Consider the following 51,904-nt stretch of genomic DNA (forward strand, 5'->3'; position numbering starts at 1 on the left):
CGCCGGTGTCGCAGGCATCGCCAATTCCATCGTTATCCTGGTCCGCCTGATCGGTATTGGCAGTCAGCGGGCAGTTGTCAGCAGTATCGACGACCGTGTCGTTGTCGTCGTCGTTATCACAAACATCGCCCTGACCGTCGTTGTCGTTGTCTGACTGGTCGGTATTGGCGGTCAGCGGGCAGTTGTCAGCGGTATCGACCACCGTGTCGTTGTCGTCGTCGTTATCACAGACATCGCCCTGGCCGTCGTTGTCGTTGTCTGCCTGGTCGGTATTGGCAGTCAACGGGCAGTTATCGGCGCCGTCAGCAACCGTATCGTTGTCGTCGTCGTTATCGCAGACATCACCCTGACCGTCGTTGTCGTTGTCCGCCTGGTCGGTATTGGCGGTCAGCGGGCAGTTATCCGCGCCGTCGACCACCGTGTCGTTGTCATCGTCGTTATCACAGACATCGCCCTGGCCGTCCTGGTCGTTATCGGCCTGGTCGGTATTGGCGGTCAGCGGACAATTATCGGCACCGTCAGCAACCGTGTCGTTGTCGTCGTCGTTGTCACAAACATCGCCCTGGCCGTCGTTGTCGTTGTCTGACTGGTCGGTATTCGCAGTCAGCGGACAGTTATCGGCGCCGTCAGCAACCGTATCGTTGTCGTCGTCGTTATCGCAGACATCACCCTGCCCGTCGTTGTCATTGTCTGACTGGTCGGTGTTAGCGGTCAGCGGGCAGTTATCGGCACCGTCGGCCACCGTATCGTTGTCGTCGTCGTTATCGCAGACATCACCCTGACCGTCGTTGTCGTTGCCCGCCTGGTCGGTATTGGCGGTCAGCGGGCAGTTATCCGCGCCGTCGGCAATCGTGTCGTTGTCGTCGTCGTTATCGCACACATCGCCCTGGCCGTCGTTGTCGTTGTCTGCCTGGTCGGTGTTAGCGGTCAGCGGGCAGTTGTCCAGACCGTCACCGACCGAATCATTGTCGTCGTCGGCGTCGCACACATCGCCCTGGCCGTCGCTATCATTATCGGCCTGGTTAGTGTTTGCCAACAGCGGACAGTTGTCTGCAGTGTCGACAACCGTGTCGTTGTCATCGTCGTTATCGCAGACGTCGCCCTGGCCGTCGTTGTCGTTATCGGCCTGGCCGGGGTTGGCGATAGTCGGGCAGTTGTCAGTCGCGTCAGGAACGCCATCAGAGTCGAAATCGTCGTTGCTGGCACAGCTCTGCGCCAATACACGGAATTCATCGACCTGGCCGTACCAGTCGTCGTTGCCGCGATAACGGAAACACACGTACGCCTGTTGCCCGGCATATGTCGACAGGTCGAGCTGCTCGCTGAAGCCGGGCAGGTCGAACGACGCGCCGCTGTCCAGCAACTGTTCAAGTACGAGGTCATAGCTGCCAACGGTTCCGGCCGATGGCGCCTGGGTTCCGACCAGCACAGACAGCGAGTCGCCTGCATCGGGCGGACCATCAATCTGGTAGTTGTGCAGGAAGCGCAATTCCGGTGCCGTGGCAGTTACCAGGTTTATTGCCGAGCTGCACAGGTAAGCGTCAATCTGACCGGCAGACCCGGCGTCCGAATCGATACATGCCGCAACACCGCTGCCGCCGGTAAAATTACCCTCATCCGTGGACGGATTACTGTTGCAGACACCATCATCGGAAGTGCCCCAGTTCTCGTTGCGCGCACCGGTATTGAAAAGTGTCCAGCCGCCGAGGCCTCCCTCGAAGTCTTCAGTGACACACAGCTCCGGTAACAGGCTGCATGAACTGGGCAGGCGGGCACCGGGCGGCGTACCATCCAGCGTAACCTGGTCCAGAAGGAACCGGCTTGTTCCGACGCCGTAGGCCTCTGAATAAAAACGCAGGTCGTGTGGACCACCGTCGGCAAAGGCGGTGATATCGGCATTAGCCGTAGCGTAGCTTCCACCAAAACAGCCCGGATCGCCGCTGTCAAAGCGATAGACTTCGACACCGTCAATAGTGGCTTGAATGAAATCTGCAGGGCCACCGCACTCCGGAGCGACGAAGTCGAAACTCAGCGTAGTCGCATCACTCGGGATAATGAGGCGCTGCTCGACAAAACCGATTTCACCGTTGGCGCCGCGGCCGCCGAAGTAGGAGAACCAGCTGCCAGTGCCTGAGGGAAGACCGAACTGGCACAGGCCCTGCGTGCAGACCGGTGAGGTGTAATTGGTTGAAAACTCGCTCCAGACGGAGTTGGGCCTTCCCAACTCGAAGCTGCCGTCCTCCAGCCGCCGCTCGGTCGGCACAGTACATTCGTACCCGACCTCGACCTGGCAGGTAGCTGAACAACCATCCCCGCCAACGTCGTTTCCATCATCACATTGTTCGCCATTGGTCATGCGGGCATCACCACAAACGTCTGCGAACGGATCGATACCTTCCTGCAGCAGTGCGCCGGAATTGTCCGGGTCGAGCCAGGGCTGCAGTCGTTGCGTATCGTTGGAACCGCCGTTCCAGGCGCTGGAAACCTTGCCGTAGCAATCATTGCCACTCGGGTTGGCACAGCTCGATGAGCCGCCGGACAAGAACCCGATGACTCTTTTGTTCTCTGTGTTCCACAGCGCGGAACCGGAAGAGCCTGGTTCTGTAATCCCGTCTTCCCAGTTGAGCCACCAGAAGCCGTTTGACCAGTTGGTGCCGGCAATACAGAAACCCTGGGAGAACGGACCGCCAGTGTCTATAGAAATTGCCTTTTCGTCACCATTCGGATGGTGGATGCCCACCGTTCCATCGGGGGTCACCCCGGTGGCATCCCAACCGGCGTAATAGACGTTGAACGACGGGTCCGGCAGCTCCTCCAGTTCCACCAGGCTGAAATCGATGTTCTGCCGGCTGGCACGATAAATTGTGCCGATCTGGAAATCGCTCAGCGACCCGCCACTGAGCTGGCCACAGCTTGGCGACTCGTAGTTCCAGTAGAGCACCATCGACTGCGGCGCATTCGGGTTTTGTTCGTTCGGCCCGCAATGCCACGCGGTTAACAAATACGGAGTCAGCGTGCCGGGAACATCGGCAACCAGCTGCCCGGTGCACAGGAAGGTGCCACCCGGCAGGCTGATGGTGTAACGCGCGACACTGCGCAATTCGGTACGCCAGGGGTCAGCCTGTTCACAAGCCACGTCGATATTGCAGGTATCCTGACGTGTGAGATTCGGCTTGCCCGTGATGCCAAACATGTCGCGGTATCCCGCATTGACCTGCATCAGGCGCAGCGCGGACACCTGAGGAGCGGGTGCTACCGCCGCGCTTTTCCCGGCCCGCTCTCCAGCCGGTTTGCGCAGCCTCAGCTCTATGATAGCGGCATCACCGGGCACCACCGGCGTCCACAGTTCGCCGTGTTCACGGTTTTTCGCCGCGGTAAATGGCCCGCGGACATAGAGCCTGTCTTCATCGTAAACGTACAGCTCTGCGCCAGGTGGCAACGCGTAGTTGTCAAACGCTACGCTCAGCTCGGTTGCGCCGGGCACTTCGACGCGGTGACGCCAGACAAATCTTCCATCAGTCAGCGTGAATTTTTCAGCTTCCGGCCAGATTGATACCGGGTAGTCAATGGCAACCCGCAGCGGCACCCCGGCGGGCGCGCGGGCATCTTCTGCAAGAAGCGCGTCGGCGTCGAGTGGCGCAAGCACTGTGGTCTCCATCGCCGCGAGCGGTGCTGTAAAGAGCGTGGCAATGACCAGCGTGGCTAATGTTGTTTTCATGTTCTCTCCTGCGCCGCGGACAGCTGCGCACATCGCTTCATCAATTGAGACAATCTGCTGCAGTCATATTTTCTTTGTGCCCGGAGCCCGGCCGAATTCGGCCGGGCTCCAAGGGCGTTGTTATTGAGCAATTGCGCTCGGACCCGGTGACTTCAGGAACAGCCCGCGCATGATCTCCAGGTCATCCATGTCGACCATGCCATCGCCGCTCAGGTCACCCAGCGCTTCTGTCGAGCCGTACATAAATCGCATCATGGCAACGTCATGCAGGTCGACCATGCCGTCCTGCGTGAAGTCGGCATCACAGGCGTTACCGAAGCCATCGCCATCGGTATCGACCTGATCGGGGTTGTGATGCATCAGGCAGTTGTCACCACCGTCGCTGATGCCGTCACTGTCGGAATCGGCGGCCAGCTGGAATACAACCTGTGTCATTTCCTCACGCGCGCCGGGATTAGTCACCACGCTGAATACCTGGTGCACAACTTCACCGGAAGCACCTGGTACCGCACGAATACGGTAGTCCAGCGTTTTCACACTGAGATCAGGTCCGAGGAAGTCATAACAGATCATCAGGCCATCACTGAGCGGCCCGGTGTACTGGGTGCCCAGGCTGCCGTTGAGGTTTTCGAGACCGGTGGTTGCATCGCTCCAGTCGCCGACGATGTTGTCGTAGGCCAGCACGATTTCAAAGTCATTGGGCCGGTCGCTCACCACGCCATTGATAACCACTTCGAAATCAATCCGGTCGCTGGTCGAACCAGCCGGCCACGGCTGCATGTCGTCGTATTCGATGACGCTCAGGTTACGGCCGGGGGCAGAAACCGTGACGCCGCTGTTGCTTGCTGTGTCGTAGACAATCTCGAGATCCTTCCACGCCATTGCGATCATGTCATTTGGCTCAGCCTCGTTGGGAATATCGGTGTTTTGCCATGGATTCGGGCCCAGCCCGGAAGCAAAAACGCCAAAACCATCGTCGGTGAATGTGAAACCGGTCTTCGGGCTGCCATAGAACGGCAGGTTCTGGCCCTCGAGGGCGACGAATGATACGTCGTTACCCGAAATGGTCGGATTCGCGGGTACACCAAACACCTGCAGGTTGATGTAGCCGCCGAAACCCGTATCGCAAGCCGGGTTGTACATCGGGTCGGAGGTATCGACATTGGGCCCGTTGATAGCCGGCACATAGTTTCGCGGTATGTTCAGCAGTGACGGATTGTCCATTACCCAGACGATCATGTTGTTGATGAAGTAAACCTCGCCTTCAGCCGCGCTGATGGAACCAGGGACCAGCTCAAAGCCATCAGGGATCTCGGCGCCTACGACATACATCATGTCTTCCGGCGTGAGGTTCGCTTCGACCTCGATCTGCATGTCGACCATTTCGCCGACTTCGATCTCCGTTGCCGATGCGCTGGCACGGACGTCGTTGGCGAGGCGGGTAAGCTCAACCGGAATCAGCGCCAGGCTGCTGCCATTGGCCGAAACATCAATTGCACCCACGTACACGTCACCTTCCTGAAGATCATCAAGATCCCAGCCGACGCGAACTTCCCACGGCTGACCCGGCTCGATAACCGGCGGCGGCGCGACGCTCATGCTGCCGTCATCCGGCCCGACTGAATACACTTTTAACTCGGTGGTATCTGTCGGCAATTCGCTTGCTTCGAAAGAAACGACGGCCACCCAGAAACTGCCGCCCTGCGTAACAACATCGCCGGACAGCACGCATGATTCGATGTCCGCGGGGTTACCACTCTCGCAAAGTATTTCGTCCTCGGAAATTTGCCCGTCGCCATTATTGTCGCGACCAACAAACAGGTCGACGTCCGGCGCCGTGCTGTTGGAGGTGCTGGCGGAAAACAGTATCGAGTTTGCCGATACATCGTAGAAGCTGATATCCACACCGGTGGAGGTAAATGGCGAGAACTCCCCGCCATTGTCCCCCTCGATCACGACCTCAGAGAGCGCAGCCTTGCTAAGTGCAAACGGCGCGATACTCAGGTCGGAAATCTCCCCAGTGGTAAACCCGCCGGCCAGCTGGGTACCCGCATTGCGGCGAATCTTGAGCTTCAGCTCTTCCGGCAGGATTCCGGCAATCGGGTTCACCGCCAGCGGCATCGCCTGTGGCGACACTACGGGGTTATCCGGTGTCAGGTGCACCCAGCCAAAGGCCCACTCTTGCAGCGGCAGGCGCTGCGCATCGGCCGTTACCGTGATCGTCGCAGTATCGCCCTCGTTGAGCGTAAAGCTGGCTGGCGATATCTCGATGCCAAGCCCGTTGTTGACGCTCTCGCCAACGGCGGTCCAGGTAGCGCTTGCGGTCGCCCGCACCGTGCGTTCCCACGTACAGACTTCGAGACACGAAGCGTCGCCAAAGGACGGCAGGTTCAATGTAGTCGGGTCGCCATCCAGCGCCGGATTAGCCGCCTGGAAGTTCTGCGTGGTCTCGTGCATTACCAGGCCGGCGTTGGCAGCGACATCCACCCGGATACGGCCGCCACCGTAATCGAACGGCGTTGCCGGCAGGTCGTCTTCCTCGCGTGTCATTTCGCGTACGCCGGTCGATGCCAGCGCCGAGTGAATTTCGGCTGCACTCCAGTCGGGGTGCACCTGGCGCAGCAGCGCCCCGGCGCCCGCGGCATGCGGGCTGGACATGGAAGTGCCGCTGATTGCGATGTACTCGATTGGTGTCGCATACGGTGCATACACGTCAACCCCCGGCGCGGAGATGTTCGGGCTGATGATATCGGGCACCGAGGCATTCGGCCCGCGACCACTGAAACCGATGACTTCATCAGCCAATGCCATGTCGGTAGTTATCGTGGTTGCCGTGACGGTACCGGTGTGACCGGTACCGCTTGCCAGCCAGTCGCGCAGCGGATCCCCGAATTCCTGGTTCATCTGGATCCCGGGTATCACGTAGCTGATATCGAACAGGCCCTGCGCAGACGTTGCCGTCGTCGCGATGATTACGCCGCCGGCACCACCGTCGGCTGCGCTCTGAGCCTTGTCGACAAGCGCGAATCCGCCGCGATCGCACAACACGATCTCGCCGTTAAAGGTGCCTGCCGGAAACTCACCCAGCGGGCACAGCGAGTCGCCGTAATCACCCGCGTAAACAATCGCAGCAGGGCCATAGCCGCCAGTCGCACTGCGTCCGGGCAGATCGCCCGGCGCAGCCGTGTCACCCCCTGAAAGGTCGGTGACCATCTTTTCTGAGAACGCACGCTGATGGGTGCTGGCCGCTACCGAGGTAAGCCAGGGCGCGTCAGCAGGCGAGCCGACGGTCGAGGCACCTGGTCCGCTGTTACTGGCCGATGTCGCCACGAAGATCCCGGCATCACGTGAACCGAGGAATGCCAGGCTGTCAGCATCGCCCCACGGGTTGGTCGGGCCGCCACCGATTGAATAGTTGATGACATCGACACCGTCTGCCGTGGCCGAGTCGATTGCTGCGATCAGATCGCTACCCGGGCAGCCGCCGTCGCCACAGGCCATGTAAGCGGAGATGTTGGCGCGCGGTGCGACGCCGGTGATCTTGTCCATGGTTATGCCGGTCGGATTGCCGCCGAAATCAACCAGCGGCACATCCAGTACCAGGTTGCCACCTGATGTACCGGCGGTGTGAGAGCCGTGGCCGCTCCAGTCTTCGGCAGTATCCTGGCCGACACTGGCAGCCGAGGCCGGCAACGCCATGGTTCCGATCAGTTTGCTGTTACACAGCTGCGACCTGCCACCGTTCGGGTTGGTGAACTGGTCGAAGGGTGCGCAGTCGCGTAAGTAGACGCCGTCACCCAGCGGGTTTTGATGTACGTAGCCGTCACCTGGGGAAATCTCGGCGAACGACGGGTGGTCAGTGTTGATGCCCGTATCGATTATGCCGATCAGCACACCCTCACCGCGCGCTTCCAGGCCACCGGTTGCACTGCCGTCCCAGACCAGGTCTGAACCAATCAGTTCGACGCTGTTCGTGGTATCGATCTGCCGTATAAAGTCGCGCTGCACTGAAGCAACGCCCGCCATGCGGGCGATGCGAGCAGCCTGCTGCTGGGTCATGCGCACCGTCATGCCGTTAAAAGCATGGCGATAGCGGTGCATGACTTCGGCCCGGCCCAGCTCCTTGCGCAGCTTTGATTCAAAGCGCGCATGCTCACGATCGAGGTAGGCCAGGTAAGCCACGCTGGCGGCGCTGCGTGTATCCAGTTTTACTCCACCCGAAACTGCGGTGGTGCCGGCCGCACTGCGGGAAGCGGCACGTACGGTATCAGGGTTGGTCGCTGCCAGGCCGGCAATACCGCCGCGGTAGCTTGCCAGCGGTTCGTCCGTCAAACGGATGATATAGCGATGCTCGCCGGTCAGGCCTTTCTCCCACTGGAAACCGGCCTGCTTCACGTTGCTCAGCACTCGTACCGGCAACGCCTGCATGCCCGATGCAACCACCGGCTGTGTTTTCGGCTTGTCCCATTTGGCCGCGATTCGGCCAAATGACCATGACGCGTTGGCCGTGCTGCCGGCCATGAAAGCGAGTGCGGCCGCAGCCGTCGCAGCAAACAACTTAGTCTTCACAATGATTGCCCATCCCCAGAGGTTTTCAGTTTCGAAACTCTACGATTGCGTTTGCAGCGACAGATTTTCTGTTCTTGTTTGCTGCTGATCCGGCCGGATAACCTTACCTCGTAACAGCGCTGGCCCGGCCCGCTTCGGAATCCGTAAATATACTATTTTTCAAGGTTTTTTTCATCCCGAACAACGCCGGGATGTACAGTGTTTTGTACAGCTTTGGTGCATAAAAAAACCCCGCACCTTGCGATGCGGGGTTTTCCACAACAGGCCTGGAGGCCGTGTTATTTACTTGCGGCGGAAACCGAGCAGCGAAGCTACGCCACCGAACATGAGCCACACTGCGGCGGGCAGCGGAATCACGGCGGTGTTGACATCAACGTTGGCCGCGATGAAATTCACGCTTCCGGCCGGGATTTCGTTCTCACCCGGAGGTCCGGTGTTGAGGAAACCGCCACCCAGGGCGGCAACGACACCGGAGATCGCTGTAAGAGCCTCTGCAGCGTCACCAACGGCGGTGAAGCTCAGGGTCATCAGCAGGCCTGCATCCGCACCATCGGGCGGGTTAAGGAAATCAGCCAGGATATTCGGGTTGGACAGCTGGCCAGCCAGCAGTACGTAGGCGTTGGCATTCGGGTCAACGTTACCGTCTGCATAGTTATCCGGGTCGCTGAACGCACCAGCCTGCGGCGGGTTCAGGCAGCCCTGGGTCGTACCGTTAAACGGGGCATCGTCGCCGGCGCTCCAGCCGACGTCGTTGGTCCCGGCTGATGACAGCGCGGTCGTACAGCTGAAGCCGAGGTCCAGGCTGTTCGAACCATCGAAATTCGCCGCTCCGAAATTGTTCAGCGTGATGCGATCGAGCGTTACCAGGTTGGCGTCATAAGTGATCCACATGGCGGCGCCAAACAGACCTTCAGTAAAACCTGATGCGGATACAGTCACATCAAAAGACTGACCCGGCTCGATTGTGTCAGTGGGGCCCATGAAGGTGATTGTCGTGGCATTAGCGCCGGCTGCAAGCAGCGATGACATCACCAGAGTCCCGAGAATTTTTCTAATCATGAGAGAAGTCTCCCTAAATATCATTTGTTATTTCAGACCGGCCCAATGCCGCAAGTTAACGTAAGTTTTTGATACTGACGTAATCGGCCGTCGCCGCTACGCTGAATGTTATCCAAGTATCGTGCCAATACTCCAACTTGTTGATTTTCTTGGCTCAGGTGCGTTTTTGCTTTCCTTTAGGTCCCCGAACTGTAAAAACCGTCGACAGTCTGACCGCGTCTGGCTAGACATGTCTGCTCTGGAATACCCTTCCCTGAGCGTTCCTGCTGCGCAGGTTAATACAGCCGGAAGTGTGACGCAAGTCAAACTTTTGCTTGTAACACAATGCCTTAACATAATGAGACCCGGCTACTGCAAACCCTTAAATTCAGAGCAGTTCCAACGTCTCGCGCGCTTTTTCCAGGCCCGTATAGGGCTGGCGCGCCGACACCGCCGCCTGCAGCTCGCGCTTGGCGACATCGAGACGGTCCTGGCCAAAATAGGCCATGCCGAGATGGTAACGCAGCTGCGGCACCTGACCGGCCCCGGCCACCGCCTCCTCCAGCACCTTGACGGCGCCCTCGATATCGCCGGTGCGATACATCAGCCAGCCCAGCGTGTCGAGAAAGATCGGGTTGTCCGAGTTGCGAAAGCGTTGTGCCAGCTGCAAAGCCCGATTGAGGCTGATTTCGTCCTGGCGGTGGTCGGCCACCAGCGCCGCGTAATTGTTAGCTGCCACGTCCAGATTGGGATTACGTTCAATCTCGGCCTCATAAATGGCAATGGCATCGTCCCAGCGGCTTTGACGCTCGTAAACTGTAGCGCGCAGCAGACGCAGGTCGGGGTTGTTCGGCATGACCTCCAGCGCACCTTCCGCTGCCTTTTCGGCCGCATCAAGGTCACCCTGCAACAGGTGCAGCCCGATCAGGTTGCGGTAAGCCGGCACCCAGCGGGCATTAATCTCAAGTGCCTTGTCGTTTTCAGCGATAGCGCGATCGAAATCGCGCAGGCGGGCGAAGACTTCTGCAAGCAGGGTTTGTGCGTGTACGTTGTCGGGATTCTCTTGCTGGAATCCGAGCAGGTAATCACGCGCCTGCTCTACCTGTCCAAGCTGCACATGACTGCGCACCAGGTTTGTCAGCGGCTCTATTGCCTTGGGCTCCAGTTCAATAGCCTGTTTGTAAGATTCGATACTCTCGTCGAGATTGCCAGCGGCCGCCTCGATACGCCCCTGCAGGTAGTGGCCGAGTGCGCGGGTTTCCTCGATCTGGAGAATTCGTTCGGCCTGCACCTGTGCCGCTTCCCAGTCGGCGACACGCACCAGCGTATCGACCAGCATGCGTGTCATTTCCAGGTCACGCGGAAAGCGCTCGACCCCTGACAGCAAAAGAGCACGAGCCTCTTCCCACTGCTGGTCGCGCATCAGCAGCCGTGCGAGTTCACGACGCCCGTCGCGATTACGCGGATGCGCCTGCATCAGTTTCTGGTAGCTCTCGCGGGCCAGGCCCTGGTTGCCCGCCAGCGCCTGGGCGCGAGCCATGGTCAACAGCCCGCCCTCTGAGTTCGGGTCATTGCGCAACACGGTGCGCAGGTTGGAAATTGCGCTGTCTGTATCACCGCCCTCTATCAGCAACGCCGCCTGCATCATCAGGGCCTGGTCGTTCATGGGTGCCTCTTCCAGCACCTCGGCCACCAGCTGTTCGGCTTCGACCTTGCGCTGTTGCGCTATGCGAATACGCGCCAGCCGGTTGCGCGCGTCCAGGCCTGCCTGGGCTGTGCCGGTTTCCTCAATGATATTGGTGAGCGTCTCTTCAGCGCGGTCTACTTCCTGATTGCTCAACTGCAGCTCTGACAGCTGGAATTGCAGCTGCCACTCCTCCGGGGCTTCGCTGATGAACTGGTTCAGCAAGGTCTCTGCCTCCGCTTTACCCTGACTCTGGGCAACAAACTGCACCAATCGCATGCGAGCCTCGACATCTTCGGGGTCGGCGGCGACGATTTCGCGAATCAGTTTCTCTGCGTCATCGTTGCGGCCGATCTCCACATAGAAACGCGCCAGGCCGTAACGCAGTTCATTGTTATCCGGGTTTTCCTCGATCAGGGCGTAATACTCCTGCTCGGCATCGGCCAGTCGATTCTGCGACCGCAGCAGTCCGATCTTGAGCACGCGCAGCGCCGAGCGCGGCTCGGCCGCCAGTGAGCGATTCAGGTAATCCAGCGCCCTGTCAGGGTCTGCACCGGCATAGATGCCAGTCAGGAAACTGGTAACGATGAGGTCACTGGGGTCGTTGTCGAACTTCTGCCGAAGCTCGGCAAGGGCCGCATCACGGCTGGCTGAATCATCGGCGAAGTCGGCCTCGTGATAGACAATGATCGGCTCGAGCGACTTTATCGTTTCGTCATCCGGGGCGTAGGACAATGCGGAATCGAGCTGGTCGCGAATCATCTCCAGTACCTGGCCGCGCTCTGGCGAGGCCATGAATCGCAAATACAGCTGGATAAGCTTGGAACGCGCCTCGACGTTGTCAGGCTGCAGCTCGATTACACGCTGCAGATTTCCCATCATCTCGCGCCAGGCGGATGGATCGGAAATTATCTTGGTCTCGGCAATACGTGCCAGCAAAAAACGTGCCTCTGCATTCTGCGGCTCGATCTGCAGGGTGTTTTTGGCATCCAGGCCGGCCTTTACCAGGTCGCCAGCCTCAAACGATGCCTGCGCCCTTTCCAGGTATTTTTGCGCCCTTTCCTCAGCGCTGCTGCATGCGACCAGCACGCCGAGCAGCAACAAGACAGTGAGTGTTCTGCCCTTGATCATTGTCCTAACCTCGAATGGAATTGCTATTTGTTGAATAAAACCTATTGCGGCTCGCCCGTACCGGTCTGCTGCGGCGCTTCGTCGTCACGACCTGCAAACAGGCCGCCAGCCTTGCGATCTTTTACGACATCCTTGATCAGCTCTGGCTGTATTTCCCGCGCCTGCTCGGCGAAGCCGTAAACCAGCGCCGTGTCGCACAGCGAATTGATAACGCGTGGTACCCCACGACTGTAATACCAGATGAGCGAACAACTCTTGGCCGGGAAAATCGCCGGATCCCCGCCGGCCACCGAAATACGGTGATGAATGTACTTGACCGTCTCTTCAGAATTCAGCGCGTCGAGATGATGACTGACCGAGACCCGCTGTGCAAACTGTTTCAGGCTCGGCAACATCAGCATCGAACGCAGCTCGGGCTGACCAACCATAATCATCTGCAGCACCTGGTTCTTGTCCGCATTGATGTTAGACAGCATGCGTAACTCTTCCAGGGTCTTGGGCGTGAGGTTTTGTGCCTCGTCGATAATCAGGACGGTGCGGCGGTTGTCGGCATACTCGCCCACGACAAAGCGCACAAATGCCTCGTAGAGTTCGACCTTTTCCATACCCTTGTATTCAATGCCATAGGCCATCAGCACCCACTGCAGCAGGTCGCCGAACGATTCGTGGGTATTGGTGATCAGCCCGACGGTAACGTCTTCCTCGATTTCATCGAGCAGCTGCCGGATCAGCGTGGTTTTTCCGGAGCCGATCTCGCCGGTAATGACGGTGAAACCGGCATTGTTCATCATCCCGTACTGCAACATCGTCAGCGCCATACGGTGCTTGCGACCCAGGTACAAAAACGCCGGGTCGGGCAGCAGCGAGAATGGTTTCTCGGTAAAACCGTAAAAAGCTTCGTACATGCGTTGTCAGTCGGCCTGCGGATCAGTAGTAGTAATAATTGCTCTGGCTTTCGGTGGACTTATTCAGCACCGTGCCGAGAATGTTGGCCTGCGCCAGCACATCGTGGGCGGCCAGGATCTCTTCCGCCTGCGTTTCACCCTCTTCGACTACCAGCAGGAACGCGTCGACCTGCGGCGAAAAAGCCAGCGCATCATCGACGGCCAGCACCGGCGGCAAATCATAAATTACAATGCGCTCCGGATAGCGCGCAGCAATTTCCTGCGATAACTGTTCCATCTTTGGCGAGCCCAGCAGCTCAGAGGAATTTTCCACCCGGCCGCGCCCCGGCAATACCACAAAGCGCTCGACCGCGGGATTGACCAGCAGGTCTGCGAGTTCGACATCACCACTGAGATAGTCGCTGAGCCCCTGCTCCACCTCGAAGCCGAAGAATTCATGCGTGCTGGGCCGGCGCATGTCGAGGTCGACCAGCAACACCGTACGATCGACTTCACGCGCCATGCTGAGGGCAAGATTTACTGCGGTCAGAGATTTGCCTTCACCGGTTCGCGGGCTGGTAATCGCAAGTGAATTCCAACCCTGCTCTTTCATGGCGCGAATTACACGCGTCCGCAGCATGCGATAAGCGTCCGCCACGGCATCGCCGCGACTGCTGCTGACCACGCGCTTTTCCCGCATCACCACCGGGTCAGGTGAAATAATGCGCGTCTGCGTGTATTCAATTTCCAGTGAGTCAGGCGCTCTTGCCTGTACCCGTCGTGGGCTCGGCTGGCGCGCCGGTGCAGCAGCTACACTGCCGGCAGATGCCTCACGCTGTTGCCGGGCACGTTCCAGAGCTTCTTTAATTCTTTCCATACTTCTGTCCGATCACACGTTAATAATTAGATGCCCAGCTTGCGCAGAAGCGTAAACCAGAGAATATCCAGCGGCCGGTACAGGAAATGCACCAGCACCAATACGAGCAGGATCGCCGCTGCCACACCTGCCGCTATCATCCACAAGGTGCGCTTGTCCCGGCTTGTATCGAGCTCATTGGCAATAAACGGAATAGTCGCGATTGGCGGCGCGCCGAGCACTTCTGCCAGGCCGCGCGGTCCGTGTACGGACCGGTCCATGCTCTCAGAAACCGCCGTAGTTCCCACCGAGCCCGCCATCGACAGCACCAGGCCAAGGAAAAGCAGCGCCAGGCGGTTTGGCGTGTGCGGCAGGGTCGGTAACAGCGCCGGCTCTACCACTTCAAAACGTTCGCCCTTGCGGCCCTGCTCCAGGCTCTCGGCTACCTCGGCAGCCAGCTGCTTGGCATGAATCTCCTGGTATTTCATCCGGGCGCTTTCCAGGTCGCGGGTGATACCGCTGTACTCGCGTTCGACCTGCGGTGCGGTGACGATACGTTGTTCATAGTCGTCCAGCTTTTCTTCCAGCTGGGCGTAACGCGCCTGCAATGAACGGGCTTCAGAATCTGCGGCGGAAAGCTGGGTCTGCAGCGCTACAAAAGCCGGATTTGTGATATTGGGTTCCGTCGGCTCTTTGTCGCTGGCGACCTCGGCCGCGGCCAGCGCCGAATCGCGTTCGGCGACAAGGCGCTCGTACTGGCGCTCGAGACGCAAAACATCCGGATGGCTGGCACCGTAACGCTGCTTGGCGTCGGTCAGCTCGGCGTACACCCGCTGCGTTTCGCTTTCCAGGGATGCAACGTCGACCTGGCCAACCTCGCCTTCCAGTGCCTGGATCTGTCGCCGCACCGAGACCACATCCGGGTGATTCGCACCGTAGGTGGCCGACAGCGTTGTGTACTGCGACTGCAGCGCCATCAGCTGTTCGTTCGGCGGCAGCACCGCACCCTCGCGCGTGTACAGCGGCCCCTGGGGTGACTGCGTGGCCAGCTGGCCCTGCAGAAATATTTTCTGCTCGTTCAGCGCCTGGAACTGGCGCTGGATTTCACGCATTTCTGCCTCGGTGCGATCCATCATCTGCAGGTTAAGTGAATACAGCTCGGGCAGCGCACCGCCATTCTGTTCCTTGAACCGTGCCATGCGCGCCTCAAGCTGGTTAATTTCGCGATTCAGTTTTTCCGCCTGGTCAGAAAGAAAGCTGGTGGTTTCCTGGGCGCGCTCGGTGCGGTCACGCAGGTTCTCGTTCAGGTAAAGGTTGACCAGCCGGTTGGTGACCTGCTGCGCAATCGCCGGGCTCTCGTAATCAAAAGAGACCGTAAACAGAATTGTGGCCTGGGTCGGGCGACCGGTGCGTGGATCGATGACGTCAGCGCTCACCAGATCGAGTGAATAGTCCTCACGCATGTCTTCGACAACTTCCGTCGTCGGCAGGCGTTTGCGCTCGTCCGGATACAAATCAAAATCGTCAATCAACCGCGCCAGGTTGGCCGAAGTGACAACACGCGCCTGGATTTCCATCAGCCGCTGGTCAGCAAAACTGGTGATGGTCGATGGCACGAGGTCGCGCGGGATTTCCTGATCGCGAATAAGAATGGTCGCCGTCGAGCGATAGGTCGGCGGCCACAGGAAGGTAACCAGGATCGATAACACCAGCAGGCCGAGGAAAGTCAGCAACATCAGGTTTTTGCGGCGCTTCAGTACCGCAACGTAATCTCTCAGGCTATTTTCGTTTTGTTCCACAATACACCTCAGTCATGCCGGTATTGGCGCTACCAGCTCGCGCGGGGGTGCGTGTAATGCACCCGGAAAAATATGGCCGTGCTGTCGGTATCGACACCACTGAAACCGAACGTTGCTTCGCGGATGCGGTGACGCAGTGTTGTGCTGAACGTCCAGCGTTCGGCAAACCGCCAGCGCAGCGCCGGCGTCGCATACCAGTACTCGCGGCTGAAAGCGCTGTCACCGAGTGACTCCGACGACACGTATTCCAGCGACATGTCGAAAAACAGCTTCTCGCGCAGCTGGCGCGAGTATGTAGCTTCGATCTGGTCGGTCTCCACCAGTTCCTGCGCAAAGGCATCCGGCGTAAGTGACCGGCTGGCCGCCAGCGAGACCTGCCACGTGTCTCCCTCGTAGCCCAGCTGTGCCGAACCGGTAAAACCATCCGACTCGTCGGTAAATAGCTCCTGCAAGCAGCCGAAACCGAACAGCAAACAGAAAATAGACTGCTGATCAGCAGGCAGGAACCTGGCTGCAAGGGTCTCGGTCCGGCGCGCGCCGAAGCCGATCGAGCCGCTCAGCTTTTCGTCAAACTGGCGCAGCAGTGTTATCGAAAGGCCTGTTGAGTCGGCGTCTCCTACCGTATCGGAATCGGTCTGCCTTGGGTCGATCAGGTCAAAACTGGAACTGTAAACCGCCGACTGCAGTGTCAGGCGCTCGCCCAGCACGCGGATCCAGGTAACGTCAAAACTGTATTGTTCGTAATCGCTGAACCGCGGCGAACTGTACTCAGCCTCCAGCCAGTTGCCGCCGACCTGCAGTGAGTTATTCTCGTTGGCGATCCAGGTCCAGTAAGGTCGCAGCGAGCGATTCTCGGTGCGCGTGGCTGCCGCAACAAAACCCAGCTCGGCGACTGCCGTGCGGGTCGACTGGCGGCGCAGCTCGCCGCTCAGCCCCCAGGCCTGCCGCTCGCCATTTCGAGTGTAATCCAGGCCCACGATCTGGTCATCGCTGTCATACAGGTCGTTCGACAAACGATTAAATGGCAGCGAGATATTGAGATTGGTCTGCCAGATTGCGCTACGGCCGCGCAGGTTGAGCCGCGGCGTCAGCCTGAGCCCCTCTACTTCTTCCACCCTCGTGCCACTGCCCATGACGATATTGCTGTCGTAATAGACCTCGGACACAACACTGGGCTGTGCCGACCACTCCGCTGCAGAAGCAGGGATGGCGGCCAGAACCAGCAATGCCGGCAGAACGGTTTTACGGAACGATAACGACATCGCCACTCTTTAAAATGATGTTGTTTTGCAGGTTACGGCCATCTTCCACATCGGAATAACGGAAATTGATGGCACGCTGGCGCCCGTCTGCATCGCGGCGCAGCACCTTGATCTTGTTGCCAGCAGCAAACTGGTTCAGCCCGCCGGCCATTGCCAGCGCCTGCATGACATCAATCGAGCTGGTTGCGGTGAATTCGCCGGGCCGCAGCACTTTGCCGAGCACATAAATCTTGTTACCCGCGACGTTGATGATCGCCACTGTTGCCTCTGCGTCCGGAATGTATTGCTCCAGGCGCTCGACGAGTTCCGCCTGTACATCTTCCGGTGTGCGGCCGGCTGCACTCACATGTCCGACCAGTGGAAAATTGATTTTGCCGTCGGGACGCACCAGGACTTCGCGACTCAACTCCGGTTCGCGCCAGATTGATACCTGCAGGATGTCGCCGGCGTTGAGGCCATAGCCATCGCTGTTATCTTGTGCAGCCGCAGCGCCGCTGAAAAACAGCAACAACAAAGCAACCGGCGTAATAAGTGTCCTCATGGACCAAGCTCCTAACGTCAGATTCAGGGTGGACAGGGGAACGCTCCAGCGTACAGAGATTGACCATCTCACGCAATACTAAAAGCTGAAGAAAGCCCGCTTAAGTGCCCGAAAAATAACGGGTAAAGCGACCTCCTGTCCGTCGTCTGCTGCATCCGCCGTGGTTGCAGAAGACGCTTGTCCCGGTGACTGCCTGGCGCGCCGTACGCCGCGCAATCAACCCGACCTCAGTGATGCCTGTCCAGCGCCGGCCGACAGGCTGCAATCCCCCAGGATCGATGCCGCTGAAGTTGCATGTTTCGGGCCAGATTGACTGTGCCATATATGTATCAGGCACTTAGCTGAAGGGGCCTGGTACCCACTTTGGCCGTCTGTAAAAAATCCCGACGGATCATTGCCTTGCGTGCGACATAAGCGGTCATGCTATGTCATGTCGCCTGCTCCGCACGGGCGTGGCACCCGCTGCCGGGTCTTGCCTGACCTGGTACGAACAAGCAGATGCGCATTCGCGGCCAATGTCGGTCGACCAGCAGGCCCGGCAAACCCCCTGCCTGGCATCCACAGCTGGCCGACGTTGATAGTGGCTTGCACGCGACGCGCCGGAGTCGGAGAATCTCGCGTCCACGGAGAGGTGGCAGAGCGGTTGAATGCACTGGTCTTGAAAACCAGCAAGGGCTAGCGCCCTTCGAGGGTTCGAATCCCTCCCTCTCCGCCACTCTTGCATATGAAACGGGCCCATCTGCGGCCCGTGTCTTATGCAACAACGGAGAGATTCGGAGCCTCCAACTCTAGACAACCCGGGTTCGGGCCGAGGCCGGCCCGGGCCGGCCGCGACAACGCGGGAGCGCAGCGACCGCGGCCCTCTGGGGTCCGGCCCGGCAGAGCCGGGCGTTCGCGGGCAAAATCGACACGGTAGTTCGATTTTGCTCCCGCTCACCCCTCCCTCTGCGCCACTTTCCGCAACAACGTTACCCGGCTTTTATTGTCATAAGCGCCCCGATACACTGCGCGCGTGCACATTCGACTGAGCGCCGGTCCGGTTACAGTGCTGCTATCGTTAATGATGGCACTCGCTGTGTCTGCAGTGTTTGCTGCACAGACTTTCGATCCCGACCTCGCTCAGACTGAACTCGATGCGCTGAGCGACAGCCTCAGCGAAGACAGCGCGTCGATCCAGTCGATCCACGCCACCCAGCAACGTACTGCGGCGATCCGCACCCAGGCACTCAACTGCGCACGCAACGGCGAAGAACTGGTCGAGCAACTGCGCACCGACCTGCTGCTGCTGGGCGAAGCGACCGCAGAGGACCCGGCCGAAATTCTCGAGCAGCGGGCCTCGTACGAGGTAGAAATCAGGCGATCTGAAGCACGCGCTGGCGCGTGTCGACTGATGCTCCTGCGCACTGAACAGATACTCGACCGCGCCGCCACACTGCAGGCACAGCTGAACACGCAACGCCTGACCGAGCCCGGCATGAACGGACTGAGTGCGGTCGCGCGACTATTACGTGACCCGGCACCAACGCTTGCGACGCTGAAGGCAAAAGTCTCCGCTGACCCGCGCCTGCGCGGCATCAGCAGCGCCCGCTGGCTGTTGGTTGCACTGATTTCTGTTGCCGCCGGAATCACCGGCTGGTTGTTGCGTCGCGCATTGCTGGACTGGTGTGATCGCCAGCGCGGCCGGGCCGGCAAGCCGACCGTACCGGTCACGCTGGTTCGCCGCGTGAGTGAAAACGCGCCCCTGCTGCTGGGCGGCGCCGTCGCCAGCGTTTCTCTGGCAGTGTTCGCCAGCGCACCACGCGGGGACTCGCTACTTTTCCGGCTTGCCGTGGCCGTGTTGCTCTACGCGCTCGGGCGGTCGTTGATCAACTGGATAACAGGATCGTTCTCGCCCGGCACCAGCCTGTTGAGCAAAGGCGACTATGGCGACAGCGCACGCACGCGGCTGCATGCCCTGCTCGCCGGCGTAGTCGCTGGCTGGCTGGCCTTCGGGCCGGACTGGCTCACCGCGGTGCCCGCGCAATCCACATTTGCATTTCGCGCCGTGCTCACTGTCTACCTGGTGGCCGCCCTGCTCTGGGTGTTGCGCCTCAGCCGGGTGGTTCCAACGCTGCGCGGCCGGCTGGTATTTATCCGCGTGTCGCTGGTGCTCTCAGCCGTCGTTGCCATCGGTGCGGAACTGGCGGGATTCCGAAACCTGTCCAATTTTCTGTTGCTCGGTATCCTGAGCACTTTGTTCTTCGGCTTTCTGCTGTGGACCGTGACGTGGGCGATGCGTCAGGGCATCCAGGGTGTTGTGTCAGGCACTAATACTGCCAGCTACCGCATCCGCTCATGGCTGGGCATGCGTCAGGAAGAACGCAGCGCCGAGCTTGGCTGGCTGTACATGGTTATCACGATCGCACTATGGATCGGCTTTTTCTCGCTGCTGATTTGGACCTGGGACCCGACCGGCAACGCGATCCCTTACCTGCGTGAAGTTACGCTGCTGGGAATCGAAGTCGGCGGCAACAAGATTGTGCCGAAGAACATCTTCATCGGTGTCACCGCTTTCGGCATTATCATCGCGCTGACTGCCTGGCTGAAAGCGCGTCTCAACCGGCGCTGGCTGCGTGACATGGGCATGGAGCGGCATGCGCGCGAAGCGCTGGTAACGGTAACCGGCTATACCGGTTTTGCTGTGGCCGTGCTCACCGGACTGACGCTGGCCGGCGTGAGCCTGGCCGGCATGGCGCTTGTGTTCGGTGCGCTCGGCGTCGGTATTGGTTTCGGGTTGCAGAATATCGTCAACAATTTTGTGTCCGGGCTGATACTCCTGTTCGAACGCCCGATCAAGCCGGGCGACTTTGTCACCGTCGGTGCGGTTGAAGGCCTGGTAAAAGAAGTGCGTACGCGGGCCACGGAGATCGAAACCCTGGATCGGCAAAACGTACTGGTACCCAATTCCGAACTGGTATCCAACCAGGTTACCAACTGGGTGCTGCGCGACCCTCACGGCCGGCTGACATTGAAAGTAGGCGTAGCCTACGGCAGCGATACCGCCAAGGTCAGCGAAATACTGCTGGACATTGCCAACAACCATCCGGATGTCGTCAAGTCAGGGCGCACACCGGCGCCGCGCGCCCTGTTTATGGGCTTTGGCGACAGCTCGCTCGATTTTGAGCTACGACTCTGGATACGCCAGATCGAAAAGCGTTTCACCGTAACCAGCGAACTCAACCTCGCAATTGACGCAGCATTCCGCGAGCACGGAATCGTAATCCCGTTTCCGCAGCGTGACGTGCATATTTACGAAAAGCCGCGGACCAGCAGCGGCGACAGCCCGGCTGAGACAGAACCAGAGCCAGAAGACTAACCGGCGTCGAGCACTTCAGTTCCGGCCATGTAGGGTTGCAATACGGCCGGCACCCTCACCGAGCCATCTTCCTGCTGGTAGTTTTCCAGGATTGCCACCAGCGCACGACCTATAGCGACACCCGAACCGTTTAGCGTATGGACCAGCTCGGGTTTGCCGCTGTCAGGATTGCGCCAGCGTGCCTGCATCCGGCGCGCCTGGAAATCAGTGCAGTTGCTGCACGAGGAAATCTCCCGATAGCGCTGCTGCCCGGGCAGCCATACTTCAAGATCGAAAGTTTTCGCTGCGCCGAAGCCAATATCGCCAGTGCACAGTGCCACGACGCGATACGGCAACTCCAGCTGCTGCAGCACTGTCTCGGCGTGGCCGGTCAGCTCCTCCAGCGCCGCAGCGGAGTCCGCCGGGCGCACAATCTGCACCAGTTCGACTTTTTCGAACTGGTGCTGACGAATCATGCCGCGCGTATCACGGCCATAGGAACCGGCTTCGGAGCGGAAACATGGCGTGTGTGCGGTCATTCGCATTGGCAGCTGGTCGGCGTCAAGAATCTCGCCGGCTGCCATATTAGTCAGCGGCACTTCTGCCGTCGGTATCAGATACAGGCCTGGATCGCCAGCCATGCGAAACAGATCGGCCTCGAATTTTGGTAGTTGCCCGGTGCCGGTAAGGGCCGGTGCGCCAACCAGGTACGGCACGTATGCCTCCGTATAACCATGCTGCGCGGTATGCAGGTCGAGCATGAACTGGATCAGCGCACGATGCATCCGCGCCAGGCCTCCACGCAATACGGCAAACCGCGAACCAGACAGTTTTGCCGCAGCTGCAAAGTCCATGCCCAGCGCTTCGCCAACATCGACATGATCATGCGGCGTGAATCCGAACTCTGTCGGTTCGCCCCAGCGCCTGATCTCGACATTGTCACTTTCGTCCGCGCCCTGCGGCACCTCATCGTCCAGCAGGTTGGGCAAGCCCATGAGCAGCTCGTCCAGCTGCGTCTGTACCGAATCCAGCGAGAGTTGCGCCGTCTCGAGCCGCTCACCCAGCGACCTGACATCATCAAGCAGCGGCTGGATGTCTTCGCCCTGCGCCTTTGCCTTGCCGATCGCCTTCGAACGCGTATTGCGCTCGTTACGCAACTCTTCCACTTTCACCTGGACGTTTTTGCGCTCGTTTTCGAGTTGGTTGTAGGCGTCAATATCGAGCGTCACGCCGCGCCGTCGCAGGTTTGCGGCGACAGACTCTATATCGGTACGCAGAAGTCTGGGATCGAGCATGATGTTCCTGTCAGGCCAGCTGCCGGGCCGCAATAGTACCCAGCCAGGCCATGGCAATACACACCACGACACTTGTAATGACATTAGCAGCCGTTTTCAGCCATGCGCCCTGCTGCATCAGGTTTAGAGTCTCAATGGAAAACGCCGAAAACGTAGTGAATCCACCCAGGCAGCCCACCAGCAGGAATGCGCGCCACAGGGGCCCGGCATTCAGCCGGTCAAACAGCCACACATACAGAAAGCCCATCAGCAGACTGCCGATGACATTGACGGTGAGGGTGCCAAACGGAAAGCCGCGTCCCAGGACCGCGTGCACGCCAGTGTAAAGCCAGTAACGACTCACCGCGCCCAGCGCGCCGCCCGCGGCAACCGCAAGTGTAACGTTCAGCGCCGTCTCCCTGTTGCCAGCCGCGGATGATACCGCTTTATTATGCACCGGGCCCGGGCAGCCGGTTTTCGACCCGGCGGCACCAGTCGCGCAGCACGGTTTGCACCAGCAACAACCCGGCGATTACGCCGGCAATATTGGCTGCGATGTCCTTGAGATCGAAAGTGCGAAATATACTGGCCGCCTGTGCCACTTCAATGGCAATGCCCACTATCACAATGCCGGTGGCAATCAGCAGGTGGTGGCGCGCCGGGTAGATACCGCCGAACCACAACATCAGAACCATGTACTGCAGGGTATGAGCAGCCCAGGCCACCCCTTCCGGCATGGCTGGTGGCGTCGGAACCAGTCCGAGCACCACGATGACGAGCAGCTGCAGCCAGCCCAGGATGAGCCAGCCAAGGCGATAACGCAGTGCAGGTGCGCTCAGGGGTTAAAGCCTCCGGCCTGGATTACATCGACACCTGGCGGCGGGATGAACACGAACAGAGCATCTTCTACCGGGCTGTTCTGTTCGATACTGCTGAACTCGATACGTGTGGTTTGCCCGAGCTGGTCGTCGAGCTCCATCGCGACCAGGGCCGCGCCGGCAAACCCGAGGCGCACGCTGCGAAAATCCCGCTGCTTCTGCTTCGGTGCCAGCTCCACCCATTCTGTCGCGCCGCTGTGCCAGGTGCGGACAGTCTCGAACGCGTCAGCCGCTGTACCGTCGCCGGCCAGCAGTGCTGCCGGGTTGCCAGCCAGTGTTTTGTCCTGTGATGCCACCGTCGCGTTCTCCAGGGCGACGTCGTAAGACCAGATCTGCTTGCCGTCACCGAGCACCAGCAATTCGTCGGGACTGGTGTAGTGCCAGCGGAACCGTCCCGGCCGTTTTATTGCCATCGTGCCCTCACTCTCCGACAGCACCTTCCCCTGTGCATCTGTCAGCACCTGGCTGAACTGGCCATTCAGCGTGCGGGTGGCGTCGAGAAACTGCTCGATCCTGGACGGATCGGCGTGCGCTGTGGCGCCAAGCAGCACCAGCAGTACGACCGGTAACCCGGATTTTTGTGGCAACAAACTCATTGAAACTCCGTCAGTCTTGCGGCGGTGGCGGCGCGAGCACCTCGCGCGCGCCGTTCGACTGCAGCGGCCCGACCAGGCCGGCAAGTTCCATCTGCTCGACCATCCGGGCAGCACGGTTGTAACCAATCTTCAAGCGCCGCTGCACCCCTGAGATGGAGGCCTTGCGGGTTTCGGCCACAACGCGTACGGCGTCGTCATAAAGCGGGTCCTGCTCCGCATCGTCCACGCCGGATTGCGCCGATTCGCGCAGTCCTGGTATTGGACCAGCCGGGCCCGACAAAATTTCATCGATATAAGAAGGTTCCTCACCCTTGAGATCGCGCACGACAGAATGAACTTCCTCGTCGCTGACAAATGCACCGTGCACCCGGTCTGGCAGCGAGGTGCCGGGGGGCAGGTACAGCATGTCACCATGACCGAGCAGATGCTCGGCGCCGATCTGATCGAGTATCGTGCGCGAATCGACCCGCGACGACACCTGGAATGCAATCCGTGCCGGGATATTGGCCTTGATCAGGCCGGTAATAACGTCAACCGAGGGACGCTGCGTCGCCAGGATAAGGTGTATCCCGGAGGCACGTGCTTTCTGTGCCAGCCGTGCAATGAGCTCTTCGACCTTTTTGCCGACAAGCATCATCATGTCGGCCAGTTCGTCGATGATGACGACAATAAAAGGCAGAGGCGTCAGCGGCTGCGCAATACCCTCCCGGGTATCGTCAGGCTGGAACAGCGGGTCAAGAATCGGCTCACCCGCTTCTATTGCATCGCGCACCTTGCGGTTATAGCCGGCGATGTTGCGCACGCCCAGCGCCGACATCAACTGGTAGCGTCGCTCCATTTCCGCCACACACCAGCGCAACGCATTGGCAGCCTCTTTCATATCGGTCACGACCGGGGCCAGCAGGTGCGGTATCCCTTCGTAAACCGACAACTCCAGCATCTTCGGATCGATCATTATCAGCCGTACATGCTCGGCACTGGACTTGTAAAGCAGGCTGAGAACCATGGCATTGATCGCCACAGATTTACCGGAGCCGGTGGTGCCCGCAATCAGCAGGTGCGGCATGCGTGCCAGGTCGGCAACGACAGCCTGGCCGCCGATGTCTTTACCCAGCGCTACCGATAACGGCGAACGCATTTTGTCATAGGTTTCCGAACGCAGAATTTCGCCCAGCGTGACCAGCTCGCGGGTCTGGTTGGGAATCTCCAGACCGATGACCGGTTTGCCCGGGATGATCTCGACTACCCGCACGCTGATGACGGACAGTGCGCGGGCGAGGTCTTTAGCCAGCCCGGAAACCTTCGCAACTTTTATTCCCGCTGCCAGCTTGAGCTCGAAACGCGTCACTATGGGCCCCGGATGAACCGAAACCACTTCGACCTCAATGCCGAAATCCATCAGCTTGAGCTCGACCAGCCGGGACATGGCTTCAAGTGACTCCTCGGAGTAGCTGCCCACGGTCTCTGGCGGATCAGAAAGCAGCGACAATGCCGGCAGTTCATGATTAGAAGAACGTTCGAACAACGCCACCTGGCGCTCGCGCTCGACCCGCTCGCTTGGCGGTGGCGGCGCGAAGACCGGCTCGATCCGCGGTGCGGGGCGCTGACTGACTTCGCGCGATTTTTCCCGCACGCTTTCCAGCCGCGCAACGCGTACCTTCTCGCTGGCACGGCGCTGGCGGAGCTGCTCGAGCCAGTTGTGCAGTCGTTCGGCGCCACGCAATACGGCGCGCCCGGTTACATCCATCACCGCAAACCACGAGATATCAAGGAACAGTGAGATCCCGGTGAGCCACAACGCGATGAGAAACAGTGTGGCACCGAGGAAACTCAGACCACTGGCAAGCCCCAGGCCGAACAGCTCGCCGAGAATGCCGCCGGCACTGCTTGGCAGGTCCGGGGCAGCAAAGTGCAGTGTTGCCAGCGCAGCACTGGCGGCCAGCGTGGCGACAAAACCCAGCGTTCGAACCGTGACCACGGGTGCAGCAAGCCCTTCGCCACCCTGTGCACGGAAAATAAACCAGCCGGCTGCGGCGATCATGAACGGGAACAGGTACGACGGCTTGCCGAACAGCATGAACAGCAGGTCCGCCAGCCATGCGCCCACCGGGCCGATAGCGTTGCTGACCGAACCCGCTTCGCCGGTGAAACTGAAACCCGGGTCAGCCGGGTTATAGGTAAACAGCGCGGTAAACACCAGTAGCGCAATTGCGCCACACAGCCAGAACGCGCTTTCGCGTAGTGCGCGCACGATCGAGTCAAAAATCAGCGATTCGCGATGCTGAGCAGTCGTATGCAAGGCCCAAATCCCCCGCCGGTAATGGGAATGCCGGCTCCGAGATTAAACCATTGCACAAAAAACAGCAATTAACTTTCTGATACTTATTGAGTTTACTTCATCAGCGCCGGGTGCACGACCTGCCCGGCATCGACGTTTATGCCGCAGCGCAGCGGCTCATAGTCACGCCAGCCTGGCCGCGCCAGCCGGGCGGCATAGGGCGCGATCGCCGCTGACAGCGCCTGCGAGGCAGTCCGCGGCACAGCTCCCGGCATGTTTGTGACACAGAAATGAATCACATCGTCGACTTCGTAGGTTGGATCCGCGTAGGTGGTCGGCCGGGTCGTCTCGACGCAGCCGCCCTGGTCCACTGAAATGTCGACGACAACGCTGCCTGGCGTCATGCTGTGGATCATCTGTTTTGATACGACATGCGGCGCCCGCTCGCCGGTGACAAGTACCGCGCCAACGACTATGTCGGCGGTGCTTACCGCTTCCTCGACGTCAGCAATGTGTGGATAAAGACCGGTCACGTTGGCGCCGAGCGCGCGGGCCTGCTCCAGCTTGTCGCGATCCATGTCGAAAACGGTCACCTCTGCGCCGAGACCGGCAGCGACTACAGCCGAGTTACCGCCGGCAACTCCGCCACCGAGTATGACCACCTTGCCGCGCTTGGCGGCCGGCACGCCGCCGAGCAGTATGCCCTTCCCACCCTGCGGCTGGTGCAGGAGATGAGTACCAACCTGGATGGCTATCCGCCCGGCTATATCGCTCATCGGCGCGAGCAGCGGCAGGTGATGGCCCAGGCTGTGGTCTTCCACAGTCTCGAAAGCAACACAGGTTGCACCTATGTCACACAGGCGTTGCGTCAGTTCCGGCAGTGCCGCCAGGTGCAGATAACAAAACAGCAGGTGATCATCGCGCAGGTGCTCAAGATCCGGATCGACCGGCTCTTTGACCTTGACGATCATCTCGCCCCGTTCCCACACTTCGGCCGCATCTGCAACAACGGTTGCTCCGATCTTGCGGTATTGCTCATCGTGGTAACCGGTCTTTTTCCCGGCACCGGATTCCACAAAAATTTCGTGGCCTTCGCCGATCAGACTGGCACAGGCTGCAGGTATCAGCCCTACCCTGCCCTCAAGCGGTTTGAGTTCCCGTGGTACGCCAATACGCATTGTCACTCCGGTGTGCTTTTCCAGCGCTTTTTACTATAGTACGGCAGCGTTCAGACTGTAGTCTCCGACGCGCCCCCCTATTTGAACAAGCCGTTACCGGTTCGACGGTCGCGGCAACGACAGGAAAGTATACATGAGTGAAGTCAGGCATTGCCGGCTGTTGATTGTCGGCTCGGGACCGGCAGGATATACGGCTGCTGTTTACGCCGCGCGTGCGGCTCTCAACCCGGTACTGGTGACCGGCCTGGAGATGGGTGGGCAGCTCATGACCACTACCGATGTCGACAACTGGCCAGGCGACGTCAGCGGCCTGCAGGGTCCTGAACTGATGGAACGCATGCGTCAGCATGCCGAACGCTTCGAGACCGATGTCGTAAATGACCACATCCTCGAAGTGGATTTGTCGCAGCGGCCGTTCCGGCTCACGGGAGAAACCGCCGGTTACACCTGCGACGCGCTGGTAATCGCTACCGGTGCAACAGCACGGTACCTGGGACTGGAGTCGGAGGAACGCTACAAGGGCAAGGGTGTTTCTGCCTGCGCCACCTGCGACGGCTTCTTTTTTCGTGACCAGCCCGTGGCTGTGGTTGGCGGTGGTAACACCGCAGCTGAAGAGGCGCTTTACCTGTCAAACATTTGCTCGCATGTCACGCTGGTACACAGGCGTGACGAACTGCGGGCCGAAAAAATCCTGCAAAAGCACCTGTTCGAGCGTGCGGAAACCGGCAAGCTGTCATTTGTCTGGGATCACGTGGTCGATGAGGTGCTCGGTGATGACAACGGTGTAAACGGACTGCGTCTGACCAGCACGAAAGACCCGGCCGCGAAACAGGATCTCGACGTGACGGGCGTATTCATCGCCATCGGCCACAAGCCCAATACGGGTTTGTTCGAGGGGCAGCTGGAAATGGCCAAAGGCTATATCATCGTTAATGCCGGGCGGCACGGGAACGCAACTGCCACCAGCGTGCCCGGCGTTTTTGCTGCCGGCGACGTCGGCGACTATGTCTACCGCCAGGCGGTCACATCGGCGGGCTCCGGATGCATGGCGGCACTGGACGCTGAAAAATTTCTCGACGAGAACTCGTAGCCGGTAGTTCGATTTGTCAGCTGCAGACGCATACCGCGTCGAGGTTGCCGGCGACATAGCCAGCATCGATGCGGTTCAGTGGGACAGGCTGCTGCCGGACGAGCAGCCATTCATCAGCCACGCTTTTCTCAGCCTGCTGGAACAGCACAACTGTGTCGGTTCAGAGGCGGGCTGGTTACCGCAGCACCTGGTGGCCCGCGATCGCGACAATTCCATCGTGGCTGCAATGCCGCTTTATGCGAAAGACCATTCCTGGGGCGAATTCGTTTTCGATTTCGCCTGGGCCCAGGCCTATTCCCAGGCGGGACTCGAGTACTACCCCAAGCTGGTAAGCATGGCGCCCTTCACACCGGTCAGCGGTGCCCGCCTGCTCGCAGCCCCCGGTCATGAAAAAGCCGGCACGGCTATGCTCAGGTTTGCACGTGACCTGGCAAAAGATTCAGGCGCGTCTTCCATTCACGTGCTCTACCCGCTGGCAACCGAACTTCCGGCACTGGAAGACGAGGCGATGATGCTGCGTGAGGATGTGCGCTTCATGTGGCAAAACCACGGCTACCGGGACTTTGACGATTTTCTTGCGACGTTCTCGGCCAGCAAACGCAAGAAATTGCGACGCGAGCGACGCCGTATAAAGGAACAGGGTATTGGCGTGACCACGGTGCCGGCGGCAAGCCTGTCGCCCGGCGAATGGCAGGCTGTTTACGATCTGTGTAGCGCTACGTTCTACCGGCGCGGCCATGCACCCTATCTGTCGCTGGAGTTTTTTTGCGAGCTGGCTGGACAGCTGCAGGAACAAATGCTGGTCAACCTGGCGCGGATAAACGAACAGCTCGTTGGTGCCGCAATTTTGTTCCGCGACAACAACACCCTTTACGGGCGCTACTGGGGCGGAATCGAAGGCCTGGATTGCCTGCATTTCGAAACCTGTTACTACCGCGGTATCGACTATTGCATCGAGCACCAGCTGCAAAACTTCGATCCTGGCACCCAGGGTGAGCACAAGCTGCGCCGCGGCTTTGCCCCCACCACCACCTGGTCGGCACACTGGATTGCCGACCCACGCTTTGCGCTGGCAATCGCCAACTATCTGCGACAGGAGCGCGAGCACGTAGCCCGCTATGCGGCGGAGCTGCAGCAGCACCTGCCATTCAGGCGCGACATATGAAACTCACCTGGCTGGCAGAAAACTCCCCGGCGAATGCTTTTCCCGATATCAGCCAGGCCCTGCAAGAGCCTAACGGCCTGCTCGCCGCCGGCGGCGACCTGTCGACTGCCCGGCTGGTTGCAGCGTATCGCCGCGGCATCTTTCCCTGGTATGAGGACGGCCAGCCCATACTCTGGTGGTCACCGGAACCGCGCGCCGTACTATTCCCCGGCAACCTGCATGTGTCGCGCAGCCTGCGACGTACGTTGCGGCGAGAAAATTACACGACCAGTTTTGACAGAGACTTTGCCGGAGTCGTGGCCGGTTGCGCACGCGATCGCCCGGGACAGCGTGGCACGTGGATTACCCCGGCGATGGCCGAAGCCTATGTGGAATTACATCGCCAGGGCTACGCGCATTCGGTTGAAGTCTGGCGCGATGACAAACTGGCTGGCGGCATCTATGGCGTGAGTCTCGGACGGGTTTTTTATGGCGAATCCATGTTCAGCCGACACACCGACGCTTCAAAAATTGCCTTGCTCGGACTGGTCCGGCGACTGCAGGCATGGAACTTTGAGCTGATAGATTGTCAGATACCCTCGGCGCACCTGATGTCACTGGGTGCGGAGCTGATTCCACGCGAACGGTTTCTTGCAATGAACAGGGATCTCGCCAGCGACGCGCCTGCCGTCCAATCCTGGCGCGAGGAGCCGCCCGGACTGGCGTTATAGACATTGTGTCATTGCAAAGCGCCGTGTGATTCTGCAAACTCTGCGTGTTTTTGATCAACTGAGAGGCGAATGGCCAAAGAAGAAGCAATTCAGATGGAAGGCAAGGTTGTTGAAACCCTGCCCAACACTACGTTCCGGGTGGAGCTGGAGAACGGTCATGTTGTGACCGCCCATATTTCCGGCAAGATGCGCAAGCATTACATCCGCATTCTGACCGGTGACAAGGTCACCGTTGAGCTCACCCCTTACGACCTCAGCAAAGGCCGCATCGTCTACCGCGGCCGCTAATCACACGATTGTCGATCGCGGCAGGATGCCGCTCCCACAAGCCCGCCCTACACAGCCTCGGGTTCCGGCAGCCCACGGGTTTTCAGCGTCAGCTCATCGTCTTCAACTGAAATGTGGACATGACCACCGTTTGTCAGCTTGCCGAACAGCAGCTCTTCGGCCAGCGGTCGCTTGATGTATTCCTGAATGACACGCGCCATCGGCCGTGCACCCATCTTCGGATCGTAACCACGAGTCGCAAGCCACTCACGCGCTTCGTCGTCCAGTTCGACACTGACGTTCTTGTCGACCAGCTGGCTTTCGAGCTCGACAATGAGCTTGTCGACGACGCGGGCAACAGTCGGAGGATCAAGTGCATCGAACTGGATTGTGGCGTCGAGCCGGTTGCGGAACTCCGGCGTAAACATGCGGCGTATCGCCTCCATGCCGTCCGACGTATGGTCCTGCGTGGCGAATCCGATAGAACGGCGACTCAGCTCTTCCGCACCCGCGTTTGTCGTCATCACGACAATCACGTTACGGAAGCTGGCCTTGCGCCCGTTATTATCAGTCAGGGTGCCGTGGTCCATAACCTGCAGCAGCAGGTTGAATACTTCCGGGTGAGCTTTCTCGATTTCGTCAAGTAGTAGCACCGCATGCGGGTTACGTGAAATAGCCTCGGTCAGCAGACCGCCCTGATCGTAACCGACGTAACCTGGCGGCGCGCCAATCAGCCGCGAGACGGTGTGCCGCTCCATGTACTCCGACATGTCAAAACGCACCAGCTCGATACCCAGCACGTGCGCCAGCTGACGGGTTACCTCCGTCTTGCCAACACCGGTGGGGCCCGCAAACAGGAACGCGCCGACCGGCTTCTGTTCTTCGCGCAGCCCCGAGCGTGCCATCTTGATGGCGGCGCCGAGCGCCTCGATCGCGCGATCCTGACCGTAGATCACCAGCTTCAGGTCGCGCTCCAGGTTTTTCAGTACGTCCCGATCCGAAGCCGATACGCTCCGCGGCGGAATACGCGCCATCTTCGCGACGATAGACTCGATATCGTCTGCAGAGACAGATGCCGCACGATCGTCGGGCGGCTGCAGGCGCAGGTTCGCACCGGCTTCGTCAATTACGTCAATTGCCTTGTCTGGCAGGTGGCGATCATTGATATGGCGGGCTGACAGCTCGGCCGCCGCGACCAGCGCGTCGTCATCGTACTTGACGCCGTGATGCGCCTCGAAACGGGAACGAAGGCCCTTGAGTATGTCGATAGTCTCGGCAATAGTCGGCTCCGGCACATCGATCTTCTGGAAACGGCGTGCCAGCGCGCGGTCTTTTTCGAAAATACCGCGATACTCGGTGTAGGTGGTTGAGCCAATGCAGCGCAGCTCACCGCTGGCCAGCACCGGCTTGATCAGGTTCGATGCGTCCATGACACCGCCGGACGCCGCACCGGCACCAATGACGGTATGGATCTCGTCAATGAACAGGATGGCCCCCGGGCGCTTGCGCAACTCCGCAATTACGCCTTTCAAGCGCTTCTCGAAGTCGCCGCGGTATTTGGTACCGGCAATCAATGCGCCCATATCCAGCGCATAGATCACACTGTCATTGAGCACGCTGGGCACCTTGCGCTCGTGGATGAGCCGGGCAAGGCCCTCTGCCAGTGCTGTCTTGCCCACGCCGGCCTCACCGACGTAAAGCGGGTTGTTCTTGCGCCGGCGACACAGGATTTCGACGGTACGCTCGATTTCCATCTCACGACCAATCAGCGGATCGATCTTGCCCTCTTCAGCCAGGCTATTGAGGTTGGTGGCGTACTGCTCGAGCGGATTGGCAGCGCCGGGGTCGACTTCTTTTTCAACTTCGGTTGCCTCCGCCTGGCCGGCAGTACTGCCCGGAGACTCGCCGCCCACTTTGGACAACCCATGCGAGATGTAGTTGACAACATCGAGCCGGACGATGTCCTGCATATTGAGCAGGTATGCGGCATGCGACTGCTTCTCGCCAAAGATCGCCACCAGCACATTGGTTGCGGTGACTTCTTTTTTGCCGCTCGACTGCACATGAAAAACGGCCCGCTGCAGCACCCGCTGGAACCCCAGCGTCGGTTGCACGTCCTGATCATCGCCATCGGGCAACCGTGGTGTGGTCTCATCGATAAAATCGGACAGGTCCTTGCGCAACCGGTCGATGTCGGCGCCACAGGCTCGCAGCACTTCGCCCACCTGCGGCACCTCGATCAGTGCCAGCAACAGGTGCTCGACCGTCATAAATTCGTGGCGCTTTTCACGTGCACTTTGAAAAGCTTCGTTCAGACAAAATTCCAGTTCACTGCTGAGCATTGTTTTAACCGTCAGTTGGTCAGCTTTCTTCCATTGTGCACAGCAAAGGGTGCTGGTGCTGGCGTGAGTAGCTGTTTACCTGGGATACCTTGGTCTCCGCTATTTCGTATGTAAAAACTCCACAAACGCCTTTTCCGCGCGTGTGAACCTCAAGCATGACCCTGGTGGCCTTGGTCCGGTCCATGCCGAAGATATTCTGTAAAACGTCGACGACAAATTCCATAGGAGTATAGTCATCGTTCAGCAGCACAACTTTGTACATCGGCGGCCGTTTCAGTCGCGGTCGCGCCTCTTCTACGATCAGTCCGTAATCGGATTTTTCGTGCTGATCAGTCACGGTACGCGGTGATCTGACTCGGGATCCACAAGGCTCATGTTCTTTTGACAACCGATATCGGTTTTTTCGCCCGGGCGGATGCGCCGCATGAACATCGGATGCAACTGATTCGATGTCCCCGACCTATAGGTATAAAGGTAATCGCATCCGGAAACAAGTCTTGTTCGACGCATCAAGTCATGGTACCCGTTGTGACGTTCATTATGGCATCTAATGTTATGCCAAATAAGCGCTTAGGTCACGAACAGTCGTCCCTGCCGGGCACTCCGGACTACTTGGTCTGGTGAGTAAACACGCCGTCCCAATCGTCGCCCGGCGGATTGTTGCGATAGTAGGCAATCCGGTCCAGGTAAGTCTGGAAAATATCGCGCCCCGGGTGTGACTGGTGCAGGTTGAACAGCGCCTGCTCGGCGGTATCCCATTCGCCCGCCCGATACATCTTCAGCGCGCGAGCGTGTTGTTTGAGCATGGTCTTGTGCTTGCCGGACAGCTCGCTTAACGGCCCAAGTGGTTCGTAGATGGCTACCGGACGGTCCTTGCCCTTGACCCGTACCAGGTCGATTTCGAGAAATGCATGATCCGGGACCGCTTTTACGGTCGCCTGGCCGACGGCGATACCAATGCCGTATTTTTTCGTCAGCCCCTCGATGCGTGAACCGAGGTTCACGGCATCCCCCATCACCGTGTACGCCATGCGAAATGCCGAGCCCATATTGCCGACGCGCATGATGCCGGAGTTAAGGCCAATACCAATCTTTATCCTGGGCCACCCGCGACTACTGAATTCCTCATTAAGCTGATCGATATCGACCTGCATCTGCAATGCCGCTTCGAGGGCGTGACGCGAATGGTCGGGATCTTCGAGGGGCGCACCCCAGAACGCCATGATGGCGTCGCCCATGTATTTGTCGATGGTGCCGCGATGACTGTGAATCACCCGCGTCATCGGTGTGAGGTAGTCGTTCATGAGCGTACTGAGATCACGCGGCTTGAGCGACTCGGAAATTGTAGTGAAGCCGCGAATATCGCTGAACAGTACGGTCATCTCACGGCTTTCACTCTTCATGTCGAAAAAGCCGTGATTCTCGTCCATCTCCTCGACCAGCTCGGGCGGAACATACTGGCCAAACATGGTCGACAGCTGACGCTTGCCGCGTGTCTCGATGACATAGCCGTAGATCAAATGGAACAGGTACAGCACGAAGGCCAGCGTCATTACCGGGGCAAGCGGCACAACAAAATTGGCCTTGTCCCACAGCAACAGGTTGACCGATGCCAGGCTAACCAGGACCAGGATTGTAAAGAGCGTGCCGGTCACCACGTTGGCACGCGCCATGACCCAGGTAACGAGCAGCGCTGTCAGCAGCAGCAGCGTGAATTCCACACCCTGCACATAGTGCGGGTGATGCTTTATGCGTCCATCGAGAATTCCGGACACTATGTTGGCGTGAACTTCGACACCGTTGTACTTCTCACCGACCGGCGTGACACGCAGATCCAGCAGGCCCGGCGCGCTGGTACCAACCAGGGCGATCGCACCCTTGAGCGGATACATCGGCGCGGTGCCGTTGAGAATCTTTGTAGCCGAGATGTAGGGAAAGCTGTACTGAGCACCGCGATACGGCACCAGCACCGTGGCTTCACCGTCAACGGGTATCTGGTACGGCCCCACGTTCAGCCAGTCGAGATTGAGGCTGTCGCGCTTCTTGTCGCCGGAATGAAAAACAAACTCGATGTCGGGAAAGCCCACGGCAGCTCGTGTAACTGCCAGAGCCAGGGACTCGTATAACTTGCCGTCGAATTGCTGCAAGACCGGCACACGCCTGTAAACGCCATCTTCATCGACTGTCGGGTTGTCAAAGAATCCACCGGTTAAAGCAGCATTCTGCAGCACCCCGTAATTTCCTGTGTGCGCCTTTGGCGTGTGGAAGTTAATTTCGTTTCCGGCACTGTTGAGCACCGGCGCCGGCAAGCCTCCGATCGACGCTGTGGAATTGTCCTCGCGAAAAACGTAGCCCATGACCGTGGCACGCTCATTCAGGGATCGGGCAAAAATATTGTCCCAATCCAGCGAATCGCGGAGTTGGGGCAACTGTTCGATGAATTCGGTGTCAGTACTTAATGATCCCTCTGCGAGGCTGGCCAGTACGGCCAGGCCGCTGCCCCGGTCAGGCTCCGGGAAAACCACGTCAAAGCCGACAACTTTGACCTGGTACTTGTCGAACAGGTTGTTGACGAGCTGGGCCAGCTTGTTACGGCCCCAGGGCCACTGGCCTTCGGCGGTCAGGCTCTCTTCGTCGATATCAACGATGACCACGCGGTCATCGGGTGTCTGCGGCATGGTGAGCACCAGGCGAGCGTCATAGGCAAAGGCCTCCAGGCGCTCAAGCGCAGGGATGATGACATCGCCACGGTTGTGCAGGACAAACGGCGCCAGCACCACCAGGCTGATCAGAATTCTTATGATGAGGCGTATATACAATGCGGGCCACAAACTACGGGTATTTGCGGCAGTCTAACCAATGCCCCCGGCGCACCATGTGCGGTATTCCACAAAAAACCGCAGCATTTCAGCAAGTTTGTCCCTGTAACGGGGTGCGCCGGCTGGCTGCAGCCCGTATGATTCGCAGGGTCGGGCGTCCATGCGCAGGCGCCAGCCGGCAAACGAAAATTTATGTCAAATCGCATATCTGAACTTCGCGGCCTATCCGGAGAGCAGCTGCTGGCGCGTGCTGGCGAGCTGCTGCCGCCATGGGTAGTGCTGTTGCTGGTACTGGCCATTGCCTGGCAGCTGGTCAGGCTGACCTGGCTGTTGCTGCCGGGTGAGCAATCCGTCGCAGCCATCAGCCCGACACCGGCGATGGCTACAACAGCGTCTCCCGCCACTACCGTCAACTACGACCTGTCCGCGATCGTAAATGCCAACCTGTTCGGCGAGAAACCCGCGGCCGCCGTGGCGCCACCGCCAACCGAGAACTTCGACGAGCTGGACGAGACCCAGCTGCAACTGATTTTACGCGGGACGATCGCTGCTACTGACGATCGCGTGGCGCTGGCAATTATTGCGGGTGACAACGGCGAGGAGAGGGTCTACGCGATCGGCGAAGCGGTCAGCAATGGCCGCAAACTGCATTCGGTGCTGCCGGACCGGGCCATCCTGAACAACAATGGCGAACTGGAATCACTGAAGCTGCCGAGAGACTACGAAGCGACAACCACCAGTCGCACAACAAGCCGGCGCACCACGACGCGCACGAACACCGCGCGCGCCGGTCGCCAGCTGCAGCGCACGCTGTCGGAAAACCCGGCCAAGCTCACTGACCTGATCCGTCCACAGCCGGTGTTTTCCAACGGCAAGCAGCTTGGCTACCGGGTATATCCGGGCCGGCGCCGGCAGCAATTCGTGGCACTCGGCCTCAAGCCTGGTGACCTGGTGACTGAAATCAATGGCACACCGCTGAATGACCCGGCCAAAGGCGCCGATATTTTCCGTTCGCTCGGGGAATCCAACCAGGTGACAGTTACCGTGGAACGCAATGGTGCACCTGAAGTGCTGGTGCTCGATACCGAAGCAATAAACAACATGGAGGGTGGGAAGCGGCGATGATGACCGGTATCCTTGCCCGCTGGATGGCCGTACCCGGCACATGCAAAAGGCAACCTATGAATTCAGAAAACCCTGCCCGGCTCGGCCCGGGCCAGCTGGCCCGACTGGCGCTCGCGATCGCGATGCTGTCACTTGCGCCTGTGCTCGCGCAGGCTGAAGGCGAACTGATCACGCCAAACTACAAAGATGCCGACATCCGGCAGATTATCGAAGCGGTCAGCGAGGTAACCGGCCAGAACTTCATCATCGATGCGCGAGTAAAGGCGCAGGTGACGCTGATTTCCTCGACCCCGATGACCCCGGAGGCCTTTTACGAGACGTTCCTGTCGGTGCTGCAGGTTTACGGCTTTGTCGCCGTGCCCTCCGGCAATGTAGTAAAGATCCTGCCCGACACCAATGCACGCCAGCTGCCAGGCAACGACCTGCCGCGACAAATCAGCAACTCTGACGAAATCGTTACCCAGGTGATCGAAGTGCAGAACGTGGGCGCCGCCCAGCTGGTGCCTATCCTGCGTCCGCTGGTGCCACAGTATGGCCACCTCGCAGCGCACCCGGCATCAAACATGCTGATCATTTCTGACCGGGCTGCAAACGTTAACCGGATGCTGCGGATCATTCGACGCATCGACCAGGCCGGTGACGACGATATCGAGGTGATGCGCCTCGAGCACGCCACTGCCGGCGATATGGTGCGCATCCTGACATCATTGAGCCAGAGCGCGGCGCGCGCCGATGGCGGCGCATCGTCTTTGCAGCTCGTTTCTGACGATCGCACCAACAGCATCCTGATCAGCGGCGACAAGACAGCGCGGCTGCGTTTCAAGGCACTGATCGCGCACCTGGACACGCCGCTGGAAGAAGGTGGCAATACCCAGGTTATTTACCTGCGCTACGCCGACGCCGAGGAACTTGCCGGCAAGCTGAAAGAACAGGCCAACCAGTCGACATCGGCGCCAGGTCAGGCACAGCCGGCCGGCAGTAATGTCGTCATCTGGGCAGACACGCCAACCAACGCGCTGGTGATTACGGCTCCGCCAAAAGTTATGCGGTCGCTGCGTTCGGTGATCGACAAGCTGGATATACGCAGGCTGCAGGTGCAGGTAGAGGCTATTCTCGTTGATCTGACGGCCGACAAATCCGCCGAACTCGGCATCACCTGGGCAGCAGACTCCACCCGGGACAGCGCTTCGGCCGGGCTGACCAACTTTGGCGGCGCGGCAAACGTCAGCGAGGTCATCGGGGCTGCTGCCAGCGGTGTAGACCCCGCAGCCGGGTTGGGCTTCATCCAGGACGGCCTCACGTTCGGGGTCGGTCGTATCAAGGACAATGGCACCAACTTCGCGGTGATCCTGCGAGCGCTGGCCGGCGATGCAAATACCAATATTCTTTCGATCCCCAGCATCGTCACGATGGACAACGAGGAAGCGGAAGTAAGCGTCGGCCAGGAAGTGCCGTTTCTTACCGGCAGTTTCAGCAATTCCGGTGGTACCGTCGGCGCGGTAAACCCGTTCCAGACTATCCAGCGTGAAGATGTCGGGCTGAAACTGAAAGTGACGCCGCAGATTAATGAAGGCGACGCAGTAATCATGGAAATCGAGCTGGAGGTTTCAAGCCTGGGCCAGGGCTCCACCGCAGCCGTGGATCTGATTACCAACCAGCGCACCATCCGTCAGAAAGTCGTGGTCGAAGACGGCGGCATTATCGTACTTGGCGGGTTGATTGACGAAAACCTGCTGGAAAGCGACAACCGCGTCCCGGGGCTGGGGCGTCTCCCGATTATCGGCAATTTGTTCAAGTCGCGTACCACGCGCAAGGTCAAACGCAACCTGATGGTCTTTATCAGCCCGACGATACTGCGTGACGCAGCGCAGGCGTACCGGGCGACAGACTCCAAGTACCAGTACATCCGCGAATTGCAACTTGGTGGCGACGGCAGGATTCAGCTGATGCCGCGTGAACAACGCCCGACCATGCCGCAAATCGACGAGTTCGCAACACCACCGCCCGAGCTCGATGGATCCTGATCCGCAAGAACTGGAGCTGGTTGAAGCAGAGCAAGGCAAGCCGCTCCTGTCTTTTGCCTTTGCCCGCCGTCACGGCATTCTGATCAGCGGCTTTACCGATGGAAAGGCCGACACCCTGTACCGGCCCGGCCTCAATCCGCGAATCCTGGCTGAGGTGCGCCGCTTCGCCGGCACACCGCTACAGCTGGTCGAGGTAGACGAGGCGGTGTTTGACGAAGCGCTGACCACCACTTATGAAAGTGGCGGCCGCAATAACGCCATGCAGATGGTTGAAGGCTTTGACGACAGCACCGACCTGTTCGAGGTGGCGCAGGCATTACCCGAACCTTCCGATCTGCTCGAAAGCGATGACGATGCGCCCATCATCAAGCTGATCAACGCAATCCTTACCGAAGCGGTAAAGGAAAACGCCTCCGATATTCACATTGAGCCGTACGAGAACCGGCTGGTAATCCGTTTTCGTGTCGACGGCGTGCTGCGTGAAGTGCTGCAGTCCCGTCGCGCGCTGGCACCGCTGGTCGTGTCACGTGTGAAAGTCATGTCAAAGCTCGACATTGCAGAAAAACGCGTGCCGCAGGACGGCCGCATTTCGCTGCGGATTGCCGGGCGTGCCGTCGATGTGCGTGTATCGACGCTGCCATCCGGTGAACGCGGCAGTGAGCGTGTCGTGATGCGTCTGCTCGACAAGCAGGCCGGCCGGCTCGACCTGTCCTCGCTGGGAATGGACGAGAAAACCCAGCGGCATGTGCACTCGCTGATTCACCGCCCGCACGGCATCATGCTGGTGACCGGGCCTACCGGTTCGGGAAAAACCACGACGCTTTATGCCGCGCTGGAACAGATCAATGACCGTGTGCGCAATATCCTGACCGTCGAAGATCCGATCGAGTATTACATCGACGGTATCGGCCAGACCCAGGTCAACACCAAGGTCGAGATGACTTTTGCGCGGGGATTGCGCGCCATTTTGCGTCAGGATCCCGATGTAGTGATGGTTGGTGAGGTGCGCGATCTGGAAACTGCTGAAATCGCAATCCAGGCCAGCCTGACCGGTCACCTGGTGCTGTCTACTTTGCATACCAATACCGCCGTCGGCGCCGTTACCCGGTTGCGTGATATGGGCCTGGAACCATTTCTGCTCTCATCGAGCATCATCGGCGTGCTGGCGCAACGGCTGGTGCGCGTACTCTGCCCGGACTGCCGTACACCGTACGCCGCCAACGAGCAGCAGAAGGCATTGCTCGAAGTTGGCGACGTCGACCTGCAGCTTTACCAGGCCGCCGGCTGCGAGCGCTGTAACCGCACCGGTTTCCGTGGCCGCACCGGCATCTATGAACTGCTGATTGTCGACGATACGCTGCAGTCGATGATTCACGACGGCGCCAGCGAGACAGATATGGAGCAGTTCGCCCGGACACTGACACCCAGTATCCGCGACGACGGCCGACGCAAGGTACTCGAGGGTGTCACAACCCTGCACGAGGTACTGCGCGTGACCGACGAGGGCTGAGGCCATGGGTGCCTTCGAATATGTTGCCGTCGATGCCGGCGGCCGCGAAAAAAAAGGCCTGATAGAAGGCGATACCGCGCGGACGGTACGCCAGACGCTGCGTGACCGACAACTGCTACCGCTGAAAGTTACCGAAGTGGCCGGTCGCGAGCGCAAGGAACGCAGCGCTTTCACCCTGCGCCGCTCTATATCACCGCTGGAACTGGCGCTGGTTACCCGTCAGCTGGCGACCCTTGTGCGCTCCGGCATGCCTCTCGAGGAGGCCCTGCAGGCGGTTTCGGAGCAAAGCGAACGACCACGCCTGAAGAGCATCATGCTGGGCGTACGGGCGCGCGTGATCGAGGGTCACCCGCTGGAAGCAGGCCTGTCTGATTTTCCGCAGGCGTTTCCGGAAATCTATCGCGCAACCGTTGCAGCCGGAGAACAGTCCGGTCATCTGGACGGCGTGCTCGAACGGCTGGCCGACTATACGGAGAGCCGTCAACTGCTGCGGCAGAAAGTGCAGCACGCAATGATCTACCCGACCATCGTCACCATTGTGGCGGTGTTGATTGTCGCCGGACTGCTGACCTATGTTGTGCCGCAGATCGTAGGCGTGTTTGCCAACGTCAACCAGCAGCTGCCTCTGCCAACCCGAATATTGATCGGCCTGAGTGACTTCCTGCGTCAGTGGGGGCTGTGGCTGCTGGTCGGGATGGTTGCCGGTTACTTTGGCTTTCGCTACCTGCTGCGTCGCGAAGGGCCGAAGCGGCGCTGGGACCGGTTCCTGTTACGCCTGCCGCTGATCGGCCGTCTCAACCGCGGTATCAACACAGCACGATTCACCAGTACGCTGAGCATCCTGGCCGGTAGCGGCGTACCCGTTCTCGAGGCGCTGCGCATTGCCGGTGGTGTTGTTACCAATGTGCCCATGCGCGAGGCTGTTCGTGAAGCGGCCATCCGCGTGCGCGAGGGCGCACCGATTGGCAAGTCCCTGGCGGCGAGCAGGCTGTTCCCGCCAATGACTATTCATCTCATTTCCAGCGGCGAGTCCAGCGGCGCGCTGGAAGAAATGCTGGAGCGCTCGGCAAAAAACCAGGAGCGTGAAATGGACAGCCTGATCGCTACAATGCTCGGAACGCTGGAACCGATAATGATCCTGGTCATGGGGGTTATCGTGCTCGCCATTGTGCTTTCCATTTTGTTACCAATCTTCGAGCTAAACCGCCTGGTCAGCTGAACACCGTTCGCTATTCACCATAATTAGCGGCAAACCCGCCGCAATCTCTAAAGTGTGACCACGATCAAGGTCGCTGGAGTCCATACAGCGATAAATAGTCGTGTCCAGCCGTTACGAGGGACGGCTTCCCAGCGGAGAGTAGCAATGAGCACAGACGACATCGATTACGACGAGGAACTGTACACCGACACGTCAATGTTTGACGCAGACGAGATCGTGCGCAGCGTCGAAGAAGTCGCACAAAAGAAAAAGGATGATGAGAAAAAACTTTCAGCAAGGAAGCGGTTTGAAATGATGATGGAGGATCGCAAGCTGGCTGAAGAGCTCGGCGATGCGTTCGACGATGACTGGTCAGACGACTGGAATGAAGAATGGTGCGAGGCAGAGGAAGAAGTTTCCTGACCTCGGGCGCAGCAGGGTTTTGACGCGCAAACATTGCGACAGAAAGATCCACGAAAAAAGGCGGCCGCATGGCCGCCTTTTTTATTCCCATACGAAAGGCTGGGAGCCGATAAGGAATGCCGGCTTCCAGGCTCGCCGCAGGTAGTCGCGGCTAAAGCCGCTCCCACGGGAACAAATCCGGCGAGATTCTGGTGTTCGCGGCTAAAGCCGCTCCCACGGGAACAAATCCGGCGAGATTCTGGTGTTCGCGGCTAAAGCCGCTCCTACGGGAACAAATCCGGCGAGACTCTGGTGTTCGCGGCTAAAGCCGCTCCCACGGGAACAAAATCTGGCGAGATTCTGGTGTTCGCGGCTAAAGCCGCTCCCACGGGAACAAAATCTGGCAAGATTCTGGTGTTCGCGGCTAAAGCCGCTCCTACAGGCCACAAGGGCGTCAGGCTGCTGCAGAAACGCTAACGAAAGTTGCGCGAGCGTGCCGGCAGTGCACCCAGCAGGTGACTGTCATCAGCCAGCGCATGCGCGACGACATGCATCACATCGCCCTGCTTCTGCAACTTCCCGTGCACGGTCAGCAGACGCGAACCAAGCAGCACCCGCCGCTGCCGTTCGGCAGTACGCTCCCAGACGATGAGGTTAACGTGGCCGGTTTCGTCTTCCAGCGTGACAAAGGTCACGCCTTTGGCCGTGCCCGGACGCTGCCGTGTAATCACCAGCCCGGCCGTGCTCACGCTGGCTCCGTCAGGCAGTTCCCACAGCCGCTGTGCGCTGCTGATGTTTTTCTCATCCAGCTGTGCACGCAGAAAACCCATCGGGTGACGCCCCAGGGTCAGCCCGGTGCTCTGGTAATCGGCCACTACATCTTCGCCTTCGGTGGGCCGTCGCAGCATTGGCTCACCTTCGCGGATTTTTATCTCCGGCAGCAGCGGCAGCGGCGCTTCCACCCCGGCAACATCCCAGCGCGCGCGGTGACGGTTACCGGTCAGGGTACGCAGGGCGCCGGCGGCCGCAACGGCCTCGAGATCGCCGCGATCAAGTTGTGCCCGCGTTGCCAGGTCCTGCACGTCGGCAAATGCCTGCGCGCCGCGGGCGGCCACCAGCCGCTCGCAGCCGGCCGCGGAAAAGCCCTTGACCAGGCGCAACCCCAGGCGAATGACCGGCTCCCCGTCGGCACCGCGCTCCAGCGAGCAGTCCCGGTCGCTGTACAACACGTCGGCCGGCCGCACCTTCACCCCATGACGCTGCGCATCCTGGATCAGCTGCGAAGGCGCATAAAAACCCATCGGCTGGCTGTTTATCAGCGCGCACGCAAACACTGCCGGCTCATGACACTTGAGCCAGGCAGAAACATAGACCAGCAATGCAAAACTTGCAGAATGCGATTCGGGAAAACCGTATTCGCCAAAGCCCTGGATCTGGCGAAAAATCTGGTCGGCAAACTGCTCGGTGTAACCGCGTTCGCGCATGCCGTTTTTCAGCCGCTGCTCGAACGGTCCCAGCCCGCCACGCCGCTTCCACGCCGCCATGGCGCGGCGCAGCTGGTCAGCCTCGCCCGGCGTGAATCCCGCCGCGACAATAGCCAGCTGCATCACCTGCTCCTGGAAAATGGGTACACCCAGCGTGCGTGACAACACATCACGCACCGCCTCGCTGGGAAATGTCACCGGCTCTTCGCCGCTGCGCCGACGCAGGTATGGATGGACCATGTCACCCTGGATCGGGCCGGGCCGTACGATCGCAACTTCGATAACCAGGTCGTAATAGCAGCGCGGCTTCAGGCGCGGCAGCATGGCCATCTGCGCCCGTGACTCGATCTGGAATACACCCGTGGTATCGCCCTTGCAGATCATGTCGTAGACCACCGGGTCTTCCGCCGGCACCGTGGCCAGGCTCAGCCTGCGGCCGTAAAAACCTTCAATAAACTCAAAGCTGCGGCGAATGGCGCTGAGCATCCCCAGGCCCAGCACGTCGACTTTCAGCAGTCCGAGCGCATCGAGATCGTCCTTGTCCCACTGGATCACGGTGCGATCCGGCATCGATGCGTTCTCTACCGGCACCAGCCGTGCCAGCGGCCCGCGCGAAATCACAAAACCGCCAACATGCTGTGACAGGTGGCGCGGAAAACCCATCACGGTACGCGCCAGCGTCAGCACCCGGTGCACCACGGGACTGGCCGGATCAAAGCCGGCTTCGCGCACCCGCTCGTCCTGGACCTCCCCTTCCCACCAGCTCAGGTTCCGTGCCAGCCGGTCGACCTGCAGCGCATCCAGCCCCAGTGCCTTGCCGACATCGCGGATTGCGCTGCGCGCGCGGTAGCTGATAACCGTGGCAGTCAGCGCGGCGCGGTCGCGGCCATACTTTTCGTAGATGTGCTGGATCACCTCTTCACGTCGCTCGTGCTCGAAATCGACATCGATATCCGGCGGCTCGTTGCGCTCACGTGAAATGAACCGTTCAAACAACATCGACATGCGCGCCGGATCAACTTCGGTGATCCCGAGGCAGAAACACACCGCCGAATTAGCCGCTGAACCGCGGCCCTGGCACAGGATGCCGCGGCCGCGGGCAAACTCGACGATCTCGTGCACGGTAAGAAAATACTGCTCGTACTTTAATTCGGCGATCAGTTCGAGTTCGTGCTCGACCATGTTGCGCACCTTGTCGCTGACACCCCCCGGCCAGCGCTTTTGCATACCGGCTTCGGTCAGCCTGCGCAGGTGGCTGGCCGGGGTTTCGCCGGCCGGCACCAGCTCGCGCGGATACTCGTAGCGCAGCTCTTCCAGCGAAAAGCTGCATTGCTTCGCCATATGTACCGTTGCGGCCAACAACGCGGGCGGATAAATCCTGGCCAGCGTCTCGCGTGGCCGCAGATGACGCTCACCGTTGGGAAACAGCCACGGCACTGCTGCAGCAACCGTGCTGCGCAGGCGTATAGAGCTGACGGTGTCCTGCAGAGCACGGCGACCACGTACATGCATGTGCACATCGCCACAGGCGACCAGCGGAATGTTCAGCGCCAGGCTCACTGCCTGCAGGGTGGCCAGGCGCGCGGCATCATCGCTGCCGGCCAGCAGCTCCACACCAATCGACAGCCGGCTGCCAAACACCCCGCGTAACCAGTTGCCCTCGGCTTCGACGGGTTGTGTGCCCGGCAGCCAGATCGCCAGGCAGTCAGCCACGCCACCGGCCAGGTCAGCGCGATACAGCTGGTACTGGCCTTTCGGCGCGGCGCGACGTGCCTGCGTGATCAACTCGCACAGATTGCCGTAACCGTTGCGGTTAGTCGCCAGCAACACCAGGTGGATGCCCTCCTCCAGCCGGAACTCGCTGCCGATAATCAGCTGCACGTCGAGTTCGCGCGCAGCCACATGTGCGCGCACGACACCCGCTACGGAACATTCATCGGTGATGGCTATGGCGCAATAACCGAGCTTGTCAGCCTGCGCCACCAGCTCTTCGGGCTGCGACGCACCACGCAGGAAACTGAAACTGCTGACGCAATGCAGCTCTGCGTATTCACTGATCAGGTTCACTGGTGATCAGCGCTGTTCCCGGCCGGCGTCGTGCAGCGGAGGCAGGAACGCAAAGAGCGGCGGCGGCCGGATTTGAGTGAGGCAGGGTGAGCGACGGTTTGCGCGGTAGCGCGAAGCCCGGGCACCGCTCGGGCAGGAGCGAACGTCGCCCGGCTGCCACCCGAGCGGCCGGGCCGGCCGAACAACATCAAGCCGGTGAGAATACGCTGATCACCACTACCGGTTTGTCCGGACGGGCAACTAACCGAAATAGCCATGCAGGTACCAGTCATGCGGCGCGCGGCGCTCGCGGTAAATCCACAGCCGCCACCCGCGTGTGTCACGCGCGATGTAGTAATCGCGAGTGACATCGTCACCATCCCACCAGCCGGTCTCAATGCGTTCGGGACCGCTTTCACGCAGCAGCATGCCGTCGTACTCGGGCCGGCCCCCTGTCGTCTGCAGGCGTTGTGGCTGCGGCAACAGCCACAACGGGCGTTCTGCGGCCGGTTCATGATCCGACACCGACGCAGCATCCGGGCCAACCGGTTCCTCCCGGCGCCAGGACAGCTCGGGACGATAGTCAGCAACGCCGCTGACACGGTAGATCGCTGTCACACCCAGGCGGGTACGCAGGTTTTCCAGCAGGTCGGAACGGTCGGTTGTATTGCCGGCCTGTGCAAACAGGCTGCGTTCACGACAGGCCAGCGTGGTTATGCTGCCACTGGCAAGCGTTACCGCGATGACCGGCGCCGTTAACGCCAGCTCATCGAGCTTCAGCTGCACCAGCGTGAGCATGCGCCGGGCATCCTGGCTGTACTCGAGCAGGCCGACCTGCACGCGCGTCGCCGGCTGGTCAGCGTGCAGTAACTCGAAAGCAATTTTCTGCACCCCGGCCTGGCGTGCAACCAGGTAATTACCAAGTTGGTCCAGCAGCTTTTGTGCCGCAATAAAAACCTGCCCGGTGTCGCTGGTCTCCGCCGGCATCTCGACCGTGCCGGTAAAGGCCGGTGGCGCGCTGTATGACGGCCGCGGATCAGGCAGGCGTCCCAGCGCGCGATCCAGTTCAGCCAGGTAACGCCGGCCGAAGCGGCGGGCAAAACCGTCACGCGGCAATCGCAGACAGTCACGCACCGTATAAATACCCATGCCACGCAATGCTCGCCGGGTTTTTTCCGGCCACTGCAGGCAGCGCAGCGGCAGCTTGCCCAGCTGACCGGCCAATGCCTGCGGCCCGGTCAATATGACCTGTTGTTCCAGCTGCGCAAACCATTGTGCTGCCAGCGGCGTTGGCGTTATTGCCAGCCGTGCTTCATGCCCGATTTCAGCACCAACCCGGGCGCAAAGTTTTTCCGCGCCACCGAAAAGCCGCAGGCTGCCGCGCACTTCCAGCAGCAGGTCGGCCGGCGGGTTGATGTTGACCCAGGGAGTAAAGCGCGCCGCCCACCCTGCCAGTTTTTCCAGCCGGGCCTTTTCGCGGCGCAGGTCGCGTGACCGCGCGTTTAACTCCGGGCACAGCGCATAAGCGGCATTGAGACCGAGACCCGGCTGAATACCCCATTGACGTGCAGCGGTACTGGCGGCGTGTACGATGCTGCGGCTGCCCTCGCCGTCGACGACTACCACCGGGCCGGTATCTGCCGGCAGCACCTCGAGCGCAAGACATGGCAGGTGAATAGCCAGCCACAGGTGCGGAAACTGCGGCGTGTTAAGCGCAGCCGGCGGTGAATTTTTTTTCGTCGCAGGCAGCGCGGCGAACAGCCCGAACGTGGTGCCCGGTGCCGCCATTACTCAGACGCCGTCGCGTATCCGGCCGGCTGCCTCGCGGGTAAGCGCTGCGCCCAGTGATAATTGAACTTTGCCGGGCCGGCCACCACGTGCTTTGAGCACATCTATATCCAGCCCGGCCGGAGTTTGGCGCAGCAGCATACGCACGGCCGCCGGCGACGGGTTATCCAGCACATCGACCGGGCGAAATATCACACCAAAAGTGCCGCCCTCGCTGGCGGCAAGCTGCAGCCGTCGCAACGCGGCAACCGGTGCACTGGCTGTCCACGACAACACCGCCGCACAGTTACCGGAACGCAGGGACTGTTCGGTAGCCCACAGGATCTCTTCGGTGGTCTCGGCACGCACGATGAGCAAACGCGCCAGGTCGATACCGGCGGCTGACAGTGCCGGCGCGTACGGCACCCACGGCGGTGCTACCCAGATCAGGCAACGGTCGTCGTCGTTCTGATTGAGCTTTACCAGTGCCGGCAGCAGCAGCCGCAACTCACCCTGGCCGCGACGTTCGAGCAACAGTTCGTTCAGCGCACTGGCCGGCCAGCCACCACCGGGTAAAAGCTTATCCAGCCCGTCATGGCCCGTGGGAATGATGGCCGTCTTGTCGTTGTTGTCACAAGCACGCCAGATATCCGGGTGATGCAGCAGCTCGTACAGCGGTTGTTTTTGTTGTTGCGATTGCCCCATCTTCGCAGTCGGGGGACAGTTTGCTTTTTTGCTGCGGAGACAAAAAACAAACTACCCCCGTTGCCCCCTCATGCGTGTTGCCTGATTACACCTACAACAACACCCTCTATAACCATGGGTTCGTTTTCGAGATCGACATGGATCGGCTCGAAATCCGGGTTTTCCGGCAGCAGCCATACTTCATGGCCCTTCTGCTTGTAACGCTTGACGGTCACTTCGTCTTCCAGGCGCGCCACGATGATCTGCCGGTTGCGTATATCCGGCGTGCGATGCACCGCTACCAGGTCGCCGTCGTAAATACCGGCATCACGCATACTCATGCCGTGCACCTGCAGCAGGTAGTGCGGCTTTTGCGCGAACAGACCGGGATCAAGCCGGAAGTGCGTTTCAATGTGCTGCTGGGCCAGCATCGGCTGCCCGGCGGCAACCCGCCCGACCAGCGGTACCCCCGGCTCGACGCCATCGCAGATACGAATGCCGCGGGAAACCCCCGGGATCAGTTCGATAGCGCCCTTCTTCTGCAGCGCCCGCAGGTGCTCTTCGGCGGCGTTGGCCGACTTGAAGCCCAGCTCGGCGGCGATTTCCGCGCGTGTGGGCGGCATGCCGGTATCATCTATAGCCGCTTGAATTAAATCAAGAATTTCGGCCTGGCGGTCGGTCAGCTCCTGCATGTATCACCATACTGTATGTCTGAACAGGACCTGTGATTATAAACAGATATGGTCTGGTAGCAAGCCCCACAAATGGCAATGAACTGGCCGGGGGCACCTCGCCCAACCCGGATTGGTTACACGAATGCAGATGGAGCAGACATCGCCGGGAGGCGATGCTGCTCATCTGCTACTGGCTGGGTAACGTACCGGCATCACCATCGCCCGAGGGCCACCCCGTCGGGGAAAAGGGTGGGTTCACGCCATTCTGCGCGGTAATAGCTTCGGGGAAGCGCTCCACTGGACCGTTAGAGCTGGCATTGCCAGGGGCAATGCAGCTCAACTGCTACGGACAGTTGAACGTGCCATCTTTTCCACCGAACCTGGTCGCAGGTAATTCGCGGCTGGAAGCCGCTCCCACCGCCGGTCCGAAACCTGGTCGCAGGTAATTCGCGGCTGGAAGCCGCTCCCACGAAGCCGCTCCCACCGCCGGTCCGAAACCTGTTCGCAGGTAATTCGCGGCTGGAAGCCGCTCCCACGAAGCCGCTCCCACGAAGCCGCTCCCACAAAGCCGCCCCCACCGCCGCTCCTGCAAACAGGCTGAACACGCAGGGTGGCGCTGGTGGCACGTTTTCCAATGAGTAGCAGATGAGCAGCATCGCCTCCGGCGATGTCCTTAGTGGAACCACCCCAGATAAGCAGCATCGCCTCCGGCGATGTCTGCTCCATCTGCATTATTGGTACTTAACAATTTGGGAACGAAAGCCCAGCGAAATTGTGGCATTATAGTGATGTACCGCATGAAGTAATTATGGTAAATGCTTGGTTCATGCGGGCCGGCGTTAAAAAAACATCTGACACAGGGAGCACTGCATGTCGCACCAACCGGGTGCAGAATTGGCCGACGCTGTGGTGAGTTGGCCGGGCGCTGCAAAGACTATTGCTGACGATACAACGCTCAACCTGCCGTTGAGCACACTGGAACACAACCGCGATGCGGTCATCCTGATGGCGCCGGTCAGTGGCCAGGCGGACCCGTCTATCGTGTACGTCAACGAAGCTTTCGAATCTATGACCGGCTATTCGCGCACGACTGCGCTGGGTGCCTCGCCACGCATCCTGGTGGGAGAACGCGGCCAGTTTGGCTGGGTCGGCAGGTTACGCCGGCGCATGCAGTCGCAGCAGGCGTTCCGTGAACGCTGCATGCTCCGCTGTGCCAATACCAACCCGCTGGCAGCCCTGGTCGAAGCGCACCCTATTGGTGGCGCTGCCGGCATTGCTTACTGGCTGGTCAAAATGCATGACCTGGCCGGTGAACCGATCAGCGGTGAACTGGCACGTGCCATGCACTCGTCGACACACGACGAACTGACTGGCCTGATAAACCGCGCCGAATTCGAACGCCGGCTGGAATCCGCACGCGGACAGCTGCCGGACAACGGCCGCGAGCATGTGCTTTGTTATCTCGATCTCGATCAGTTCAAGGTGGTCAATGACACCTGCGGCCATGCCGCTGGCGATGAACTGCTGCGCCAGCTGGGCGAGATACTGCCGGGCTGCGTACGCGAGTGCGACACTATTGCGCGACTCAGTGGCGACGAATTCGGGGTGCTGTTTGACAGTGCCACCGTGCCCCAGGCCCGGCTGCTGGCCAACCGCCTGCGTGACAGCATCGAAAAGTACCGTTTTGCCTGGCACAACAAGATTTTCAGTGTCGGCGTCAGTATCGGCCTGGTGTCGATCACCGACACCAGCGAGGGCGTGTCGCAGCTGCTGAGTGCGGCCGACACTGCCTGTTTTGCGGCCAAGGATCTGGGTCGCAACCGCATCTACGTTCATCATCACGAAGACGGCGAAATCGCCCGCCGCCATGGCGAGATGGAGTGGGTTACCGAGATCCAGGCGGCACTCGACCAGGAGCGGCTGCAGCTGCATTTGCAGAGCATCAAGGACCTGACCGCAACGACTCAGGGCAATCACTACGAGGTGCTGCTGCGGATGCAGGCCGAGGATGGCACGCTGATTTCGCCCGAGGCTTTCCTGCCAGCGGCAGAAAACTATCACCTGTCCACGCGCCTCGATACCTGGGTGGTCGGCAGGGCTTTTGATTATCTAGCCAGTCGTGAAGTGCGCGGCGATGACGGCAACCTGTGCTGCATTAATTTGTCCGGCCATTCGATTACCGATGCCGGTTTCCTGCAGACGATTATGGCTCGCCTGGGGCGCGCTCCAGAGGCTGCCAGCGCCATCTGTTTCGAGATTACCGAGACCGCGGTAATTGCCAACCTTGGCCTGGCGACACACTTCATTCGCTCGCTCAAACGCATGGGCTGTCGCTTCGCACTGGATGATTTCGGCAGCGGGCTGTCATCTTTTGCCTATCTCAAGAACCTGCCGGTCGATTTTCTCAAGATTGACGGCATGTTTGTACGCAACATGACGCGTGACCCGATCGACCTCGCCTTCGTGCGCTCGATCAACGAAATCGGCCACGTGATGGGCAAGAAAACCGTAGCGGAGTTTGTCGAGGACCAGGACACCCTCGATGCGTTGTGCGAGATGGGGGTCGACTACGCGCAGGGGTTTCACATTTCGCGCCCTGCCCCGCTGGTCTGAGGCGACAACGCGCGTCGGATACGGTTAAAATTTGACGGTAAATCACTGCCGGTAGACTCTCCATGAGCGTATTCATTTACGGCCCGCCGCAAAGTTCCTACGTCCGCACGGTGCGTATGACCTGCGTGGAAAAAAACGTCCCGTACGAACTGAAGGACGTCGAGTTTGGTTCGGTCGAGCACACCTCGCTGCATCCGTTCGCGAAGATTCCGGTCATGCGTCATCGTGATTTTATCCTGTGCGAATGCAGCGCTATCACCCGTTACATCGACCAGGTGTTTGACGGACCGGCGCTGCGCCCGGAGCAGGCGCGCGAACGCGGCCTGATGAACCAGTGGATCAGCACCACGATGGATTATTACTACGATGTCATGATCCGCTCGCTGGTGCTGCCGCGGCTGGGCCTGGCAGAGCTCGATGAAAAGAAAATCGAGGAAATGCGCCCGCACCTCGAGCACCAGCTTGGCGTGGCGGACAAGGCGCTTGGCTCCAACGAGTTTCTGGCGGGCAGCGATTTCACGCTGGCGGACCTGTTCCTCGCCCCGATAATTGCCCTCGTTATGAAAACTCCCGAGGGCGGCCGCGCCGTACCGGGTTATGCAAACCTTGTACGCTGGATGCGGGACATTATGGAACGTGACAGTTTTACAAGCACCTCGCCGCCCCTCTGACGTATAATTAAAGATTGATTCGGCTGCCTGGGGGCAGTCGCGGCGCAAGCCCATAACAACAAGCAGCGCCGCATTCCTGCGACTGAAAAATGGAGAGCGTAATGCCACAGCGCCTGGCAGCGGCAGCCGCCGCAATTGTTTTACTGGCAACCGGTACGGCCTCGGCCCAGGTGGTGTTTGAAAGCGGCCCGGTGCGGCCGCTGGCGATGACGCCCGACGGCACACACCTGCTCGCGGCAAACACACCTGGCAATGCGCTGGAGATTTTCGCTATACGCAGTGACGGGTTGCAG

At 59.8% G+C, this 51,904-nt stretch carries 35 protein-coding genes and 1 tRNA gene; 14 read left to right on the top strand and 22 right to left on the bottom strand.

Features of this window, described 5'->3' with window-relative positions; genetic code table 11:
• The 9 genes from HKN06_14625 to HKN06_14665 form a co-directional block, all read right to left on the bottom strand.
• Nucleotides 1-2,356 (bottom strand): hypothetical protein (locus tag HKN06_14625; GenBank protein NNF62543.1); only part of this gene is annotated, 2,356 nt, incomplete at its 3' end.
• A 1,482-nt stretch (nt 2,357-3,838) separates the two neighbouring features.
• Nucleotides 3,839-8,287 (bottom strand): S8 family serine peptidase, encoded by a 4,449-nt coding sequence (locus HKN06_14630; GenBank protein NNF62544.1) that lies wholly within the window; start codon nt 8,285-8,287, stop codon nt 3,839-3,841.
• A 282-nt stretch (nt 8,288-8,569) separates the two neighbouring features.
• Complete coding sequence (locus HKN06_14635) at nt 8,570-9,346, bottom strand: hypothetical protein (GenBank protein NNF62545.1); 777 nt, start codon at nt 9,344-9,346, stop codon at nt 8,570-8,572.
• Nucleotides 9,347-9,713: 367 nt separating this feature from the next.
• Complete coding sequence (locus tag HKN06_14640) at nt 9,714-12,140, bottom strand: tetratricopeptide repeat protein (protein ID NNF62546.1); 2,427 nt, start codon at nt 12,138-12,140, stop codon at nt 9,714-9,716.
• Between the two features lie 41 nt (nt 12,141-12,181).
• Nucleotides 12,182-13,045, bottom strand: coding sequence for an AAA family ATPase (locus HKN06_14645; GenBank protein NNF62547.1), 864 nt, complete (start codon nt 13,043-13,045; stop codon nt 12,182-12,184).
• A 22-nt stretch (nt 13,046-13,067) separates the two neighbouring features.
• Nucleotides 13,068-13,901 (bottom strand): CpsD/CapB family tyrosine-protein kinase, encoded by an 834-nt coding sequence (locus HKN06_14650; protein ID NNF62548.1) that lies wholly within the window; start codon nt 13,899-13,901, stop codon nt 13,068-13,070.
• Between the two features lie 26 nt (nt 13,902-13,927).
• Nucleotides 13,928-15,679: a lipopolysaccharide biosynthesis protein gene (locus HKN06_14655; GenBank protein ID NNF62549.1), complete on the bottom strand. Its 1,752-nt coding sequence runs from the start codon at nt 15,677-15,679 to the stop codon at nt 13,928-13,930.
• Between the two features lie 29 nt (nt 15,680-15,708).
• Nucleotides 15,709-16,941, bottom strand: a complete 1,233-nt coding sequence (locus HKN06_14660) for a hypothetical protein (protein NNF62550.1) — start codon at nt 16,939-16,941, stop codon at nt 15,709-15,711.
• A complete protein-coding gene (locus HKN06_14665) occupies nt 16,922-17,482 on the bottom strand; it encodes a polysaccharide export protein (protein NNF62551.1) in 561 nt (186 codons plus the stop codon). The genes HKN06_14660 and HKN06_14665 overlap by 20 nt, the downstream gene beginning before the upstream one ends.
• 625 nt (nt 17,483-18,107) lie before the next feature.
• Here HKN06_14665 and HKN06_14670 point away from each other — a divergent pair.
• Both HKN06_14670 and HKN06_14675 read left to right on the top strand, forming a co-directional pair.
• Nucleotides 18,108-18,197: transfer RNA gene (locus HKN06_14670), tRNA-Ser, on the top strand.
• 345 nt (nt 18,198-18,542) lie between these two features.
• Complete coding sequence (locus HKN06_14675; GenBank protein ID NNF62552.1) at nt 18,543-20,837, top strand: mechanosensitive ion channel family protein; 2,295 nt, start codon at nt 18,543-18,545, stop codon at nt 20,835-20,837.
• Here the strand turns inward: HKN06_14675 and serS are convergent.
• The 6 genes from serS to ald form a co-directional block, all read right to left on the bottom strand.
• Nucleotides 20,834-22,111, bottom strand: a complete 1,278-nt coding sequence (serS, locus tag HKN06_14680; protein NNF62553.1) for a serine--tRNA ligase — start codon at nt 22,109-22,111, stop codon at nt 20,834-20,836. The genes HKN06_14675 and serS overlap by 4 nt on opposite strands.
• 10 nt (nt 22,112-22,121) lie before the next feature.
• On the bottom strand, nt 22,122-22,499 hold the full coding sequence (gene crcB, locus HKN06_14685) for a fluoride efflux transporter CrcB (protein NNF62554.1): 378 nt from the start codon (nt 22,497-22,499) through the stop codon (nt 22,122-22,124).
• A 40-nt stretch (nt 22,500-22,539) separates the two neighbouring features.
• Nucleotides 22,540-22,860, bottom strand: coding sequence for a VanZ family protein (locus HKN06_14690; GenBank protein ID NNF62555.1), 321 nt, complete (start codon nt 22,858-22,860; stop codon nt 22,540-22,542).
• Nucleotides 22,861-22,925: 65 nt separating this feature from the next.
• Nucleotides 22,926-23,564, bottom strand: a complete 639-nt coding sequence (gene lolA / locus HKN06_14695; protein ID NNF62556.1) for an outer membrane lipoprotein chaperone LolA — start codon at nt 23,562-23,564, stop codon at nt 22,926-22,928.
• A 10-nt stretch (nt 23,565-23,574) separates the two neighbouring features.
• Nucleotides 23,575-25,818 (bottom strand): cell division protein FtsK, encoded by a 2,244-nt coding sequence (locus tag HKN06_14700; GenBank protein ID NNF62557.1) that lies wholly within the window; start codon nt 25,816-25,818, stop codon nt 23,575-23,577.
• Between the two features lie 137 nt (nt 25,819-25,955).
• Nucleotides 25,956-27,020: an alanine dehydrogenase gene (gene ald / locus HKN06_14705; GenBank protein ID NNF62558.1), complete on the bottom strand. Its 1,065-nt coding sequence runs from the start codon at nt 27,018-27,020 to the stop codon at nt 25,956-25,958.
• A gap of 133 nt (nt 27,021-27,153) precedes the next feature.
• On the opposite strand from ald, the gene trxB reads away from it, so the two are divergent.
• The 4 genes from trxB (at nt 27,154) to infA (ending at nt 30,273) form a co-directional block, all read left to right on the top strand.
• The gene (trxB, locus tag HKN06_14710) at nt 27,154-28,110 is read left to right on the top strand and encodes a thioredoxin-disulfide reductase (protein NNF62559.1); all 957 of its coding nucleotides are present in this window, start codon (nt 27,154-27,156) and stop codon (nt 28,108-28,110) included.
• Nucleotides 28,111-28,123: 13 nt separating this feature from the next.
• Entirely contained in the window at nt 28,124-29,275 is a 1,152-nt protein-coding gene (locus tag HKN06_14715) for a GNAT family N-acetyltransferase (protein NNF62560.1), read from the top strand.
• Nucleotides 29,272-29,985 carry a leucyl/phenylalanyl-tRNA--protein transferase gene (locus HKN06_14720; GenBank protein NNF62561.1) on the top strand — a complete coding sequence of 238 codons (714 nt, stop codon included), beginning with the start codon at nt 29,272-29,274 and terminating at the stop codon, nt 29,983-29,985. The genes HKN06_14715 and HKN06_14720 overlap by 4 nt, the downstream gene beginning before the upstream one ends.
• Before the next feature lie 69 nt (nt 29,986-30,054).
• Nucleotides 30,055-30,273 (top strand): translation initiation factor IF-1, encoded by a 219-nt coding sequence (gene infA / locus HKN06_14725; protein ID NNF62562.1) that lies wholly within the window; start codon nt 30,055-30,057, stop codon nt 30,271-30,273.
• Between the two features lie 47 nt (nt 30,274-30,320).
• On the opposite strand, the gene clpA is transcribed toward infA, so the two are convergent.
• From clpA to HKN06_14740, 3 genes are all read right to left on the bottom strand, one after another.
• Nucleotides 30,321-32,594, bottom strand: a complete 2,274-nt coding sequence (gene clpA, locus HKN06_14730) for an ATP-dependent Clp protease ATP-binding subunit ClpA (GenBank protein NNF62563.1) — start codon at nt 32,592-32,594, stop codon at nt 30,321-30,323.
• Between the two features lie 19 nt (nt 32,595-32,613).
• On the bottom strand, nt 32,614-32,931 hold the full coding sequence (gene clpS, locus HKN06_14735) for an ATP-dependent Clp protease adapter ClpS (GenBank protein ID NNF62564.1): 318 nt from the start codon (nt 32,929-32,931) through the stop codon (nt 32,614-32,616).
• A 271-nt stretch (nt 32,932-33,202) separates the two neighbouring features.
• A complete protein-coding gene (locus HKN06_14740) occupies nt 33,203-35,413 on the bottom strand; it encodes an adenylate/guanylate cyclase domain-containing protein (protein ID NNF62565.1) in 2,211 nt (736 codons plus the stop codon).
• A 192-nt stretch (nt 35,414-35,605) separates the two neighbouring features.
• Between HKN06_14740 and gspC the strand changes: the two genes are divergently transcribed.
• The 5 genes from gspC to HKN06_14765 all read left to right on the top strand — a co-directional run bounded on the left by gspC (nt 35,606) and on the right by HKN06_14765 (nt 41,693).
• Nucleotides 35,606-36,538: a type II secretion system protein GspC gene (gspC, locus tag HKN06_14745; GenBank protein NNF62566.1), complete on the top strand. Its 933-nt coding sequence runs from the start codon at nt 35,606-35,608 to the stop codon at nt 36,536-36,538.
• A 56-nt stretch (nt 36,539-36,594) separates the two neighbouring features.
• Complete coding sequence (gspD, locus tag HKN06_14750) at nt 36,595-38,562, top strand: type II secretion system secretin GspD (GenBank protein NNF62567.1); 1,968 nt, start codon at nt 36,595-36,597, stop codon at nt 38,560-38,562.
• Complete coding sequence (gspE, locus tag HKN06_14755) at nt 38,552-40,072, top strand: type II secretion system ATPase GspE (GenBank protein ID NNF62568.1); 1,521 nt, start codon at nt 38,552-38,554, stop codon at nt 40,070-40,072. The genes gspD and gspE overlap by 11 nt, the downstream gene beginning before the upstream one ends.
• A gap of 4 nt (nt 40,073-40,076) precedes the next feature.
• On the top strand, nt 40,077-41,291 hold the full coding sequence (gene gspF, locus HKN06_14760) for a type II secretion system inner membrane protein GspF (GenBank protein ID NNF62569.1): 1,215 nt from the start codon (nt 40,077-40,079) through the stop codon (nt 41,289-41,291).
• Nucleotides 41,292-41,435: 144 nt separating this feature from the next.
• Nucleotides 41,436-41,693, top strand: a complete 258-nt coding sequence (locus HKN06_14765; protein ID NNF62570.1) for a hypothetical protein — start codon at nt 41,436-41,438, stop codon at nt 41,691-41,693.
• A gap of 452 nt (nt 41,694-42,145) precedes the next feature.
• Here the strand turns inward: HKN06_14765 and HKN06_14770 are convergent, their stop codons facing one another.
• The 4 genes from HKN06_14770 to lexA form a co-directional block, all read right to left on the bottom strand.
• Nucleotides 42,146-45,214: an error-prone DNA polymerase gene (locus HKN06_14770; protein ID NNF62571.1), complete on the bottom strand. Its 3,069-nt coding sequence runs from the start codon at nt 45,212-45,214 to the stop codon at nt 42,146-42,148.
• A 249-nt stretch (nt 45,215-45,463) separates the two neighbouring features.
• A complete protein-coding gene (locus tag HKN06_14775; protein ID NNF62572.1) occupies nt 45,464-46,990 on the bottom strand; it encodes a DNA polymerase Y family protein in 1,527 nt (508 codons plus the stop codon).
• A gap of 3 nt (nt 46,991-46,993) precedes the next feature.
• Nucleotides 46,994-47,674 carry a translesion DNA synthesis-associated protein ImuA gene (gene imuA, locus HKN06_14780; GenBank protein ID NNF62573.1) on the bottom strand — a complete coding sequence of 227 codons (681 nt, stop codon included), beginning with the start codon at nt 47,672-47,674 and terminating at the stop codon, nt 46,994-46,996.
• A 68-nt stretch (nt 47,675-47,742) separates the two neighbouring features.
• Nucleotides 47,743-48,345 (bottom strand): repressor LexA, encoded by a 603-nt coding sequence (gene lexA / locus HKN06_14785; protein ID NNF62574.1) that lies wholly within the window; start codon nt 48,343-48,345, stop codon nt 47,743-47,745.
• Nucleotides 48,346-49,197: 852 nt separating this feature from the next.
• Between lexA and HKN06_14790 the strand changes: the two genes are divergently transcribed.
• The 3 genes from HKN06_14790 to HKN06_14800 all read left to right on the top strand — a co-directional run.
• The gene (locus tag HKN06_14790; protein NNF62575.1) at nt 49,198-50,940 is read left to right on the top strand and encodes an EAL domain-containing protein; all 1,743 of its coding nucleotides are present in this window, start codon (nt 49,198-49,200) and stop codon (nt 50,938-50,940) included.
• A 62-nt stretch (nt 50,941-51,002) separates the two neighbouring features.
• Nucleotides 51,003-51,611 (top strand): glutathione S-transferase family protein, encoded by a 609-nt coding sequence (locus HKN06_14795; GenBank protein NNF62576.1) that lies wholly within the window; start codon nt 51,003-51,005, stop codon nt 51,609-51,611.
• 101 nt (nt 51,612-51,712) lie between these two features.
• Nucleotides 51,713-51,904 (top strand): hypothetical protein (locus tag HKN06_14800; GenBank protein ID NNF62577.1); only part of this gene is annotated, 192 nt, incomplete at its 3' end.

This window comes from Gammaproteobacteria bacterium (genome assembly GCA_013003425.1).
GTDB lineage: Bacteria > Pseudomonadota > Gammaproteobacteria > Steroidobacterales > JABDKV01 > JABDJB01.

Bases quoted from the DNA above. Each gene is read 5' to 3' on its own strand.
- HKN06_14635 (NNF62545.1), bottom strand. From the start codon at position 9,346: ATGATTAGAAAAATTCTCGGGACTCTGGTGATGTCATCGCTGCTTGCA.
- HKN06_14640 (NNF62546.1), bottom strand. From the start codon at position 12,140: ATGATCAAGGGCAGAACACTCACTGTCTTGTTGCTGCTCGGCGTGCTG.
- HKN06_14645 (NNF62547.1), bottom strand. From the start codon at position 13,045: ATGTACGAAGCTTTTTACGGTTTTACCGAGAAACCATTCTCGCTGCTG.
- HKN06_14650 (NNF62548.1), bottom strand. From the start codon at position 13,901: ATGGAAAGAATTAAAGAAGCTCTGGAACGTGCCCGGCAACAGCGTGAG.
- HKN06_14660 (NNF62550.1), bottom strand. From the start codon at position 16,941: ATGTCGTTATCGTTCCGTAAAACCGTTCTGCCGGCATTGCTGGTTCTG.
- HKN06_14665 (NNF62551.1), bottom strand. From the start codon at position 17,482: ATGAGGACACTTATTACGCCGGTTGCTTTGTTGTTGCTGTTTTTCAGC.
- HKN06_14675 (NNF62552.1), top strand. From the start codon at position 18,543: ATGATGGCACTCGCTGTGTCTGCAGTGTTTGCTGCACAGACTTTCGAT.
- serS (NNF62553.1), bottom strand. From the start codon at position 22,111: ATGCTCGATCCCAGACTTCTGCGTACCGATATAGAGTCTGTCGCCGCA.
- lolA (NNF62556.1), bottom strand. From the start codon at position 23,564: ATGAGTTTGTTGCCACAAAAATCCGGGTTACCGGTCGTACTGCTGGTG.
- ald (NNF62558.1), bottom strand. From the start codon at position 27,020: ATGCGTATTGGCGTACCACGGGAACTCAAACCGCTTGAGGGCAGGGTA.
- trxB (NNF62559.1), top strand. From the start codon at position 27,154: ATGAGTGAAGTCAGGCATTGCCGGCTGTTGATTGTCGGCTCGGGACCG.
- HKN06_14720 (NNF62561.1), top strand. From the start codon at position 29,272: ATGAAACTCACCTGGCTGGCAGAAAACTCCCCGGCGAATGCTTTTCCC.
- infA (NNF62562.1), top strand. From the start codon at position 30,055: ATGGCCAAAGAAGAAGCAATTCAGATGGAAGGCAAGGTTGTTGAAACC.
- clpA (NNF62563.1), bottom strand. From the start codon at position 32,594: ATGCTCAGCAGTGAACTGGAATTTTGTCTGAACGAAGCTTTTCAAAGT.
- gspC (NNF62566.1), top strand. From the start codon at position 35,606: ATGTCAAATCGCATATCTGAACTTCGCGGCCTATCCGGAGAGCAGCTG.
- gspD (NNF62567.1), top strand. From the start codon at position 36,595: ATGAATTCAGAAAACCCTGCCCGGCTCGGCCCGGGCCAGCTGGCCCGA.
- gspE (NNF62568.1), top strand. From the start codon at position 38,552: ATGGATCCTGATCCGCAAGAACTGGAGCTGGTTGAAGCAGAGCAAGGC.
- gspF (NNF62569.1), top strand. From the start codon at position 40,077: ATGGGTGCCTTCGAATATGTTGCCGTCGATGCCGGCGGCCGCGAAAAA.
- HKN06_14765 (NNF62570.1), top strand. From the start codon at position 41,436: ATGAGCACAGACGACATCGATTACGACGAGGAACTGTACACCGACACG.
- HKN06_14775 (NNF62572.1), bottom strand. From the start codon at position 46,990: ATGGCGGCACCGGGCACCACGTTCGGGCTGTTCGCCGCGCTGCCTGCG.
- imuA (NNF62573.1), bottom strand. From the start codon at position 47,674: ATGGGGCAATCGCAACAACAAAAACAACCGCTGTACGAGCTGCTGCAT.
- lexA (NNF62574.1), bottom strand. From the start codon at position 48,345: ATGCAGGAGCTGACCGACCGCCAGGCCGAAATTCTTGATTTAATTCAA.
- HKN06_14790 (NNF62575.1), top strand. From the start codon at position 49,198: ATGTCGCACCAACCGGGTGCAGAATTGGCCGACGCTGTGGTGAGTTGG.
- HKN06_14795 (NNF62576.1), top strand. From the start codon at position 51,003: ATGAGCGTATTCATTTACGGCCCGCCGCAAAGTTCCTACGTCCGCACG.